This is a genomic window from Paenibacillus sp. JT31N17 (assembly GCF_056269255.1).
In genome coordinates this window covers 115,343-173,013 of record NZ_JBWDNP010000015.1, presented here as the reverse complement: position 1 = coordinate 173,013, position 57,671 = coordinate 115,343, and the positions used below count along the sequence as shown (strand labels likewise).

Genomic DNA, 57,671 nt, shown 5'->3' with positions numbered 1-57,671 from the left:
CTCCGTAAACGCAGCTGCCGCCGGTAGCCCTACCTGATTGAGCAGCCAAACGGCCGGGGCATTAATCGATTGCTCCATTGCCTGCTCCATCGTCACCGAACCCAGATAACGGCCGCTAAGGTTCGCTGGCTTATAGCTGCCGTAAGCAACGGGCATATCCTGCAGTCTGGTCTGCGGACGGAATTCGCCGGATTGCAGAGCAGGCCCATAAACCAGTATCGGCTTGATGGCCGAGCCGGGCTGACGGGAAATATTCACCGCGCGGTTGAGACCGCCCTGCCTATAATCCCGCCCTCCGGCAAGCGCCCTTATTTCCCCCGTGCTGTTATCCAGGATAACAGCCGCCCCCTGCACCTGCTGCGTCGCTCCATCCTTCGGAAAATAACGATCCTGCCGGAAAGCCTCTTCCGCAGCCTGCTGATAGCCCGGATCCAGTCCCGTTACAATGGTGTAGCCCCCTGTCATCAGCTTCTCCCTGGTCAAGCCCGTTACAGCTTCCGCTTCCTGAAGCGCATAGTCGGTATAGGCGGCATAAGTACGCTCCGGCGCAGCTGATTCAGGAGGCACATATTCGACGCTCTTTGCCTCCAGCATCTGAGCCTTGCCGATATACCCCTGCTCATGCATCAGAGTGAGTACTACAGCCCGCCGTTCCTTGTTCCGCATGGCGTCATCAACGGGATTGTAAACCGAAGGACCTTTCGGAATGGCGGCTAGCGAAGCAATCTGCCACAGCTTCAGCTTGCGCAGATCGGCAGTGCCGAAATACCGCTCTGCCGCAGCCTTCACCCCGTACTGCTGCCTGCCCAGATAGACATGATTGAGATAGAGCGTCAGCAATTGCTGCTTGGAGTATGCCTTCTCCAGCGCTCCGGCAATCGCCGTCTCCAGAAATTTGCGCGAGAGCGTCTGATCTGTAGTGAGAAATACGGTTCTGGCCAGCTGCTGCGTCAAGCTGCTACCGCCCTGTTCGATTCCTCCCGATGCCAGATTGACGCGCACCGCTCTGGCAATACCGATCCAGTCCAAACTGCCATGCTTATAGAAGCGGCGGTCCTCGGTTGCGAGAAAGGCCTGTTGCAGGAGGAGAGGAATTTCGTCGCCCGCTGCTGCCAGGCGGTTCCCGTGCCCCGGGGAGATGAGTTTCTTGACAGGAGCGCCGCTGCGGTCCGTGATCACGCTCGTTGTCACCGCCAGCAAACGCTCCGATTGGCTCCGCAAAATATATCCGCCTGTCATCGTCATGCCCAGATAACCGAGGAGCATGACGACGATGCCAAGGATGCATAAATCAAAAACAAAATACCCCCGCCGCCGCTTGGCAAAGCTGCGGGAAATCTGGTTTACCATTGCCCGCCATTGATGCAGCCGCCGCAAATGCATATCCACCGGCTTAATGCAGCTCCTTCGCGTGATGCATGGGCAGTATGCGGATTTCGGTTAACTCATCCATTTTACCGTCTTCATCTGCGGCTGCAGGTTTATCCCCGCCGGCTGCATAGAGCTGGCAAAGCTCCGCCAAATCGGAACGAATTTTGCCTGAGCGCCAATAAAAGAACAACAGAAACAACAGGCTTCCGGCAAGCAAAGCAGTCGGGTACGCCCCGATATGATTAATGATCCAATTGAACAGTTTCACATAGGGCGCATCGTATTGCAGACCCGCATGATAAAAAAAAGCGGCTAAGCGGTATCCCAAATAGAGCAGTATCCCGCTCATCAGAGCGCTGGCTGCTCCGACATACAAGAATTTGAAACGAATTCTTCTGAAAATAAACTCCATACCTTCATCGCCCCCATCTCCTGCTTTTAAGGACATTTTACCGGAGCGATCTTAAGGTTATGGTTATGCAGTTCTTAACTTTTCCTTAAACCGGCAGGAAGAATGCGATTAATTCCCCATAGCTTGCGCTGCATTCACTGAATGACAAGAGGCTCCGCCGACAGCTTCCGAACTCCCGATACCCAGCCCATCTCCCTCAGACTACGTACTTTTGGAATCACCAGTCAGCTCCCATTCCGAAAGCTGTCGATAAAATGGAGGGCGCCCGCCGATAAATAGCGGTCCTTCATCCAGACCACGCCCACCTCGGACTGAAAGTCCGCGTCCTTGATCTCCAGCATCCGTACAACATCCGACGGGAAGGAAGACATGACCGATTTAGGAAAAATGGTGGCGCCGATCCCTTCGGCAATGAGCGACATTATAATGGCCACACTGGAGCATTCACAAATAATGTCCGGCGCGAAGCCGTGACGGAGACATTCATTCATTACCTGCTCATGCATCCATGTCGTTTGATCCGTCTTCAAGGTCAGATATGGAAAGTCCGCCAAATCCGCCATATGAATGGATTCCTCTTCCGAATAGGCCGTCCATGAGCTTGGAATTACAACAACGAACGGGTCGGAGGGCAGCGGAAGCACGTCGTACCGCCTGGGGTCGTGCAGCGCCTCGAAAGGCAGCCGGGCCACAACCAGCTCAATAGCCCGCTTCTCCAGCTGTTCCCCCAAATAAACATGATCCCCTTCCAGAATCTTGAAGGTTATCTGCGGATACTTGTCCCGGAACGACTGGATGCGCGGCGGCAGGAGTGAAATACAGGACACTACCGAGCCGATGGAGAGAAGTCCCCTTATGCCTTCCCCGGTTTCCTTCACTTCCCTGACCGCTTCCTCGAACTGGTTCAGCAGCAGCTCGCCCTTCTCCTGAAGCAGCTTGCCGGCCTCAGTCAGCTTTAAACGCTTGCCGCTCCGGTCGAACAATCGTACACCCAGTTCTTCCTCGATCAGCTTGAGCTGCCGGCTCAGCGGAGGCTGTTCCATGTTCAGCTGCCTGGCCGCGCGTGTAACCTGCCCTTCTCTGGCGATGCTTAGAAAATACCTCAGCTGGCGAATATCCATGATTTCACCCCATATATACCGATAAGGTATGATAAATCAATAAAATAGATATTTTTAATATATATCATGAGATGATAGCATTCAATTAGAGGATTAATGCGCTTTACATCTAAGGAGAGATGAATATGATTCAACCGATGGAGATCCAGCGGACGACTATGAAGAAGGAAAAACCGGATCAGCGGCAGCTGGGATTCGGCGTCCATTTTACCGATCATATGTTTATCATGGACTATACGTTGGAGAAAGGCTGGCATCAGCCGCGAATTGTGCCTTATCAGCCGCTGTCCATAGACCCTGCGGCAAAGGTCTTCCACTACGGGCAAACGATTTTCGAAGGATTAAAAGCCTACAAGACCGAAGACGGGCGGATCCTGCTGTTCAGACCGCAGAAGAATTTGCACCGCCTGAACACTTCCGCCGGGCGTCTGGGGATTCCGCCGCTTGACGAGGAGACTGCGCTTGACGCCCTGCAGCAGCTGGTCGCGGAGGATCAGGACTGGGTTCCTTCAGAGCCCGGAACCTCGCTTTAAATCCGGCCTTTTGTCATCGCCACTCAGGCTGCTCTGGGCGTAGACCCTTCCGCGCATTATCAGTTTATCATTATCATGTCGCCAGTCGGCTCCTACTACCCGGAGGGCATTAATCCAGTCAGGATTCATGTGGAATCGGAGTATGTCCGCGCCGTGAAGGGCGGACTCGGCGAAGCCAAGACCGCCGGCAATTATGCATCAGGTTTGAAAGCCCAGGTATCTGCCAAGGAAAACGGCTACTCCCAGGTGCTATGGCTCGACGGCGTTCACCGGACCTATATCGAAGAGGTTGGCAGTATGAACGTGTTTTTCAAAATCAACGGGACTATTCTTACACCGGCGTTAAACGGAAGTATTTTGGACGGCATTACGCGCAGCTCCATTATCCAGCTCCTGAAGCATTGGGGGATCCCGGTCGAAGAGAGGAAAATATCGATCGAGGAATTGTACGAGGCCGGCGAGCATCTGGAGGAAGCGTTCGGAACGGGCACGGCAGCCGTTATTTCGCCAATCGGGGAGCTTAACTGGAATGACAATAAGCTCGTGATCCACGGCGGCCGGACCGGCGAGCTGTCAGCCAGGCTGTACGATGCTTTAACCGGTATTCAAAATGGCCAATTACCCGATCCCTTCGGCTGGATGGTCCAGGTCAACCGTGAACCTTCAGATGCTGCGATCATGGAGACTACAGGATGACGGCAAAAATGGAGCGGACTTTGGAAAACGCTTTACGAAACTGGAAAGCCATGTCCGGATCCGGGAATGAGGGTGCGGAGGCAGCTGCCGATCAGTTTGAAGCCTCCTTTTACCTGTTCATTGATGCTGTCCGCGAATGGTTTCACGGGCTGGATCAACAGCCGCAAACCTTGGAGGAGCTTCTGGATTTACCGGCGGTTCGGCATATTCTCGAACTGCTGCCGGCCCCGCTGCATCTGAATTTTGAAACTGAGGCCGAGCTCATCGTGGATCGCATCAGCAGAATCGACGAAGACAAATATGATGAATAAGGTTTATAATGGAAGGTGTATTTTAATTGTATGGGAGGAATGATTCATGAGTATTCAACAAATCACGGACACAACAGTGCTGAACAATGGTGTACATATGCCATGGCTAGGAATTGGTGTATGGCAGGTTGAAGAAGGTGAGCAGGTCATTCATGCCGTACAATACGCCATCGAAGCAGGCTACCGCTCCATTGATACCGCGGCGGGCTACAGGAACGAAGCGGGTGTCGGCACTGCAATCAAGCAAAGCGGCGTGCCGCGGGAAGAACTGTTCGTGACCACCAAACTGGCCAATTCGGATCAGGGCTACGAAGCCACGCTGCGCGCATTTGAAGAAAGCCGCCGGAAGCTTGATCTGGAATATCTGGACCTGTATCTTATTCACTGGCCAGGGAAGGACAAGTATAAGGAAACGTGGAAGGCTTTCGAGAAGCTGCATAAGGATGGGTATATCCGCGCTATCGGGGTAAGCAATTTCCAAGTTCATCATCTGGAGAGCCTCAGACAGGACAGCGATACCGTTCCGGCGGTCAATCAGGTGGAGTTCCATCCCCTGCTGAGCCAACGGGAGCTGCTGGCCTACTGCAGACAGAATCAGATCCAGCTCGAAGCATGGAGTCCGCTGATGCAGGGCAATCTGGATCTTCCGCTGATCACGGATCTGGCCAGTAAATATAATAAAACGCCGGCACAAATTATTTTGCGCTGGGATCTCCAGCAGGGCGTTGTCACCATTCCCAAATCCGTCCGCGAGGAACGTATCCGGGAGAATGCCAATGTGTTTGACTTTACCCTCTCGGCAGAGGACGTTCAGGCCTTGGAAGGCTTGAACAAGAACAGCCGTTTCGGTCCAAATCCGGACGAGCTGCTTTTCTAGATCCATGCAGAGAACCTTATAACTGCTACTGCTGATAATACAAAATAAGGCAGGCCCAGCAACGGCAACGTTGTGGCCTGCTTTTTTATATTCCATCCATTAACTTCCATCGATCCGGTCAGACTGCTCCAATAACCGGCCATTCCAGCTCAAACCCGTTATTGCGCAGGCGGGTCTGGAAATTTGCCAGCAGGTCCGGCGTGTTTCTCACTTCGCGGGGCTTTATATTTTTCTCTGCGCAGTAAGCTGCCAGCATACCCGCCGCTTCTCCAATATTCCACTCCACCGGATGCAGGCGGTAGCAGCCGTTGGTGATGTGGGTTGTACCGATATTTTTGGCAGCCGGGATCAAATTATTGACCCGGACCGGGATGAGCGCGCCCAGCGGAATCTGGAACGGCAGCGAGGGGATATCGATAAATGTCCGCAGCGCGGTGCTGGGATGCAGATCGATCCGGTAGCTTCCGATGCCGACGGTATCGCTAAAATTCTCCGCTTTTCCGTCGGGGCGGTTTTCCGGACTGATATGCTGCTCCAAGATGGTAAATTCGGCGCGAATACGGCGTCCTTCCCGGATATACGGCGCCTGGGCCAGACCATGCGCTGCACCGGTGACATCAGGACGCGGCCGCAGGCCGGGATAACCAATCCCTCCGTCAGGGCGGGGCGCTTCCTTCTGCATCCAATACAGAAAAGAAAGGCTGAGCTGCTTGGCATTCTCCAGATGGCGGTGTCTTTCTTCAGGGGAAACGTCGGTAATGGCGCCCAGCCAGTAGTCGTTTTGCGGCCAATTGACCACACTGATGTCCGCCGGATAGGTACCCGGCTGAAAATTGCTCCGGTCCGCCAGCCTGCGGTAGGTGAACAAGGGGTTCGCACCCTCGCCTGGCATAAGCACATAGGTTACAGGCTCAAGCGTGGATGGCGAAGGAACCGTCCAGCCCAGCTGCGGAGCTGGCCAGAAGTCTGCCTGATAATTCCTCCAGAAGTCATATTCTCTGGGCCTTGCGATCGTGTAATCTTCCCCCTCTGCATAGTCGAGTGCCAAACAATGCGTAAACGCCTGAATATCCTGCGGGTTTGCCGGACCTGAGAGCGCATGGGCCTCTCCTGTTTCGTCTGCCGATTCTGCTCCTGTCACGTATTCCACGCCGGCGAGCGGCAGCAGGTCCCCTTCCTCCGTTGCATCGAGAAAATAACGGCCTGTCAAAACCAGATGGTCCCCTTCCCGGCCGCGTACGGTCACCGAGACGATATCGTCCCCATCCGATTCGGCTTTCACAGGCTCGTAGCCGGTCCAAATCTGCAGCCGTCCGCTGTGCACATAAGGCGCCAGCATATCTCTCAGCACAGCAAGGGCTGTGCGCGGCTCATGGGACAGCCTGCTGACCCATGCATTCCCCGGGTTGAAGGCTGCCCGGGACCTGGCCTGCTCCGTCAGCGGGAAGTTTCTGCGATAATAGTCCCGCACCACATTCCGATAGGACCGGTAGCTGGCCGTGCACCCAAACTGCTCTATCCAGCGGGGCTCATCCGGAGGCACCACCTGACTGGTCAGCTGCCCGCCAATCCAGTCCCAGACCTCGGTCATGACAACCGAGCGACCCGATCTCGCTGCTCCCAGTGCGGCTGCGCATCCTCCCGTTCCTCCGCCAATAATGACAACATCCGCTTCAATTTGCTTTTTCATGTGACTCCTCCTCATGAATTTGGTAACTTTTACAGCATAACCCACTAACCTCTATATGTACCCCAAACCATTCATTGTTCAATCAGTTGGAGCTTACTTGTTCTTGGATATGAAGGAAGAGACCTGAAGGGGAATAAGCCCTCCTGTCTCCAATATTTAAATCACTAAAATTCATTTGACAATGCCCTGTCAATTCGTCATACTACTGTCATATGAAGAATCTAAGCCCACATGGAGAAACATTCACTGAACTTGTTCTAGCCGTATTCCGGGTGAACGGCCTTCTGCTCGAGGCAGGGGACCGCATTACGCAGCCCGTTGGTCTCACCAGTGCCCGCTGGCAGGTGCTCGGCGTTGTCGAGCATGGCCCGACTCCAGTCGCTCACGTTGCCCGCATCATGGGATTATCACGCCAGAGCGTGCAGCAAACCGCCGATACGCTGGAACGCGACGGTCACATTATGTATCACGAGAATCCGCATCACCGCCGCTCCAAGCTGATGGAGATCACGCAGAGAGGACGTGAAGCACTTGCTTATGTGGAGCAGCGGCATGCGGATTGGGCCAACGAAGCAGGAGGGAGTTACACACTCGAAAATCTGCAGGAGGCAGTCAGGCTGCTGCTTCAGGTAGCTGATCGTCTTGAGCAGAATGCCGCTCCATCACAGATTGAAGAGATTTGAAAGGGGATAAACCATGACACAGGCGAAGCCACTTAAAGAAATTCTTCAGGAATCCAGGGGGAACCGCATCGATGCGATCGCGCAGTATATTGTGGAATATATCGACGGAAACTGGCAGGCCGTGCTCAGGAACAATGCGGAGCAATTGCTCAAAGCCTATAACGAGGCGGGCGATATGGCATACGGAACGTATTTGAACCTGCTTTATCTCCCTGTCCACAAACAGTTCAAGGAAGCCGGAATCCGGCCTGAGCCCAGACTCCCGGGTGAATTCGACATCTCCAGAGAATGGGGCAATGCGGAGGAAAGCGACCAGCAGCGCTGGATGTGGAGTTCCATTCATACTCAGGACGGGGAAGCGCTTGGTACCCTCGTCACCATTGTGCATCACGACCATACGCGGTTTCACATTCCCCGCAAGCCCGGGATGATCGCTCTGATAGAGACAGCGAAGGCGGACGTCACATCAGCCCTCTCTCTCCTGTCCGAGGATTTCAGGCATGCGCGGGAGTTTACGGTCGAATACGCAGAATATCTGCGCAAGCAGCAAAGCGGCGGGTAACAACGATTTGCCGTAATGATATGCCAGAGCGGGAGCAGCCCTGAAAGCGGCTGCTCTTTTTGCTGTGCTGTTGTTGGCATTTATTCGGCGATTAATGTCAACAGGCAATCATTAAGCTCAAGCTACCTGGAAGAAACAGGACCACCGTTCATGGTCGCGCCGTTCAGCGCACCTAAGATATACTGCATATTGAATAACAAAAGCCCGTTCCTTCCGGAACAGGGCTTTTGTTATTCATTCACGGTCGCGCCGCGGCTTACCGGCTATTTCTCGCAAGCGATAAAGTCTTTATCCCGGTCGCTTTTCTTGTTGGCGTCGTACAGTTCCTTGGAAACAAACGGCTTGTTTTTCGTTTTGCCGCCTTTATTCTTAACCGAGGACGTACGGGCAATGCCGCCTTTGTAAGTCTTGTTCATTTCCGTACAATTTTTGAACGTTTTGGCTGTTGTTTTTGCTTCTGCCGTTCCCGTTGAACCTATAGATAAACCAATTACGAGTGCTGAAGCCAGTAAAATAGCAGCAATTCTTCTCACACCGGCAGCCACCTTCCAGAATATTCCTTTGCAGAACAATGATAAGGCAGGGGCCTGGAAATAGCAACCGTTTTAACGCAATCTTCATAGGATTCCAACCATCCATTTGATCCAATAGGCCGCAGGAACAAGCAGCAGCTGCGCTAACAAAGTACCGGTCAACCGCGAGAGCATCAGCAGTCCGAACATTTTGTTCAAGGCCTTGATTTCCTTCTCTCCCCTGAGCACCTTGTCGGTCACAAGTCCAATTTGCGGATCAATCAGAATGGTAAGCAGGATTGTCGCAAACCCGTTGATTAATCCGGACGCTTGTGACGCAGCTGTGGAATTCTCCGCCGTCAGGGTTGACGCCAGCAGCGCCGCCAATACTCCGATCGTATAAATCGCCGTTACGAGAACGTTCATCGCAACCAGTCTCTTCGGAATTCCTCCAATTCGAAGACGCGACAGCATCTCCAGTCTGGGATACCGCAGATGGGCCCGCGCATGCTTCAATTTCTGGATGGATACCGATGAGCGGACCATGAGCGGAATGGAGCCGGCCACTTCCAGATGGGCAATAACTCTGGAGGAGAGAAAGACCGCGGAAGGAAACAGCAGGATCGCTGTAAGCGTACCCAGGGTTGAAGCGCCGATGACCAGCCGAAAATGCTCAACCAGGTTGAACTCCGGATGATTCCTTGCGTAGTCGATGATTTTGCCCGTCAAGGGCCCCTGCAGCATGTTCGCTGTCCGCGAAACCAGAAGAATGATTCCCGAGAGGGACAAAGCAACCGCCAGCTTGCCCAGGCGGACGCCTGCCAGACGCAGCGAGTAGGTGAGCGTTTCGGATAAGTGAATAATGAATGTAAACAGGAACACAACCATAACCTGCTGGAGCACAAGGATCCTCCCCGCTTGTTTCGTAAAATCTTGAGAGCTTATTCCGCTTTTGAAAGCTGCCGGACGTTATTGTGCCATGTGCAATAGAAAGTAATTCTATCATCCGGCATTTGGCAATAAGAATCAAGATAGAATCAATCAGCTCCAATTACTTCGTTTGCTGCCCGCTGCTGCTCCACCGGAGAGTTCCTGTTCTGGTAATCGTCACATCGGAGTGAACCTGGATTTTCATATCCGGATATATTTCGGCCAGCCAGTCCCGATCCAGCTTGAACCCGGAGCTCATCGACCAGTATTTTAATCCAATAAAAAGCGGATCAACCTGATTGGCCTGCATTTTTAAAAGTAGTCCGAAAATATCCGCATTCAATTTCTTTTCCGCCATTCTTTTCAAATCCGCCGGGGTATAGTCCGATTGATCCGAATCTTCTATACTGGCTTCGATCTGCACATGCACATCGCATACCAGAGCGTTTTTCTGTTTTTTTATATGAAAATCCGCTTTCCCGCGCCTGATGCCAAGACCGTTTTGCTGCTCGGGTCCCAGTACGATAAACCCTCTTTCCAACCCCCTTCTCAAGAGGTTGAAATATTTCGTTTCCTCCCCGTCCAGCTTGATTATCATCCGGTTATTGCGGTCAAACAGCGCGGTTGCGCCGGAAGTGAGCTTGTTTTTTTCGACATGCAGGATCGGACAATAAAAGGTGAGTCCGGGCGTCATTGAATATTTGTAAATTTCCTGCAATTCGATGGCAGGCGTATATTCGGTGTTCACCCCTTCGCCAAATTTCATGAACAGATTGTCTCCTGCCGTACGTTCCCCTTTTTGATGGAGGTTTATAATTTCCTCTGCGTTCTCGGCTATGGCAACCATGGCCAAGTCTTGAAAGTCCCGGCGGCGGATGAAAAAATCGATATATTGCAATATATTGTCCGATCTGGCTAATTCCTCACTGAATATCACGCCTTTCAAATGGGAATAATCGGGCTCCAGGAAAAACTGCTGTGTGATCTGCTGAATGGCTTGACCAATAGAAGCTGCGGAGGTTTCGTAGCTTTCAAATGTATCCGCCGATGTGACGGATCCCGGATTCTGCGATTGCGGAATAGCGCCTCTGAGCGTCATATGGAATTCCCCTTCTTCCTCGTCTTTATCCAGCCCCATGGTCACAACGAACTGCCTGCGGTCAATATCCTTGTAATCAGAGCGGCAGCCTTGCAGCATAACCAGACAGCTCAGGCTGATTGCGACTGCTCTGCTAAGACGCACGCAGGCCACGCTCCTTTCTTTTGGCAAGCACATACCACTGAATGCCGATTACATTTTGGAGAATGATCCAGATGACCATATATTGTTCCCGGTAGCTGATAATGACCTTAAGCTCATTGACGAACAAAGAGAGAACCACATAACTGAGCAGGACGCAGCCCATTATGATTTTGGCTGGCTTCTGTTTGTTCAGCATCAGATTAAGCAGACGGTATCCCTTATACGTATAGAGAAGCACTCCCATGTAACCCGTGACCAGGAGAAGGGGAACTATGAGAAACAATCCGCGTTCCATGACGAACAAATCGAGGGAAAAGGTCTCAGCGGTCATGACCCAAATCAGATTCAGATTCTGAATCGCCCACGGCCCCCATACGGATAAAGGGATAACCGTGCCGCACAAGGTAACGACAAGCCCGACGGCAACAAAGATGATATAGGTTACCTTGAGGCTGGTCCGTGCAAAATAAGGATTCCATATGGCAAGGCAGGTGTATCCTCCATAAACAAAAGCGGACGCTGCTATCCCCTGAAGCGTGGGAGACTTCCAGCCATGGACCATTACTCCCTTCAGCATAACGACATCGATTTCTTTGAAGCCGAGCCAGAAGATGATGAGCATCAGAATGAAAGCGAATGCGGTAAAAAAGGCGACCAGATACAAGATGGAGTTATCGGTATGCAGCAAAGCGCATGACGGAACGGTAATTAATAATACCGCCAAAAACCAGACAGGAGTTTCGGGCATCAGAAACTCGATAATAACCTCCATCGATCCCCTGAACATGAAGAAGCCGATCACGACAGTCAAGAGCACATACGAGGCGGAAATGATCCCCCCGACAATTTTCCCGCATAAATGGCGGTTAATTTCAACCATCGTCAATTTAGGATACCGGTTGTAAACAGACAGGAGCAGCCATGCATTGATTCCCGCGAGCAATAACCCTATTGGAACGGCCGTCAAACCGGTTTGCAGATAGTTTCTGGCCGTGACATTCGGGGCATTGAATATGGCATGATTAATCATATAATAGGTCAACAGCGCAATGTAGAAGAGAATATTCACTTAGGTCTGCCTCCCGCCGGCTGAACGTTTTGGCGATCTTTGGGTATTGAACTTTACCGGTGCTGTAAAGGACTGGACCATCGAATATTTGGCATCATGCATGGTAAACAAGTAGCTGATCAGCAGTACGATGCCGATCGTAAGCCCGAAGAAGCCGGCGATGGTTCCCAGGAAGAGCAGGACATACTTTAAGACGCGGACGGTCAGCGACATCGTATTGATGGGGATCACAAAGTTGGCAATGGCCACCGCCGCCACGACGATGATCATAATATCGCTGACCAGATTGGCCTGCGAGGCGGCTTCCCCCAGAATGAGCCCGCCAACTGTCGTAGCTGCGGGACCAATTGTTTTGGGCACACGCAGAGAAGCCTCCACCAATAACTCGGTCATAATCATCATAAAACCGACCTCAAGAAAAGCAGGATACGGGAGTCCCGCCCTGCTGCCTGCTATCGATAAAGCCAGCTGCACGCGGAACACTTCCGGGTTGAACGCTGTAAAGGCAACATAGGCTCCAGGCAAAATGACTGTGGCGAATAAGGCGAAATATCGAAGCGCAATCAGGAAATAGCTGTACACAGGAAGCATATAGGAATCATCCATGGAAGCCATAAAATCATGAAAATTAATAGGTGCCAAACTGGCAAAAGGGGTCGTTTCGATCAAATAAGCGGATTTCCCCTTGGAAAGCGCCTCACTTACCCGGTCCGGGCGCTCCGTTACGACTGATCTCGGAAATAACAGGGGCCTTTTCTTGGGCAAATATTGCTGCACTTTGGATACAGCCTGGGCATTCCTGGCATTCTGATTTTTGATTTGGGCAAGCTCACGGTCTACGAAAGCTTGATCGGCCAATTCGCTGTCATACAGCATATAACCGGTAATTCGGCTTAAGGTTCCTATTTCAAACTTAACAATTCGGAGCGTAGGACTCTGGTAATGCTTGCGGATCAAATTCATATTGACGGCCATGCTTTCCACAAAAGCCTCCAAGGGACCTACAATTGAAGCTTCAACCTGGGGAGTGTCCACATTGCGCGTTTTATATTTTAACGCTTTCTCGATGGTATAGACCTGATCGTTGTACAAAATAACGGCGCTGCCTTTGCATAATACGGCAGGCAGATCATCGGTTTTGCCGATAGTCTGGCTGATAGAATTGATATGCTGCTCGAACTGAACCCCGGAATAACGAAAAAAGGGGGCTTTAAGCTGATCGTCAATAAACGCCGAGTCGGTTATGGTCGAAATATAATACAAGATAAATTCCGGTTCCCCCGTGATTTGCTCTTTGCGCGCATCGGCATTATTCTCAACGAAGGTATCCAGGGAGCTGGCGATCAGCTGAATCTGTTCATTCATCGGCTACTCCCCCTTTTCTCTTCTGTCAGGTCTGATTATTATGAGCAAAATTTCCATTTATATTCCGTGCTGCATCATAACATCATTGTCCCTGCTAGGCGGATTACTGCCGGCTGGCGCGCTCCGTATGGAAAATTGCTTTTTAAATTTTCCATTAATGGATTGACAATGCTTAAGCCCGCGTGATAACTTACGTAGTATCGAAATCAAATCTCGGATCAGAAGGGAGCCACTAATCATGATCGCAATGCATCAGCACACTATCACCATGTATGATCGGCGCACTGCCCAATTGCATAATTATCGTGGCTCCCTCAAGGAACGGATCTGAAATCCGTTCGACGTTCGCAAGGCGTAACGTCATTCCGGGCGCAAGTCACGAATCCTCGTGGCGTGCGCTTTTTTATTGCCAAAGCAAAGCACACCGTATCCGCGCGGTGTGCTTTTGTTTTTTATCATATAAGCAAAATATAGGTTTTCTCCATTTTTTGCTTATATTTCAGAGAGAAGAAGATACCCCGCCAGAGGGCGGCGAAGCCATTTCTTCTTCATCCCAATTGTTAGAGAGAAGGTCGTTCTTATGCTAGCTGTTTTACAGAAATTAGGCTGGTTCTTCAAACTGGAGCGCAAACGGTACATTCTCGCCATCTCGCTGCTCATTATCTGCGGCATATTGGAGGTGCTGCCCCCCATGATGGTGGGCCGGTCCATCGACAGTATCCAGCTCGGCAGCATGACGCATGGCAGCATGGTTCTTGTCCTGCTGCAGCTCGCCGTACTTACCGTAGTCACTTATCTGGTGTCCTACATCTGGCAGTATAAGCTGTTCGGCGCTGCCTTCGTCGTGGAGAAAATGAAACGCTCCCGCCTGATGCGGCAGTTCCTGCGCATGACCCCAAGCTTCTATGAGCGGAACCGGACCGGCGACCTGATGGCACGCGCAACCAATGATCTGCAGGCATTATCGGTAACAGTGGGCTTCGGCCTCCTGACCTTTATCGATTCCACCTTGTGGATGGCGACGCTGCTGGTGACGATGTCCCTGCTCGTTTCCTGGAAGCTGACCTTGGTGTCGATTCTCCCGCTGCCGCTGATGGCCATACTGGTCAGTCTTTACGGCAAATGGATTCACAGCCGCTTCTCCGACGCGCAAAATGCGTTCGGCGATATGAATGACGGGGTGCTGGAGACCATCTCCGGCATCCGGGTCACCCGCGCCTATGTGCAGGAGCGGGCCGCGGAGAAACGTTTTGCGGAGGTGACGGGCGATGTGCTGGCCAAAAATATCGCGGTCGTCCGCATCGATGCGCTCTTCGAGCCTACTGTCAAAATCTTCGTAGGCGCAAGCTACCTCATCGGTCTGGGCTACGGCGCTTATCTTGTCTATAACAATGAGCTTACTGTCGGCGGACTGGTCTCGTTCAATGTCTACCTCGGAATGCTGATCTGGCCAATGTTCGCGATCGGCGAGATGATCAACATCATGCAGCGGGGCAACGCCTCCCTCGACCGGGTAATCGAAACGCTTGGCGCCAAGGCGGATGTACCCGATCCGGCCGATCCGGTCGCCTCGGCCCAGTCAGGACGGATCGAATTCCGGGACGTGACCTTCCGCTATCCCTCTTCTTCCGTCGACAACCTCAAGGAGATCGCTTTTACGCTGGAGCAGGGTCAGACGCTTGGCATCGTCGGCAGAACCGGCAGCGGCAAAACGACGCTGATCAAGCAGCTTCTGCGCGAATATCCGCCGGGTCAAGGCTCCATCAGCATCGAAGAAACTCCGATTGAGCGGATTAATATGGACCGGCTGAAATCATGGTACGGTTATGTGCCGCAGGAGCAGTTCCTGTTCTCGCGGACCGTCCGCAGCAATATCCTGTTCGGGCGGGATAACGCCTCGGAAGAGGATCTGGACGGCGCCATCGCCGCTTCCGCCTTCAAGAAGGATCTTTCCTTCCTCCCCGAAGGGCTCTCGACGCTCGTGGGAGAGCGCGGCGTGGCCTTGTCCGGCGGACAAAAGCAGCGGGTATCCATCGCCCGGGCGCTGATCGCAGATCCGGACATCCTGATGCTCGACGACGCCATGTCGGCGGTCGACGCCAGAACCGAAGCGGAGATCATCGCGAATATCCGCAGCGAACGCGCCGGCAAAACCACCCTGATCGCCACACACCGGCTGTCCGCCATCCAGCATGCGGACTGGATTCTGGTGCTCGACGAGGGCGCAATCATCGAGCAGGGCACACATGAAGCCTTGATGCGCCGGCAGGGCTGGTACAAAGAACAATATGAACGCCAGCAAATCGAGCAGGCGATTGAATAAGGCGGTGAAACGAAGTGGACAACGAGCATTACGATTTGGATATTGACGCTGCGGCCGGAGACAAGAAAGCCACGGTCAAGCGGCTGCTGAGGTATGCGCTGCAGGTGAAGCGCCCGCTTCTGTTTGCACTGCTGATGCTGACTGTCGCGGTGGCGACCGATCTGGCAGGACCGCTGGTGGCGAAGCGGCTGATCGATGTACATATCACCGGCATCGAGAAGCCGTGGTATTCAGCTTCGGCGGGCGACCGCTTCGCGGCTGACTATAAGGACGCTTCATACAAGCGTGCCGACCATTTTGCCCCTGAAGAGGAACGGAGCGGCGAAGTCCGTGTGCTGCAGGTCGGCCGGAACTATTATTTTGTCCCGGGGCCTATAGCCTTCGATGGCCGCAGGGAAACTCTTGCAGACGGCGGCATCGCCATTACCCGGGGAGCCCAGTCGGCCAATTACGAGGCGGAGAGGCTGAGCAACGCCGAGCTTTACCGGTTCTTCCAGCCGGAGCTTGGCGGACTGCTGCGGCTCTGCTGGTATTATTTTGGACTGGTGCTGATCTCCGCCCTGTTCGCATACGGGCAGCGTTATTATCTGCAGGCTTCGGCCAACCGGGTCATCCGCAAAATGCGAAACGATGTGTTCGAGCACATCAACCGCCTGCCTGTGCGTTATTTTGACAATTTGCCGGCAGGTAAAATCGTCTCGCGGATTACCAACGACACGGAGGCCATCCGTGAGCTCTATGTGACGGTGCTGGCCAATTTCTTCACAGGCGGAATCAATATGATCGGCATCTACGCGGCGCTGTTCCTGTTGAACGCACGGCTCGCCGCCATCTGCCTGTTCATCCTCCCTGTGCTGGCCGTCTGGATTTATCTGTACGGCAGGGTTGCCAAGCGCTATAACCGGATCATCCGCTCCACGCTGAGCGAAATCAACGGCCGGATCAATGAAACAATCCAGGGCATGGCCATCATCCGGGCATTCCGCAAGGAGCGGAAGATGGAAGCCGAGTTCGAGAACTATAATGAAGAGAATTATAACTACAAGAGCAAGCTGCTCTCGCTCAACGCCTGGACCGGACATAATCTGGTCAATGTCATACGGAATATCGCCTATGTCGCGCTGATCTGGTACTTTGGCGCCGGAGCCATCGGCGGCGCGCAGGGAGCGGTTACGCTGGGCGTATTATACGCCTTCGTCGACTACCTAAACCGGCTGTTCCAGCCGATCGTCAATATTGTGAACCAGCTGCCGAATCTGGAGTCGGCGCTTGTATCGGCGGAGCGCGTATTCGTTCTGCTCGATGAAGCCGGAGAGCCCGTATCCGATGAGCGCATACCGCGCTACAAAGGCAATGTGGCTTTCGAGAATGTATGGTTCGGCTATAAGCCGGAAGAGAAGGTGCTCAAGGGCATTACATTCGAGGCAAAGCAGGGTCAGACGGTCGCTCTGATTGGCCATACCGGCTCAGGCAAAAGCTCGATCATCAACCTGCTGTTCCGTTTCTACGACGTGGACAGCGGCCGGATTACGATCGACGGTACGAACATCAATACCATGCCGCGGCAGACGATGCGCGAGCATATGGGGATTGTGCTGCAGGATCCGTTCCTGTTCACGGGAACGATTGCCTCCAATGTGTCCATGGACGATCCGTCCATCTCCCGCGAGCGCGTCGAGCAGGCCTTGACGGCAGTCGGCGCAGACCGGCAGCTGAAGCATCTCCGCAGAGGCATCGACGAGCCGGTCATCGAGAAAGGCGGCACCCTTTCCGCCGGGCAGCGCCAGCTGATCTCTTTTGCAAGAGCGCTGGCCTTTGATCCGGCGATCCTCATATTGGATGAAGCGACCTCGAATATCGACACAGAGACGGAAGCGGTAATCCAGGAAGCGCTTGAGGTCGTCAAGCAGGGACGGACTACATTCGTCATTGCCCACCGCCTCTCCACGATCCGGAATGCCGATCTCATTCTCGTGCTTGACCGCGGCGTCATCGAGGAACGCGGCAGCCATGAGGAATTGATGCGGCTCCAGGGCAAATATTATCAGATGTATCAGCTTCAGCAGGGCGAGAAAGCCGGTGCCGCAGCAGGATAAATGAAAAAGAAGCTTCCAGTTCCACTTTATCCGTGGTTCTGGAAGCTTCTTATTTATGTTTGAATCGGAATCGGTGCTTCTTGGCCAACCTTAGTCTATATCAAGGTGATGCAGATACTGATAAACCTGGTTGAGCAAACTGACCAGCATCTTGCTCTGTTCCTCTCCCAATGTCTCGATGAGACCGGAGAATATGGTTGTAAACCGCTCGTATGCCTTCTGCGCAGCCGCATCCCCTTTAGCTGTCAGCCCCAGCAGCGAAATCCGCTTGTCCCTGGGATCCGCAGCCCGCTCCACATAACCTTCGTGAATCAAATGTTTGACCATTTGAGTGACAGTGGGAGAGGTTACGTCCAGCTTCCTGCTGATATCGGAAATAGTGACGCCATTGCCATTTTCAGCAGCCAAAACCTTGATGCAGAGCAGAACCCGAATTTCGCTCGATTTGATGCCAAAGGACGTTTGCTTGCGCCATTCCGCTCTGGCGAATCTCTCGAAGGTTTCTCTCATTTCCTTCACCAGAAGGGATAAATGCTCTTGCTCCATAACCATCACCCCGATTTCGCAGAAGCTAGAAACCAGCTTCTTATTCCTGCTCCAATATGGATGCCTCGCGGTCGCGGATGATCCGCCTGAGGCCATTGGCAATGTCCCGGGTAATTTCTCCGCGCTCGTATAAGGCCTGTACCTCGTCCCGCTCCGCCTGGACCGCAATCCAGTGCAGCTCCAGCCGGACATCCTCATTGCCCTCATGATCTGTCTGCTCCGTTCCCGGATAAGGCTTCGATAACCGTTCTTTCAGGAAATGGTAATGATTAATAATGTCTCTCCATTCCTGCCGCTCCGGATCAGAACGCTTGCTTTCAAAAGCTTCGATGACCGCGGCGCTGGTCCGCCGTTTAATCTGCCTGAGCACTTGGCGATCTGACATGGAGAGCTTGGGCAGGCGCATCTTGTTCAACAGGATTTCCTTCAGCCCTCTTGCCAATTTTCTCAGAATAACGAGCAAGAACAGACTCCGCTGTGATAATACGAGTTCCAGCTGTTCAAGGCTTTTGAGGAACAGAGCGGCGTGTTCACGGCTTATTTCCCCTTCCGCAAGCAAGCGCTGTATTTCTTCACGCTCAATTCCAAGAGCTTCGATACGGAGCTCCGTTTCTCTCCCGGAGAGACGCAGATTCCCTGACCTTCGTACGTCCGGCTGACGGATTTGCCGCATCCACCGCCCGTAGTCAGCCAGGACAACTGCGGTCTCCGCTTCATTTTCTTCGTTCGTCGCATGATGGAGCGCCTGGATGGCTGCGCCCATCATCTTCATCTCGCCCCGGTATTTCTTGTTTGCCAGTTCCTCTTCATCTCGGACTCCGTCGTTTTTGGCCAATAGGGGAAGCAGAATGCTTGCCGCCAGCAAAGACAGCAGGATGACGACTGTCGCCAGAAAGATAACCAGGCTTCGCTCCGGAAAAGGAGCGCCATTATCAATAAACAGCGGAATCGAGAAAGCGCCTGCGAGCGTGACAGCGCCGCGAACGCCGGATAACGAGGTCATGGCCAATATTTTAAATGAAAGCTTCACTTTCGCTTTATCTGGACCGAATATTCGGCCTTGAGAGAACGCGAAGGTCCACAAGAATCGAAGGACAATCAGCAGAACGAAAATAACCAAGGCATACCAGATTGCCTCATAGTTGTTATAGACCGGGCTCTCGAATATTGTCCTGAACACATCGGGAATCTGCAAACCCAAAATGACAAATACGAGCCCGTTCAACAGAAACAGTATGACCGACCATGTATTGTCGGATACTTCGTTGGTCCGCGGCCTTACTTTATTCGAGCGGTCACGTTCAACCGCATGCATAACCCCTCCCGCAACTGCCGCCAGAATGCCCGACACGCCCAGTTCCTCCGCAGCAAGATACAGGGCGAACGGGGTCAGAATATGGATGAGCATATGCATCGTCTCGTCTTCAAGCCCGGACCGGCGCAGCAGGTACCGGAATCCGGTAATCATGGATGCCAAAACAGCCCCTGCCACCAATCCGCCGATGGCGATGATCAGGAAGCTTACGCTTGCCTTGGGAAGTGAAAAGACGCCGGTCACGGCGGCTGCAATGGCGAATTTAAAGGCCACCAATCCCGAAGCATCGTTCATCAGGGCTTCCCCTTCGAGCAAATGCATCAGCTGTTTGGGCAAATGGATTCTCCCCGCAAGCGCACTGACAGCTACGGCATCCGTGGGCGACAGAATAGCCGCAAGTCCAAATGCAACCGGAAGCGGGATCGTCGGAATCATCCAATGAATGGCATATCCGATAACGAAAACCGTTGCGAATACAAGACCGACAGCCAGCAGCAGAATAGGCGCCCGCAGACGCCACAGTTCGCTGCGCGGCGTATGTTTGCCATCATTATAGAGAAGCGGCGCAATGAACAACAGGAAAAAAAGCTCGGGCTCAAGGGGCATATGTATTCCGGATGGATACAGGGTTACGGCAGCTCCCAAGGCAATCTGGATCAGCGGAACGGGAACGGCCGGGATACGGCGGTTCAGCACATGGGAAACTGCGATAAGTGCGAGAAGAATCAGAACCGTATAAAATAATTCCATCCTTGCGTGCTCTCCTTTCATTAGAAGGCGTGAACGGGGATACAACCCCCTATTTCCCTGTTAGTTTGACCATGAATGAATTAAAGCATAAGTTAGATAGGTTGGCAACCTATCTATATTTATATTGTCACCTTGCCGCACTTCTTGATGTATGGTTCCTTCTATAATTAGTGCGTCAATTTCTATAACCGGGCTGACCAATTATTGTGAAACTAAGGATTGACAGAGCTTTTTAAGGGGAGTAATATTAGTTTACTGATAAACAATATATATCTAAATTATATTCTATTATATTTTTTACTAGTATAGTGAAGGGATAATGGAAGATTTCAGGAGGTGTCGAGAATGCCGCTGAATGAACACGCGATGGAAATCCATGGTCTGTTCAAAACATTAGCGAAAAAAGTAACCGAGGAATGGAATAAACAGACGGAGAGCCTTGTTTCCTTATCCCATTTTCGGATGTTATATATGCTGAATTTAAGGGGGCCCCAGAAAATGGCCGACCTCGCAGAATGTCTGCATGTGACATCCGGAGCCATTACGGGGATCGCCGACAAGCTGATTGAACGGGGATATATAGACCGTAACCGGGATCTGGATGACCGCCGGGTCGTCTATCTGAATATTACGGATAGCGGCAAAGCGTTAATGGAAACACTATCGGAAAAACAGGTGCTGCTGTACAGCAGACTGGTTGACCAGCTTGATTCCGAGGACGTCGCCCATTTGAAGCGGATCTTTACGCAAATGATTGAGACTTTAAATAGGACAGAAAAGGGGTTGTGAGCAAAGTAATGGAACACTTGACCGGTAAACAAAAAGTTACGATTATGATCGCCATTATGGCCGCAATGTTCTTCGCAGCGATTAACCAGACGATTGTCAGCACGGCAATGCCGCGCATCGCCGCTCTATTGAACGGCTTGAACAGCTACACATGGGTCGTCACCATCTATATGCTGACCTCCACCATATCGACGGCTCTGGTCGGGAAGTTGTCCGATATTTATGGGCGCAAGCCGTTCCTAATCGTCGGTATCATTTTGTTTATGATCGGGGCGTTTCTGTGCGGAACCTCTGCCAACATTTCGCAGATGATCACGTATCGCGGGCTTCAAGGGGTAGGCAGCGGTATTATTATGGCAAGCGCCATCTCCGCTGTGGGCGACTTGTTCGCTCCGCGGGAACGGGCCAAATGGACGGGACTGCTGATGTCGATTTTCGGCTTCTCCAGTGTTATCGGACCGTCGCTTGGCGGTTGGATGGTCGACCATATGGATTGGGAATGGATCTTCTGGATTTTCCTTCCTATCGGCATTATTGCCTTGGTCCTGATCATGATTTTATTCCCGAAACCTGTTCGCAAATTCAATCAGACCATTGACTATTGGGGTTCCCTATTTCTGACCCTGACCATCGTGCCGCTGCTGCTGGGCTTCTCTTGGGCCGGCACCAAATATGCCTGGGGCTCGGAACAGACGATTGGATTGTTCGCCGCTACCCTGGTGAGCCTGATCATCTTCATTCTCATTGAACGGAAAGTGAAAAATCCGGTTCTGCCGCTGTCCCTGTTCCGCAACAGCGTTGTGACGATAGCGAGCGTCGCCGGTTTCATGATGAATGCCGGCATGCTCGGGGCCTTGATTTATCTTCCTTTCTTCGTGCAGGGCGTTGAAGGCATATCCCCAACGTATTCGGGTTATGTGACCATGCCTATGTCCATCAGCATGATTATTCTCAGTACCCTGACGGGCAGATGGATTACGAAATACGGAAAATACAAAAGGTTCGCCCTTATCGGGATGGCTATCATGTCTGCGGGCATGCTAATGATGGCCTTCATGAACAGCGTGCCTGTGGCGGTTGCCATTATGGTATTCTTCGGTATGGGTCTCGGGTTCGGTATGCCAGTCTTCACATTGGCCGCCCAAAATGCCGTGAAGCCGACGGAAATCGGAGTTGTTACAGCTGCTTCACAGCTCTTCCGCAACATGGGCGGCACCATCGGTATTGCCGTTATGGGTTCGATTATGACCTCCAGACTTGCGAGCAATATTAAAGCCGCCGCCCCGCAGGGACCGGACTTGTCAAATGTGGATCCGGCGGTGCTCAGTAGACTGGCGCCTCTGCAAAATCCGCAAATCCTGCTGGATAAGCCCCAGCTGGAGCAGCTTCAGGCAAGTCTTCCTCAGGACCTGCAGCCGCTGGTTACCCAGCTGATTGATATGCTCCGCCATGCGCTGCGAAGCTCGCTGACAACAGTCTTTATATCCGGCACCGTTCTGGTCGGGATCGCCCTGGTGCTCGTCATATTCATGAAGGAATTGCCGCTCCGCAGCTCGGCGCCCAAGCCAGCGGCGACTGATACGGAAGCAGTGGAGCCAAAGACACACTCTGCCGTGCCGAAACCCTCCTGATACCGCAAATAAAGCAAACGAATCGAATCTTCCCGATGCCGGCCTCATCAGGCGTGTCGGGAAGATTCTTGCTTACATCGCCCTGTCCTTTTCCAAAAAGACAGGGCGATTATCTTTACCGAAGTCTCCTGCCCGCATCGGTTTAATAAACCAGGCCGGCTTTTAACCTTTCTTATTTTCTAAATAGGCATCGATCTGCCTTTGCGCTTCCTTGAGAATGGCATCCAAACCGTTATTATTTTGAATCCGGATATATTCCTTCACCGCTTCTTCAGGATTCGGGTTCATCCCGGATTCAATATTCCCATCCAGCTCCTCTATCGTCCGGTCTCGCCGCTCCAGCTCGCTCTTGATTCTGTCCTCCGAAATAAACAGCCCGTCAACCGGTGAATCTACATTGTTGGGCGCATTGGCAAATTCAGCCTCATTCGTCCAGAAATCCTTGCCGTAGGTGGGATTCTCGCGCATGAACCCGGGCTTCCACAGCGCCCATTGGCCTCCCCACTCCATATAATTGCTTGTCGTCGTATCAAGCCCCTCCGGGTAAAGTGCCGAATGGCCATCCCGTACATAGGTTTTTCCTTCAATGCCGTATTGCACCAAATCGTACAGTGTCTGGTCCGTCTCCAGCATATCCAGAAATCTCAGCACACGATCGGCATGAGCCGAATTCCTATTGATGGCAATGACGTTAGCAAGCGGCGTCCGGTTAACGAATTTCCTGTCCGGATACAGCAGGGAGCTCTCCTGGGTGAACGAGCTGTCGGCGAAACCCTGGTTCGCGAGGACCCATTCATGCGACTGCAGGGTGAAATACATATGGCCGCTGCGCCAAACCGCCGCTCCGTCTTCCTTGTCGAACATGATATCCTTATTGATAATTCCGGCGGTATACCATTCTCTGGCCATGATGGCCGCTTCCATGAAGAAAGGCTGCTGCTCAAGCGGCTTGATCTGAACCAGCGAATCATTCAGATAAAAGCCCATGCCATGAAAGCCCAGATCCACCCATTCGTCGCGCAGCTGAAAAAGCGGCATTGGCAGGGTGCGGGTCAGCTTTTCATTGGGATAGGCTTCTTTGAGCGCATGCAGGAACGCATCCACCTCTTCGATCGTTTGAATGGAATGGGGCTCCGGGTTAAGCCCGGCTTCCTTCGTCTTGTCTGAACGCCACTGCGCATAAGGCCGCTGATTCATCTTCATCGTCCATGGGAGACCTACAATGCTGCCATCCACGGTGGCAGCCGAAAGCGTACCCAGCTCCTGATATTTCTTGTACAGATGAGGAGCATACTTAGGAAGCAGATCGTTCAGCGGCATGTAGGCCCCCTTCGCCGCCATTTGTTTGTAGGACAGCCAGTCCGCGTCAAAATTCATATCCCACCGGTCGCCAGCAGCGGACATCACGAGCATCTTGTCGCGGTAATCGCCGACGGGAATAAAATAAACGTTGAACTTCACATTCAGCCCCTTGCCCCTGACATAGTCGCTAATGGCTGACCAAACCTCGTCGGTCGCGGACTTCTTGTCTCCGCTGAAATAAAGCTTGAGAGTCACCTCCTGCTCGGCAGGAGGAAGCTGCCCGTTTGAACGGGTTTGCAGCTCCGACTTATCGCTCATCTGGCATGAAATTAACATCATGGCCAGCAGCAGGCAGACAAGCAACGGCTTCATCATGCTGCACCTCCCTGCCCGGACTCGCTGCTCAGGATGGGATGCCGGATCACGATCTTCGTGCCCATGCCTGGCCCTGTCTCAATGATCAGCTTGCAGGCGTCGCCAAAGTACAGCTTGAGCCGGTCATTGACGTTTCGCAGTCCTACACCCCGATGCCCTCCTTCGCGCCTGTCTCCGGAACCGGAATCCTTGTCCAGACGGTCCAGCACCTCCTGTGGAATTCCCCTGCCGTTATCGGAGATCTCAATCACCAGATTCTCCTCTTCCCGATAGCCGGAGATGAATATTTTGCCTTTCTCGAAATTCTCGCGGATGCTGTGCTGGATCGCATTCTCCACGAGCGGCTGCAGCAGGAGACGCAGGAATGGCAGATCAAGTATATCCTCGTCAAAAGCAACCAGCATACGCACCGGCTTCCCCATCCGGGCCTGTTCAATCTGCACATAAGCCTTCACCTGCTCAAGCTCGCGGGCGACCGTTGTAATGTCCTTGCCCCCATTCAAGCTCAGGCGCAGCAGGTTGCCAAGGGCCGAGACCATCTCGCTGATATCGCTTCGTCCATGATTCTCGGCCTTCCACCTGATCGACTCCAGCGTGTTGTACAGAAAATGGGGATTGATCTGGTGGCTGAGCACCTGAAATTCAAGCTCCTTCTTATTCCGCTCCGACCGGGATGCCTGTTCGATGAGCCCTTCGATCTTGCGGCTCATGCTGCCGAAGCCGCGGTACAGCCAGCCGATTTCGTCCCGTCTGACCGACCAGGGGAAGAGAAAACGGAAATCGCCTGTCTCCAGCCTGCGCATATGACGCACCAGCTTGGCGATAGGCTGTGTGAAATACAGCGTAATGTAAATGACAACCCCCAAGCAGCATAAAAGATAAATAACCAGAAACAGGACAAGCAGCCGGTTCAGCTCATTAATCGGACCGATGAGGGTGTGCAGCGGCGTCAGGCTGACGATGAGCCAAGGCTCGCTGTCCATCCTGACATAGGTGACCAGATGGGCATCCCCGCCGATGTCGATTGTCTTCGAGCCTTCCGCTGCCTGCCCCGTCCATGCCGGAAAACTGTCGGATGGAATGGGACTGCCTGTCCAGGCATTGTTGGAGGAATCATACAGCACCCCCCCCTTGTCATCCAGAACGAGAAATTTCTGCCCCGTCATCTTCTCTGAAGGGGTGAAGAAGCGCTGCAGCTGGTTCTCTGACAAATCAGCCACAATGATGCCCCGCGCCTTCTGGTCGTACAAGCCGGAGAACCGCTTGATATAGGAGAGCAGCGGCCTTGCATAACGTCCCTTCTGAGGCATAAACAGATGCCATCTTGGCAGCGTTTCCATTTTAGACCGGATGAACCAGTCCTCCCTGCCCAATTGATCGGATTCCCCAATCGTACTCATATAAGTGGGGTACCGGGAAGGATCCAGCGGATATACGCGCACACGAAGCGCGTCGATCAGCGGCGTGTTCTTATATAACGTGGAGACCATGCTAACGGTAAAATCCTCTTCATGAACTGTGGTACCCGGCAGCTGCTCCAGCGCCTGCTGAAGGTCCTTGTTGCCGATCAAAGCATTGATCTGATCATTCAGTTCATGGAGATAGGCTTCAAAATTCGTCTTGGCCTGCTGCAAATAGCTCATGGAGAAGGTCGAATTCGCATTGGAGATACCCTCGATTGACTTGATATGCGCGTAGTAGGCAAACAGCAGGAACGGAACGATAATAATCGCAAAAAAAATAATAATCATACGGTTCCGGAAAGAGTAGGCCAAACGCATATAAGTCTTACTCATCGGCTATTCCCTTCTGCCTGCGGTATTCCTTGGGCGTACAGCCCACCTGCTTCTTGAACAGCTTGGAGAAATGCACCGGGTCCTTGTAGCCGACCTGGTAGGAAATCTGATACACCTTAAACCTCACGTCGCTCAGCATCTCTTTGGCCTGCTCCATCCGGATATCCGTCAAATATTCGAGGAACGTCTTCTGCTTTTCTTTCCGGAACAGCTTGCTCAGCCAGACCGGCGTGACATGCACCTCTGAAGCCACGCTCTGCAGCGTGGGGCCATCGGCAAACTGCTTGTGGAGAATCTTCTCGGCCTCGCTTACAATTTGGCAGGGATTGGACGAGAGCTTGCGGAAATCCCCGGCAATCTCAAGCAGGAAGGTCTCCGTCTGCACACGCAGCGAATGCAGGGTATCGTACTGCTCCAGCTGCTCCCACAGGGCGATCGGGTTTTTGCCCCAGCTTTTATTCTGCCAGCCGGCAGCGGCCGCACGCTTGAATACCTCGAACAGCCATTCGAAGATCCGCTGCTGGATATCCCTTACCTGTATCAGACCCCAGGCCTGCACCATCTCCACAAAGCGGTCCATGGCCGCCGAAATCTCCGCATCCGTGCCGTATTTGACCAAATCAAGCACTTCATCGAGCTCCCTGAGCGAAAGGTCCTCCCGTTCGGATTCCATACAAAAGCCCTGCTCCGTGAACAGGCGGTTGCCGCCGTAAACCGCCTTCTGTTCCAGCATATCAGAGGCTTCCACAAACATCTCATGAACATGCTTCAATGTTTTTGGGGAGGCGCATATGCTGACGCTGGCCTTCACCTTGACGAATTCGTTAATCCGCTTGATGCAGGTCAGGGCCAGCTCCCTGCCTCTTTGCGTCTGCTCTGCATCGGCGCAGCTGAGCAGCACAACCCAGCGGCTTTGCGTATCGGTAAACAGCGCGAATGGATACGGAAAATCCTCCTCCAGCGTCTGGTTCACAACATTGCCGATCCCGAAGACGACAAGCTCCTTCTCGCTCCGGTATCCTTTGCGGTTGCCGATGGCCTTCAGATCATCCGCCTCCAGCAGCATCAGCTGCAGCGGATGCTGCGCCGCCCATTCCAGCTGCAGAGTCTGCAGACGGTGCTGCATACGCGTTTCGCGGTAAGGATCATAATCATGGACGATCAATTCCCGGAACAGCTCCTCGCGCATCTTGGGTACGGCGTACTGCACCTGATTCCGCAGCAGCAGCTGATTATGCCGGTCGAGCTGTTCCTTGTGGATCAGATCGATAGCCTTGCGTGTAAGCTGACTCAGCTCTTCGGTATTAATCGGCTTCAGAATATAGTCCATGGCCCCGATCTGCATAGCCTGCTTGACCAGTTCGAAATCATCGTATCCGCTGACGACAATCGCCTTCCAGGCATATTCGCCTTTTTCGGAGAGAGAGCGGAGAAAATCGAGACCGGATAACCGGTTCATCTTAATATCGGTCACAATCAGCTCCGGCCGCTTCTCCAGAGCGAGGGCCAGAGCCGTATCTCCATCATCGGCGGCATACACCTCATCAACACCAAAGCTGTTCCAAGGAAAGCGCTTACGCAAACCTTCACGGATTTCAAACTCGTCATCGACAATCAGTACACGCAGCATAATTCACCTTCCCTTTATGAGTGTCCTCCAACTTGTACAAGGCTATTTTATCACAGGGAATTAATTGGGAAATGCCCTTTCATTCATACTAGCCTACCTTGTTTATGATTACACTGGGGCAATCCTAAAGTTTATGGTCTGCCATTAATCACTGGCGCGCAAAAGACCAGTCGTCCCAAGGCGGAAGCTAATGCCTCCTGGGTGACTGGTCCCATTTTTAAACCGTCTGCTCCTTCATTAAAACTCGAAACAGGTATAACTGAATGTGCCGAACTGATAGCCCCGGTAAAGCAGAACAGGCTGGACCGCGTCCGAGCTGTCAGCGCTGCCCATCGCCTGAAGAAGGGGAATAAAATGCTCGGCCCTTGGAACCGCGCGCGAAGCATAAGGAGCAAGCTCCGCATAGTGGAACAGCGATTCAAGGTCGCGCCGCTCAACTTTATCAATCAGCCAGTCATCGAACTGCTCCGCCCAGGGCTCGGCATCCGTTTGCCCGAATTTAATATAATTAAAATTATGCACCGTCGTGCCGCTGCCGATAACCAGAATATCCTCTTCGCCAAGACCCCTCAGCGCTTCGCCGATCCGGTACTGCTCGGCAGCCGTTTGAAAAGGATTCACCGAGATCGTCACAACCGGAATATTGGCTTCCGGATACATATAGCGGAGCAAAATCCATGAGCCATGATCCAGCCCGCGCTTATCGTCTCTTCTGGTCTGAATGCCATGCCCGCTGTACATCCGCTCGATCCTCGCGGCCAGCTTAGGGTCCCCGGGGGACGGATATTTCAGGCGGTACAGCTCATCGGGAAATCCGCCAAAATCATAAATGGTCGCAAGCGGTCCTTCCGCAAAGGAGATGGTCGTAACCCGCTCCTCCCAATGGGCACTGAATACAACGATTGCCTTGGGTGAGAATCTTCTTCCCGTTTCTTCAAGAAAACGGGTATAATCCGATTCCTGCAGCGCCATAAGGGGCGAACCGTGGTTAATAAACAGGGACGGTATCATTCTTCGAAGCCCTCCATTTTTGTCAGAAGATTTTTTCTTACTAACCTGCTATTTACTTACTTTATGTAATTAAGTATATTTAAATAAGTGTAGTTCGTCAAATTTTTGATTTAAAATACGCAGGTTTATTTATTTCAGGGTTCAAAGAGGTATAATGAAAGTCAGATGAGGTGATGAAGATGATAGATCAGCAGGAATGTCCCCGGTTCGCAAAGGCCATTGAGCTGTTAAGCAAGCGATGGAATGCCATGATCGTCTACCAGCTGCTTTCCGGCCCGCACCGCTTTGTCAATCTTGAGAACTCGGTCACGAATTTGAGCGGGAAGGTCCTCTCGGACCGGTTGAAGGAGCTTGAAGCTGAAGGCATTATACGTCGTGATGTTTATCCTGAAACACCCGTTCGGATTGAATATAAATTAACGGATAAAGGTTATGCCCTTGCGCCGCTCTTCACCGTAATATCCACCTGGGCTTCCCGGTGGGTCGAACTCCCGGATGATAAGCAGGACGTGAAAGACTCCTGCGCTGCCGCTTCAGAAGCAGACTGCACATGCAGCGAAACGCCGCCGCATTGATTAGCGATTGATACCAGGCAAGTCCAGGACATAGTCCAATCGTACGCAAACAGCGGCCCTCTCCACATGGAGAAGGCCGCTGCCTGTGTAATCTTCAGTTTATTTAACCGGCACTTCCGGAAGTCCCCATACCGACACGCTTTCCCCATTCACCGGAAAATTCGCATTTCCATCCTGCTCAATGGCAATATGATCCTTCCGCGTATTGGTCAGATCTACCCATATCTCGCCGGCGCGGCCCTCACCGACAAACATCCGTTTGAATGCTTCCGCTTTATTGGAAATGACGACGGCGCAGCCGGAGCCGGCAAATTCACTCACGCCCATCCGCACCCAGCCCACAACATGGGGATCGTCAAAATAATCCTTTTGTTCCCCGTACGCTTTATGGTAACGGGCATACAGAAGAGGATCGATCGCCTCCTTCTTCCCTTCGATCGTCTCATCCCCGCCGATTTTGAAATAATCGCCATAGAACACGCACGGATAGCCATCCTTCCGCAGCAGCACCAGGGAATAGGCGATCTGCTTGAACCAGTCCTCGACCCATGATTCCAGCGCTTCATTGGGCTGGGAATCATGATTATCGACGAACGTCACGGCGTTGAGCGGATGAGTGGCCACCAGTGAATTCTCGAAGATTTTGGTCAGATCAAATTCTCCCTTGGCCCGCGAGGCTTCAAACAGCTTGTAGTGCAAACAGACGTCAAACAAGTCAAGCCCATGGTTCACCTCTTCAAGAAATTCCTGGCAGGCGCCGGGATCGGAGTTCCAGAACTCGCCCACCACGTAAAAATACTCCCCATGCTCCTGTTTCATTTGCTCCACAAATTCCTTCACAAAATTGCGGTCGATATGCTTGATCGCATCCAGCCGGTACCCGCTGCACTTCAGTTCATTCGCCAGCCACCTGCCCCAGGAAATCATCTCGTTCCTGACTGCCTGATGGTTGTAATCAATGTTGGCAAACATCAAATAATCATAATTGCCGAAGGCATCGTCGACGTTATGATTCCATACCTTATTCTCGCCGGTGATCCGGAATATGCCCGACCGGTTGGCCTTGGCATCATAGTCCGTCCCGTTGAAGTGCTCGAAGCTCCACTTGAAGGAGGAGTATTTGTCCCCGCGGCCCGGGAAGGTGAATTTCGTCCAGCCTTCGATGTCGAAGGGCTTCGAGATTTCCTTCAACCGGTCGTTGGGATCGACCTCAATCACCTGGAACACTTCCTTCTCATCGGCGCCGGCTTTATGGTTCATCACCAGATCCAGATAAATGGCGATGCCGTGGTCCCTGCAGACCGAAATAGCCTCCAGCAGCTCCTGCTTCGTGCCATATTTCGTGCGGACCGTATCTTTCTGGTCAAACTCTCCCAGATCGTACAAATCATATACCGCGTACCCCGTATCGTTGACGGAGGTTCCTTTGGTTACAGGAGGGATCCAGACCGAATCGATCCCCCGCTCCTTCAGCTTGGGGGCAAGCTCCTTGAGCCGGTTCCAATGCTTGCCGTCGGACTCGACATGCCACTCGAAAAATTGCATCATCGTATGATTTCTATCCATCGTGGCTTCGGCTCCCTCATAAATTGATCATCTATTCATAAGAGATTATACCCAGTCCTAATTTCCCCCAAACAGCAGCCAACACAAGCTGTGTTGCATCCATTATCCTTTAATCCCGGTCAACGCGATTCCTTCCATAAAATAACGCTGACCAATCGCAAATACAATCAACGCAGGGAGCAGCACGAGCAGCGAGGCCGCCATCAGAACCCCCCATTCCGCATTGTACATGCCCCGGAACTGCTGAAGCCCAAGAGCAAGCGTAAACTTCACTTCATCATTCAGGTAGACGAGCGGCCCCAGAAAATCGTTCCATGTCCCCAGGAAGGAAAATAGACCGATAACAAGCACGGCAGAACGGGAAAGCGGCAGAATGATCCTGCTGAAGATTGTGAAATGCGAACCCCCGTCGACGAATACAGCTTCATCCAGTTCCTTGGGGATCGACATATAAAACTGGCGCAGCAGGAAGATATTGAACGCCCCGCCGCCAAAAAAAGCCGGCACAATGAGCGGAGCATACGAATTTACAAGACCCAGAGCCTGCCAGCCAATGAAGGACGGAATCAGCGTCACCGCAAAGGGCAGCATCATGCTGCTCAGCAGAAGAGCGAACATCTTGTCCCTCCCCGTCCATTTCATCCGTGCAAAGCTGTAGGCGGAGATGGTGCTTGAGAGCAGTACCCCGGCCAGAACGCCGCCCACCACGATAAAGGTATTCAGAAAATAACGCTCAAACGACAGCACCTCGAAAGGCTGTCTGAAATTATCAAAGTTGAACGGCGACGGAATCCATTTGGGCGGTACCACGAAAATCTGGCTCAAATCCATCAGCGAGCTGCGCAGAAGCCAGTAGAAGGGAAACAAACAGATCAGGGAACCGATAACCAGAACCCCATACAGCAATGTCCGGTATAAACCGCGTCTGAGTGCCATATCCGTCTTACGCCCCCCCATTCTCGTAATAAACCCATTTCTTCGACGATTTGAAGAGCAGGACGGTAAAGAGCATGATGATGATAAACAACACCCAGGCGATGGCGCAGGCATAGCCCATATTCGAGAAGGTGAAAGCTTCCCGGAACAAGTAGAAAATATAAAAGAGACTCGAATCGTTCGGGCCGCCTCCGGTCATCGTATACGGCTGCACAAACACCTGGAAGCCGCCTACAAGGCCCATTATCGCATTGAAGAAAATGCTGGGAGTCGCAAGCGGGATGGTGATATACACGAGTCTGTGAAAAGAGCTGCCTCCGTCAATTTCGATCGCTTCATAATAATGCTTCGGGATATCCTGAAGGGCAGCCAGGAATATGATCATCGTGCCGCCGACGGTCCATAAGCTCATCATTACCAGCGTAGGAATGACCGTTGTCTCACTGTAAATCCACTGGCTCTCCGGCAAATGAAAGGAGCGCAGTATCGTATTGAGGAATCCCAGGTCCGGGTCCAGCAGCCACAGCCATACCATCGATGAGGCAACAAGCGGAACAATGGTCGGCAGATAGAAGATAACCCGGAACGCGGCGAGTCCCTTTACCTTCTGATTGAGCAGAACAGCCAGGAAGAAAGCCGTGATAATCTGGAGCGGTACGCTCAGCATGACATAATAGAAGGTAACGCCGATCGACTTGTAGAAGAAGGTGTCTGTGCCATTGAAAAGATTGGCATAATTATCGAAGCCGACAAAATGGGGGCTGCTGGCCACCTGATAGTCGGTCAGACTTAACCAGAGACTGGCAGCCATGGGACCGAGCACAAAAATGGCAAAGCCCAGTATGGCAGGCGAAGCGTACAGCCAGCCAAGACGGTTTTCTTTTCTCCTTAGCGCCGATAAAGATTGCACCCTCATCCCCCGCTTTCTATTGAATGAATTCATGTAACAGCCAGGCACCCGCCCGCTGCGGGCGAATGCCTGGCGTCCTTATCCCTTGGGGTAAGTTCCTTTAAATTCCGCATTGGCCTTGGCTGAAACTTCCTTGAAGGCCTGCTCGACGCTTTTCTTGCCGAGCCATACCTGATCGAGCGCCGGCGTAAGAATGGCATTGATTTTATCCGAGTTTTTCAGATAATAGTCGAATGAATTCTCGCCGTTCTCCAGCGTCTGCCGCATGACGGCATCCTTGAAGCCATCCTGATGGCCCGGCTTGACCTCAGCCCATTTGGCAATCAGATCCGGCTGCGTGTACCAGTCCCGCATGACCGGCATCCATAAGCCGCTCGAATGCATCTCGAGACCGCTCTCGGCATTAAGCAGGAATTTGTAGAACATCCATGCTTCTTCCGGGTGTTTGGTTGTCGCCGACATGACCTCGGGCTCGCCGAACAGAATCGTTTTGCTTTCCTTCAGCTTTGGCAGCACGCCTACCCCGTAATTGACCTTGGCCGCGCCCAGATCAAGCTGCACCCACTGGCCGTCCAGATCCATGGCCACTTTCTTGCTTTGCAGCGCAATGGCCGGTGAGGGCATATTCTTCTCCTGGGTCGTCGAAGGCGCTACATGATGCACATGCACCAGATCGGCAAGCTTCTGCACGGCCTCGATAACGGCAGGATCCTCCAGATTCAGCTTGTCACCGCCAGGGGCAATAACGCTGGTATTATTGGAGGGAACCATCAAATGCCACATCCATGTGTTGAAGCGGACGCCATACTGTTTGATATTGGCCGGATCGAATTCCGCGCTAAGCGCATTATTTCCCTTATTGTCAATCGTCAGCTTCTTGGCTGTATCCAGGAACTCATCCCATGTCCAGGCCTGCTCGGCCGAGGTTGGCGGAAGCTCCACCCCCGCTTCCGTGAACATATCCGCATTGTAGAATAGAGCAAAGGCTTCCTCCGCCACCTTAATGCCTGCTACCTTATCCTGGTCCCAGTACATGATGGCATTGGGAATGAGAGAATCCTTGTTCAAGTCTGGATCGCTCGCCAGAAAATCATTCAGGTTATACAGCTTTCCCTGCTCCGCCCACTGCAGGGTTTGGGTTTTGTACAGCGGGAATACATCCGGCGCATTATTGCCCGCAAACATCGTCGTCAGCTTGGTGACATAATCGCCGGGGATGTGCATGTATTTAATTTTGATATGGGGGTGGAGCTCCGTGAATTTCTTGGCCATCTCCTCCTGAACCTTCTTCTCGTTCGGAGATCCCCAGGTTGCATAAGTCAAGGTAACCTCTTCCTGCTTCCCGGCGTTTGCCGGCGCATCGGCATCCTCTCCATTCGTGGATGCAGCGCTTTCACTGCTTGGATCGGTTGAATTGGATGTTCCACATGCCGCTAATAACAGCACTATGCTTAACGCGAGCACCCACCTGTTCATTTTCCATATTCGTTGCATTCGCATCCGCTTTCGCTCCCCCTCCATCGTCAACGTGCATTTGCCATCGCTGCAGCCTTTGGCCTCTCCATGTTAGCAAGCGTTTTCATCATGCTCAATTCGAAAATCATTGGATTTGGAGCTTTTCATTGGATTTACGGTTATGGCCGCTGATACGGACAAGAATGGCGGCTCCCCCTCCCGGGGATGAAATGACTTCGACGCCAAACTCCGGTCCATAAAGCAGTCTGATCCTTTTGTCCACATTTTGCATGCCCGTTAAGCGGCTTTGCCCATTTCGAAAGCCTTCCAGGCTTGGCTGGTCGAACCCTTTTCCATTGTCTTCGACCGAGAACAGGAGCGAATTCCCCTCCAGCCATCCGCTGATATGAATAGATCCGCCGCTCTCTATCTCCTCGAAACCATGGATGATGGCATTCTCTACAAAAGGCTGGAGAAACAGCTTGGGAACCTCAGCCTCAAGCATGTCTTCCTCCATCTTGATCGTTACCGTAAACTTGTCCTCAAAGCGGCTTCCCATAATGTAGATGTATCTGTTCAACCAGTCCAAATCCGTACGCAGGGGCCAGGTTTCGTTCTTGTTCCGGGTCGTGCTCTTCAGCATCTCCGCCAGACTGAGCATGATCCGGCTGATCTCATCCTGCTTGTTCTCAACCGCAATCCAGTAAATGGTCGTTAGGGTGTTATACAAAAAATGCGGGTTCAGCTGCAAATTGAGTGCCATCAGCTCGGCATCCTTTTCCCTGATCCGGGAGGCGTAATTTTGTTCGATAAGCTCGTGGATCCGCTCATTCATTTGATTGAATTTCTGGATCAGATGGCCGAATTCATCCCGGCCTTCGCCTGGAATAAATACCTGGAAATTGCCCCTTTCCATCAGCTTGATTCCTTTCTTGATGCGGATAATCGGCCTCGTGATGAAGATCGAGAGCAGATACGCGAATAGGGCGGATACTAGCAGCATCAGCACCAGAAAAACGATCGAATACAGCTTCAGGGCGTTCAGATCATGCAGCGCGTCATCGACGGGGATCTGGATATAGGAAAGCCATTCCGTGCTTTCCATCAAATCGAAGCAGATCAGCGTCTTCCTGCCATCGACGGATTTGATAAAGCTGCCCTCCCGCATGGAACGGGCCTCGTTCAACCAGGAAGGGGCGGAATTGCCCGCTCGCGGAATGCCTTCTTCATTGGAATCGGTCACAACGGAGCCTTCCCTGCTGATCACGCCGAAGGAAACATTGGCATATTCATTCTTGCGGGCATAATCCTCGAATACCTGCCGGATAAATTCCGGCTTGAAATTCAACAGCAGAATAGGCTTCTCTACACCAGCCGGCAGCGTGAGAAAAGCGCCATCATTGTCGATATAAGTCTGGTAAAGCTCTTTGACTGCGGAAAACAGCTCATTGTAATCGAAGCTGAGTGTTCTCATATCGCTCTGCTTATAGATGTCGGCGAAGGAGTAGGTGGGGATCCAGATCAGGTTGCCCTGCCCGTTCCGGGCTTGCCGGACCAAATCCGTTTCATAAAATGCGTCCGCAGGCACGTACATTTGGGCATTATTGCCGAAGCTGTAGAAACGGGTCATGACAAACGAGGAATACACTTCCGGACTCCGTCCGAAATACTTGTACAGGATTTGCGTGATGCGCCGATCTGTTTTAAGCAATGATTCCGTGTTCTTCGGATCGACCCCGGCAAGGACTTCGTAGAGCTCATTATCGATCGGCAGTACGTCGGTATTATCCCGAATGGCCTGCAGCTTGCCCTCCAGCAGCAGATTGTTGTTCATCACGACATTGCTGACGCTCTCCTTGACATTATCCAGCATATTGCGGGCACTGGTCTGATAATAGGCGAACCCCAGAATCAGAATGATGAAGCTTACCAGGAAGAAATAGGACAGCATTAATTTGATGCGAAACCTGGAATTGACGATCCATTCGGCCAACTTGCGCGGCAAGGACATAGCTGTCAGCCTCTTTCTCTTAGGGTTGGTTAAACATTCTGCGGAATTCCTCCGGCGCGCACAGGAACGATTTTTTAAACACCTTGTTGAAATATTTGATATCCTTATAGCCCACCTTGCGCGCGATCTCGTTAATCTTATCTTCGGATTGCAGCAGCAGGCTTCTCGCCTTTTGCATACGCGATTTGACCAGATAATCGGTGAAGGACATCCCGAAATGATGCTTGAAGAGAAAGCTGAAATAGGACGGGTTGTAGAAAAACCGCTGCGCGACGATATCCAGGCCCAGATCTTCGTGAAGATTTTCCTCCAGGAAGACCTTGCATTTCTGCATAATGATGTCCTTGCGCGATTCTCTGTCCGTCTTCATTCCCCGGAGCGCGACATTGAGCAGCTCATGGGCGATCCTTCTTACATCCGCATACAATTCCGCACGCATGATTCCCTCCTCCAACCGCGAGATTAAGCTTCGGTAGGCAGCCTCCTCCATAACGGTCTCAGCCGATTGCAGGCAGGAGAGGAGCCTCTGAATCACATCGCATTTCAAATGAAAGGGCACCGGGAATGCCGCTGACAGTTTGTCCAGAAGCATATCCAGCGCATCAGCCGCCTTCAACGGATCAGCCTCCATGATTGCTTCAGCAAGCGCCTGGGCTTCTTTTCGCGCAGAGGTATTATTGTTTTTAGCAACCGCTTTCATAAGTTTCGTCTGCAGGAGCTCTTCCTTGAACCAAATCTCCTCATGGAGGTAAAAGCGGTTTTCCAGCATGGACTTGGCCTTCTCATAGGAGCGGCTGCCTTCGGCCTCCACTTGATCGCATGCGTTTCCTTCTCCTATCCGGATCGTGTCCCCGTATAAAGCTTGCAGCTGCGGCAGTATGATACGAATGCGCTGCAAGGCTTCAGCCGGGTCGGCATCCTGCTTCCATTTCAGAATGATAATCAGCTGGCGCTTCTCTTCAGGAGGAGCGAACACGATAGGGTCACAACTGTGCTCCACGTTCTTCGCGAGCATTCGTCCGAAAACAACCTTCAATTCCTCGGTATGATCGCTGCTTGCGTTTACAGATATCTCGGCAATGAGTACGGTTGCTCGTCCCCTCAAGGCAAAATGCCGCTGGAGCTCTCTCCAATCCGCGGGCTGCAGCCGGCTCGTAATCCATAGATACAATTGACGCTCCAGATAAACAGGCAGGGTTTGCGCCAGCTGTGTAGCCAACTGCTGCTGCTTCAGCCTCGCGGAGAATTCATCGGCAATCACGCTCTCCAGCTTCCCGAGCAGCTGGATCAGCTGTGTGGGATCAAGCGGCTTAACCAGATAGTCCGCTGCTTCCAGACGAATGGCCTGCTGCGCATAGCCGAACTCGTGAAAAACACTAACAAACACAAGCTTTGGCTGCAGGCAGCCCTCCTTCTTCACCAGCTCCGCGAACCGGAATCCGTCCAGGAGCGGCATCTGGATATCTGTGAAGACGATTTGGAAGTTCCGCGCCTCACAGAACTCCAAGGCTTCCCGGCCGTTCCTGGCTTCCCATATCCGGTAGTCCGGCCTCAGCGAACGGATCATAGCCGCCAGCCCCCGGCGCTGCTTGGGTTCATCGTCCACAACAAGCACATTCATGGCCGCTTCATTCATTCGTTATTCCCTCCTTCAGCCTTAGCTTCCAAGTTGCTTCCTTGTCGTTAACTTCCATCTTAAATGAATTCCGGCACACGGGAAACGGACGCAAGCGGGGAAAATCATGAGAAAGGAGAAATCTAATTGGGTCATGGCTGTCTATATGCAAAAAAAACCACACTTCAGCGAAGTGTGGCTCAGGTGTAACGATGAAATCTAATCTATCTGCTTGTCTTGCTTCCTTTTCTAAACCATTCCGAGCGGGGCTTGAGCGACGGATTTGCCTTCGGCTTGACAGGTCTTGCCGGTTTCGTCGCAACAGCTGATGCCGTTGATCCTTGCACTTTGGCAGGCTGAGCCGTAATCTGCATCGGATAAGGATGATCCTTTACTTCGGGAATGGTCTTCCCGATCAATTTCTCAATATCCTTGAGATACGGAATTTCATCCATTTCGCAAAAGGAGATCGCGACTCCGCTGTGTCCCGCTCTGCCGGTTCTGCCGATCCGGTGGACATAGGTTTCCGGGATATTCGGGAGATTGAAGTTGATTACATGAGACAGCTCATCGATATCGATTCCCCTTGCGGCGATATCGGTCGCGACCAGCACCCGGGTTGCGCCGCTCTTGAAATTGCTCAAGGCCAGCTGACGCGAATTCTGGGATTTGTTCCCGTGGATAGCCTGAGCCGAAATGTTCACTCTCATCAGGTCGCGCACGACACGGTCAGCGCCGTGCTTGGTGCGGGTAAATACCAGTGCCGAAGCGATGGATTTATCCTGCAAAATGTGAATCAGCTGATTCTGCTTGTTAGCCTTGTCCACCATATAGATCGATTGCCGGATCCTGTCGACCGTATTGGACTCCGGAATGATCTCCACCTTCACTGGATTCACCAGCAGCGCCTTGACCATTTTGGTGATTTCCGGCGGCATCGTAGCCGAGAAGAACAGCGTTTGCCGTTTGGCGGGAATTTTGGCGATGATTTTCTTCACATCATGAATAAAGCCCATGTCCAGCATTCTGTCGGCTTCATCCAGAACCAATATCTGGACATGCTGCAGATCAATACGCTTCTGATTCATCAGGTCGATGAGCCGGCCGGGAGTGGCAATTATAATATCCGCGCCTTGATGCAGCGCACGCTCCTGGGCTTTTTGCGAAACGCCGCCCACGATAGCCGAGCAGCGCAAAGTGGTGTACTGGCTGTAAGCCCCGATATTCTCCGCAATCTGAAGAGCAAGCTCTCTTGTGGGAGTCAGGATCAAGGAGCGAATGCGGCGCTGTGTATGGGTTTTACTTTGCTGTTGGCTCAATAGCTGGATAATCGGCAGAGAAAATGCGGCCGTCTTCCCCGTTCCGGTTTGGGCGCAGCCCAGTAAATCTCTGCCGGCGAGCACCGCCGGAATCGATTGCTCCTGTATCGGCGTAGGCGTCGTATAGTTCTCTTTAGTTAAGGCTTTCAGAATCGCAGGTATAAGATTCAATTCATTAAATGTCATTTTATCTCCTTAGTTCAACAACGATATATTCTTCATTCATTCTTTACGTTGTGACATATAAGGATAACACAAATGTGTGTATAAAAAGAAGCGGGATTTTAATTACAGTACTTCCTAAAGCGCATAAGCGCATTTATGTATGCATAACATCCGCAAATCAGGACATCATAAAATGGAATTTATGAAGCATTGGAGGAATTACTTTGGCCAAACCGGATAATCGTGAGGATAATGAGGTTCACCTGCAGAAACATATCGATCACACTGAGGCTAATTTGAAAGAAGCCGAGGATTACCTTGACGAGCACGCAGAAGAGATTACTTCTGAAGAGAAGCAGCAAATTGAAGCAAAAAATGAACGTCGTAAAAACAGTATCGAAGGCTTTATAGAGGAAAAGAAAGACGAAGCATAACCGCAAGTCTATAAGGTAAAAAAACAATGCAGCTCCTAAAAAGGGGCTGCATTGTTTTTTCATTAATAAATGAATATCCACATAAAACTTTGCCATTTATTGAATTTATTGAATTCGCTCGCTTGAATTATCCAATCAATACGTCCTTCTTGAAATATTGTTTATCGTACCGCCACTCCTCCTGTCGCAAAAAAGCGCCGGTGAGAGAATGAATATTCCCTCGCACTTATTGCTATCGCTTATCTATCCAGCCGCCCCAATAATAAAGTCGACAACTGGCCCCGGATCTTCCAGGCTGTGCGGGTGGTGGCCGACTCCCGGTTTCACGATCATCTTCACGGTTCCGTTCAGCTGCCGGTAATGCCTCTCCAGTATGGCGGCATTCTCATCCAGGGGAACTGCCGTATCGGCGTCTCCCGCCACAATGATAATCGGGATGCCAGCAGCGGCAAGCGTGGCAGCTCCCTCCAGAGAATTCTGCAGATAGGCCGCGGAGCTCTCCTCCGTCATTCCGTAGATCGTCAGGCATTCCTCCCATTCCCGGGGAGAGCGTGTGCCGGATCCCAATCCCCCCGGCCAGCTGCGGATGTCCGTCACGGGAGCATCCAGATACAGGGCAGCCGCGCTCTGAGGATATGCCGCCGTGTAGTTTAATGCGTACAACCCTCCCCGGCTAAAGCCGAACAGCACCGTTTTCTCCGCCAATTGGAGGACGCTGACGAGGTAGCTCTGGAACCTGTGCATCAGCTGGACCGCATACGGGCACCCGTACATATTGCTCAGCCGGTAATAGGCAATACACCAGCCCTGCTCCAGCATCGCCATATCCACGGATGGAAAAGCGTCAAAGAATTCGGTCCGCCATATCCACGGGTTTCCTGCTGCTGGCGTAGTGGGAACAATGATGAAGCCTTCCCTGCCGCCCACATAGAAATCGATCCGCTCATAACCCTTCCACAATGACCGTGCTGTCGAATGCCTGTTCTCCGGCCGGGCTTCGGCTGACTCCTGGATCCGGCCGGCCAGGCGCTCACTTTGCTCCAGAGCCGCCTTCAGCGGCAATGCCTCGACCTTGTTGATATGGGTATGTCCGACATGCTCCTTCCACGCCGCGCTCAGCAGCAGATGACGCTCCCATGCCAGCCGATACAGCTCCGATTGCTCCGGATGCTCCACATAGGAAGGCTCCCGCTCCAGGGTAATATTGAATAATCCGGCCAGCAGTGTCTTCGCGATGATCCAATGCCCCTGCTTGTTCGGATGAATGCCATCGCCGGAAATATAAGCGGGATTAGCGCTGCGCCTGCTCTCAATATACGTAGTCAGGGGATCATGGATATTAATAATTCCATCTGCTTCGGCTGTCAGTGTGAGCATCCAGTCTGCATACCGTCTCAATACGCCGTTATACTCGGCATAAGGCGTCATATAGCTGTATTTCTCAAGCCCTGCAGGAAGCAGATTTGCCCCCTGCAGCGACTTTGGGTCGAATGGCGGCGGTGTCATCACAATCGCCAGAGCTCCGGCTTGGCGGACACGTCGAATGACTTCCTGCACGCCCTGCCGGTATGCCTGAAATCTTTCTTCGGAAAAGGGATAATAAATGCCATCATTCATTCCGTAGCATAAAACGACCCAGTCCGGCCTGCTCTCCTGCAGCGCCCGGTCCAGACGATCGTGAATGCAGGGGCGCGGAAACGGATGATCCGGCTCGCTTAAGCCGGAAGCGGTTTCACTATTAACGCCCAGATTGATCAGGGTCATATCATGCTCTGGCATATGCTGGCGGAAATAAGCATCCATGTAGGCGATATATGTGCCTTCGTCGGTTATGCTGTCTCCAAGAAAAACAATCCTTTTGCTTAGGGGTACCCGTGAATCCTGCTCGAATAGCGGCTTCATTGCTTCGCTCCTTTTTGAATAGGAATGCCCGATGCCGGCCGCCGCGGTCCGGTTGTCCGGTGAACCGCAGACGCCAAATCCTGCTATTATGAGAATAGCTGATCTATTCGAACTTTTCCAGACAGAGCCCCATATCCGGGTCGGATATGGGCTCTGTCCCTTGATCGCTTGATTTGTGTTTTATTGATGCTCCGGCTGGTTGTTCAGCCAATCCTCCAGCGTGGCAACACGCTCCGGATGCTTGCAGCTGCGCGCCAGGAAGCCCGCTCCATGCTGCGGCATGGGATCCTGATCCGTCGGCTGGTAACGCAGGTCAACGCTCCAGCGCACGCTGTCCGACAGATTCGGCGTCGACATATGCAGGCAGCGGTCATTGAAGAGGATTGCTGAGCCCGCCTTCACCGGCAGCACGACCGTTTCCGTTTTGCCGAGCTGATTTTCCTTCAGCGCCGTATAACCGGTGCCGGTGTAGGATTCCTGATGCCATTTGAGCACCCGCTTCTTATGGGTACGCGGCTTGATATGCAGGCAGCCGTTCTCCAGAGTGGCGTCTACCAGGGGAATCCAGACCGTAATAACGGGATTGGCATTCGCATCCGGCCAGTACGATTTGTCCTGATGCCAGGGAACGGCTCCGGAAGCGACAAGCGGCACCTTCGGCCTGACATTATATACGGGGTTGGAGAACAGCTCCCCGCCGATCAGCGACTCCACCGCATCCAGGATTTTGGGATTGCTCATCAATGTGAAATAACCCGGAATACGGTCGCGCCAGCTGCGGCCGTGTTTATTGAAATGTTCATCCGTCAAGCCCTTGAACAGCTCCGCGAGCCGGTTGGGAAAAGGCAGATGCTCCAGCTTGTCGCTGATAAGACCGGCATCAAAAAGCTCGTCGGCGATTTGTGAAACCTTCGTTTCCATCGCCTGCTTCGGCGCTGCCATATCTTCCGCATTCAACAGCTCCGGAATAACGAGATACCCTTCGGTATCATAAAAGTCCACTTGCTCCTTGGTCAGACTTCCCTGATTCGTTTTCATTACATCCGCCTGCCTCTCTATACTTTGTAATAGCCGATAGGTCCATTATAAAGAAGGAGAGGTAAAGCGTATTTAAACAAAGCTTGCAAATTTGTCATATTTTCCGGTTATTATTAAGATTCCGATGATCCTTCCCAGCGGATCTGCTTGCCCTCACGGTAAGCCTTGGGCGAAACGCCGTAATAGGATTTGAACCGTTTGGAAAAATAATGGATAGAGGGAAAGCCAAGCGAATCGGCAATCTCGGATATGGATTTCCGGCTCTCCAGCAGCTCGGTCACGGCCTGCTTCATCTGATTGCGCAGGCAGTAGGCTCTTGGGGGAAGTCCCGTCACCTCCAGGAACAAACGGTGAAACTGCGACTTCTTCAGCCCCTCCTGCTCCATCAGGTCCAGGTAGTTCAACGAAGAGTCCATATCCAGCCGCTCCTTGATGCGTTGGATGCGGGAATCGTAGGCAGCTTGATGGGCACGCCACATAAACAGCTGCAGGAGCAGAGCATAGAGCAGACTGTTCTCCATAGCCTCCGCATACGGCTCCCCGGTATTTTGATGAGATTCCACAATAAGCGCCATCATCTCGAAAACGGCGGGCTGGTTCTCCAGCTGCAGCACATTTGGCATATGTTCCAGTTCCGGACAATCCATCACCGGTGTGAGCATCGACTTGTCGAACTCCGACTTGTCCCGCACCAGATGCATGCTGGTGTTCAAGGCCGGCCTGCGCCACGGCTCATAATAAATATTGAAGGAGCTGAACGGATTCACCGGATCCGGGAAGAAGGAATGCGGCTGATCCGGCCGCAGGAAGATCAGCGTGCCCTTCGCAGCGTTATGCATCGTTCCGTCAATCTGCACCTTGCCCCGGCCGGAATCAAACAGGTGCAGGGCATAGCAGTAGCCCACCCTGTTCATCTCCGAGAATCGATTCTCGCTGAACCGATAGTGATGCGCGATGCGGATCGATGGCGTAATCTGCTCCAGCTTCTTCATGCAGGCTTCAACTTCCTTCGTTCACAATTTCCTTCTTGATGGCTGTATGTTTTAATGCTTGCAGGCTATCTTTATTTTATCATGGAAGCATGTCGGATTGGGAGCAGCTGATGCAGGCGCCGATGGGGCCACATGATTTCTGCTCGGTTCTGTGGAAGCCATATGAAGGTGGAGGAATTATACGGGAACATGCATCGCGGTCTGAAGCGGCAAATCGGCGCTGCAGCAAGGTTTCACCGGCTTGCAACGCTCATCCCCGTTGCTGCGGCGCCTGTAAGCCGATTTTTCCTTGGTGGAGATGCCGTTTGCGCCCGATGAGCGGCAAATCGGCGCTGCAGCAAGGTTTCCTCGGCTTGCAACGCTCATATCCGTTGCCGCGGCGCCTGTAAGCAGGTTTTTCCTTGGTGGAGACGCCGTTTGCGCCCGATGAACGGCAAATCGGCGCTGCAGCAAGGTTTCACCGGCTTGCAACGCTCATTTCCGTTGCCGCGGCGCCTGTAAGCCGATTTTTCCTTGGTGGAGACGCCGTTTGCGCCCGATGAACGGCAAATCGGCGCTGCAGCAAGGTTTATTAGCGCGCCACCCGATGGCAGAGTCAGCCTGTTCTGCTGACGGTCCACTAATTGAATTGAACCCCATGCTGCGCCAGATAAGAGCGGAAATCCTCCAGGTTCTCAAATGCCCGTTCAGGCGGAACCCGGTAATCCTTATCCTGAACCATGGACATCCACCTGGCCGCGAAGGTGCGCACGCCCGCATCCCGGCCCGCCTGCATATCGTCATTGCTGTCGCCGACAAAAACCGTATGCTCGCGGCTCCAGCCCAGCTTATCCATAATACGGTGGATGCCTTCCGGCGAAGGCTTGGAGTTCTCCACATCATCCCCAGTAACGATGTGGCTGAAGGGAATATCCCAACCCAGCTTGGCTAGGGAAATATCCAGCGTCCGGCGGGATTTGCCTGTAAACAGGGCCAGTCCTACGCCCGACTGCTGCAGATCCGCAAGCAGATCCGTGATGGCTTCATCGCGCTCAACCAGCTCTTCATGCTGCTGCTCATAATGTACGACAAAATCCTCTACCGCAGCATCCACCATAGCCCGGTTGCCCAGATGCTGATGGATAATGCGCAATTCGGTCGGACCCGTCATTTCATACAGATCCTCAATGATCAATTTCCGGTTGTCGTATTTGTCAAAAACGGATACAGAGGCTTGAAACATAACAGGCCATGTATTCGCCAACGTACCGTCAAAGTCAAATATGATGTGTCTGATATCACCCATATGGCTAACTCCCCATTCTGTGTCCTTCTATACTCAAAAGTCATTGTGCCCGCCTTATACCCGTTACGCCCCAATGTCAACGGGATAGGTAAAGAAAATTGCTTCAGTGCCGGAGAGGACGGCCTTGACCGTTTCTTCATTATAGAAAAGTAAACACGAACCGCGCAATACTCCGCAGCTCGCGGCCAGAGAAACAGAATATATTTTTTGTAAATCGATTCCAGGCATTGATTTTTACTCAAATTTGAGTAAAATAGGTGATGGCAATTCAAATTTGAGTACATAGGGGACTCAGCAGGGGAAGGAAGTTATTAATGGACGCCAAAAAAAGCAATACGAAACTGGTTATTGCCGGTTTGCTGCTTGGTCTGTTTATGGCCGCACTTGATCAGACCATCGTTTCCACAGCCATGACCAAAATCATTCAGAAGCTTGGAGGGCTGGATAAATTCGTCTGGGTCTACTCCGCCTATATGATCGCGATGGTTGTTTCAACACCGATTTTCGGCAAGCTGTCCGACATGTACGGCCGGAAACGGTTTTTCTTATCCGGTTTGTTGTTATTCATGGTGGGCTCGATTCTATGCGGTACGGCTACCAACATGGATCAGCTCATTATTTACCGTGCTATTCAGGGGATTGGCGGCGGAGCTTTGATGCCGATCGTATTCACCATCATTTATGATTTATTCCCGCAGGAGAAGCGCGGCAAAATGATGGGACTTTTCGGCGCGGTGTTTGGCGTCTCCAGTGTATTTGGCCCTATCATGGGCGGACTGATCACGGATAATATCAGCTGGCGCTGGATTTTCTACATCAATGTGCCAATCGGCATTCTAGCTTTTCTGTTTATTTTTCAGGCTTATCACGAGTCCAAGAATCACCGCAAGCAAAGCGTGGACTGGGTCGGCGCTATTCTTCTGACAGGGACTATTCTGTGCCTGATGTTCGGATTGGAGCTTGGCGGATCTGAAGGCTGGGCATGGGGATCCTGGAATACGGTCTCGTTATTCGTGGCCTCAGGCGTGCTCCTCGTTATCTTCCTGCTGGTAGAGAGAATCGCCAAGGATCCCATCATCCAGCTCAGCCTGTTCAAGAAACGGTTGTTTACGAGCAGCATGATGATCAGCCTGCTCTATGGCGGCGTCATGATCGCCGCTGCGACGTATATCCCGATCTTTATTCAAGGGGTGTTCCACAAGACGGCAACGGAAACAAGCTCCGTGCTTACCCCGATGATGCTGGGCGTTGTCGCCAGCAGCCAGATCGGCGGACGGATCGTCAACCGATTCCGGTACCGCGATGTCATGATCGTCTCGGCCCTGTTCCTGCTGGTCGGCACATCCTTGCTCGGATTCGCGATGGATACCTCCACAAGCCGCCTGGTCATCACCTTCTTCATGATCATTGTCGGACTTGGCATGGGCGTATCCTTCTCGCTGCTCAATATCTCGACGCTTAATGCGGTGCCGCCCCAATACAAGGGCTCCGCTTCATCCTTGATCACATTCTTCCGGACGATCGGCTCCGCGCTTGGTGTAACGGTATTAGGGGCGCTGCAGAAGCATGCCTTTCAAACCGGGGTTACGGAAATTCCGGATCTCGATCCCGGTTTGGCCGCTCAAATCAAGGGAGGGCAAGCGCTTCTGGATCCGTCCGTCCAGGCCCGAATGGGCTTGTCCCCGGAGCTTGTCAATACGCTGCTGGGCAAGCTTGCGGATTCCATCATCTTTATCTTCCAGTGGTCCGTTATTCTGCCGATTATTGCCCTGGTATTCGTTTTCCTGATGGGCCGTGCGCGGCTGGAAACCGCCAAGAGCGCCCAGCCAAGCCCCTCCGGGCAACAGGGTGAAACGGCTGTAAAACCGAATCCTTCCTTAAAAAGAGGATAATTGCGATGTCGATGAAGCTGCTTATCCTGGGACTGCTGATGGAGCGCGACCGGCATCCTTACGAAATCCGCCAGACGATCAAGCAACGGAATTGGAACGAAAGCTTCAAGCTTCGGGATGGTTCGCTGTATTACGCAGTGGATCAGCTGCGCGGGGATGGTCTGATCGAAGCCGCCGAGATTGTCTCCGTACCTGGCGACAACAGACCGGACAAGACGATATACCGGATTACCGAATCCGGCAAATCGTCGTTCGAAGAGCTTCTGTACGCGCAGTTCAATCAAATTTCGTATCCGCAGCATCCGCTGTTTCTGACGCTGCCATTCGTCCGTTACGGGAATCCGCAGAAAGTCGAAGCCTTGATTGAGAAGCAAATAGCCCACTGTGAGGCCAGGATCCAGAGGATGCAGGTGGTGCTGAAGCTGAAGCAGAATTTCCTTCCCAGAGGCTCCGAGCTTATGATTCAAGGCTTTATCCAATTTAGTGAAACCGAGAAAAAATGGCTGGGCGAGATGCTGAATGATGCGCGCGAAGGGACGCTCTTCACCGGAGTGAAAATGTCTCTGGAAGAGATTCAAGCCTATCTTGAGTCGCTTGCGGAGAACGGGGACATGGAACCGCCATTCTCACCTGAGTACAGAGATAAATAAAAAACGACCGCTTTCCGGTACTGATCCGGGAAGCGGTCGTTTTGATTTTACCGGAAATACTTCGAGAGATGTTCGGCGGCTTTCACGATGCCCAGCCGCTCCGCTTCAAGCGAGCCCCAGTAGCGGTGGTCCTCCAGCTCGATGCTGACTGCTCCCTTATACCCGATACGATCGAGACGGACGGCGACTTTACTCCATTCCACCTCGCCATGCCCCGGTATAGTGTACCGCCATGAGCCTTCCGAGAATGCGTATTTCGGACCGAAGGTTGCAGGAAGAACTCCGCATTCATACAGCTCGTCATGCAGAATTTCCGTATCCTTGCCGTGGCAGTGAACAATGCGGTCCCCGAATTCCGTAAGCGCACGGAGATAATCAATCCCCAGCCGCACCAGATGAGAAGGATCATAATTCAGTCCGAAATGCCTGGAAGGAATGGCTTCGAACATCGCCCTCCACATTTCCGGCGTACAGCCAAGCGTCGGATAATGCGGCGCGGGTCCCGGCCACCCTTCGATTGCCATATAGATGCCGGTCTGCTCCGCGTGGCGGACCAGCTCCGGGAAGGTATCCTTCCATATCGCAAACCCTTCCTTGCGCGGAAGCGCAAGATCCTCGGGCACCAGACACATGAACATTACGCTTCCGCCCAGCTCCGAAATGGCGCTCATCTGCTGCTTGACCGATTCCACCGCATCTCCCCGCACGGCTTCATCCCGGCTTAACAGCTTCGACGTCTGCTGGGCATCGACTGAGCCGATGCCAATACCGGCCTGCCCGCATGCCTGCTTAATCTCCGGAGTCAGCTGCGGAACATCCAGAATATCCAGTCCAGCCTCTGCAGCCCACCTGGCGGTCTGGCTGATTCCTTCCGCACCGATCTTGGGCGGGATACGCATGCCGATTTGATAGCTCATCAGGCGGTTTCCTCCTCTTGTATAAGCGCTGCATCCGGCACATAACCGGCTGCCTGATAGATCATTTCCGACAGCTTGACAACCTTGAGGGCGAACTCGCCGGGAACGAGCACTTCATGACGGCCCAGAATCGCATCGATGAAGCTTTTGTCCTGATTGGTGGTTGGCTGCGGCAGATCCGGAACAATCGCTTCCTGCTTCAAGCGGCGCAGGGTGATCTTGCCATTGTCGTAGAATATCCCGCCGTCCTCCCCGCAGAAGACGAAGGTCTCATGCCAGCAGGGGGCAAAGCCGACCAGATTCAGACCCGCTACAGCACCCTCCGCAAACCGGATGGAAGTGAATGTATCGATCTCCACCGGCGCGCCATGCATATGCAGCTGCGGCTTGACATCCACAGGGGTAAGACCGGTGGTCCAGAGCAGCACATCAATAATATGGCTGCCGGAATCCATCAGGAAGCCGCCGCCGGATAACGCCGGGTCCTGCCTCCACGAGCCAGGTGTCCCCTGGCGCCATTCCTGATAGAGCGAAGCGGTGATGGAGGTCAGCTTGCCGATCTCCCCGCTTGCGATGGCATCCCGGATGTATAGAAATTCAGGCTGAAAATGGCGCTGGTAGGAAACCTGCATGATTTTGCCCGCCTGCTCCGCCGTGCGGATGAGCAGCTCCGCCTCGGCGGATGAGCAGGTCATCGGTTTCTCGATCAGCACATGCAGACCTTTGTTCAGAACGTCATTGGCCTGTTGAAAGTGCAGCGTATGCGGAGAGCAGATCACGACCGCATCCAGCTCCGCCTGCTCCAGCATTTCCTCATAATCGGAGAACAGGCCCGCAGCCTGCAAGCCGTATTTCTCCACAAAAGCATTCCGGTTCACTTCGCTCGTATCCGCAAGAGCCGTTATCTGGACTTCCGGCAGCTGCAGCAGCTGTCTGGCATGCCAACCGGCTATGCCTCCCGTGCCGATGATTCCCACCCGAACTTTGCTCATAACTAAATACCTCCCATAATGAAATGCAATGCATAATCATGTTATCAGGCCATCTCCACCAGAATTGCCGAATTATTCACAACACTCTCATTATAGAATTGTAAGCGCCTTCTAGCAATCCAAAAAACCGCCAGCTTTTTCAATCCCGCTGGCGGTTTATCATAGTTTTATCGAACGGGTGCGTCTCTACAAGTCCGGTGATTAACTGGCGGAGCAGGCGGAAATAGTCTGGAGAAGCGTAAGCTGAAAGCTTTCGCTAGAAAGCTGCTTCGCAAGCATCCACTTACGACCTTTGTACCCCGAATTTAACAAATAGGGTTCAAAACCAATCACATTTATACCGTGATTGGTTTTGAACCAGGGTGGCAAAGCGATCCACGGTGTTTATTGTGGATTGCTTTGCACCAGAGGTATCCATAATAAAAAATTCAGGAGTACAACAGCTCCTCGACAAGTGACAAGCGACTAACTCGCTTGTCACACTTGCGAGCTCCTCGACAAGTGGCAAGCGGCTAACTCGCTTGTCACACTTGCGAGCTCCTCGACAAGTGGCAAGCGGCTAACTCGCTAGTCACACTTGCGAGTATCGGAAGACGTTTCCGCATGCGCAGCCCGTCTAGACGGAGAAAGACTTCGATATATCCGCTTCTACATTTTCCTTCACCTGCTTGGTGAACTTGGAGGACTTGATCAGCTCCTGCAGCTTGCTTTCATATTCATCCGCGTCGAACGGAAGCTCAATCATCGCTTTCTTAAAGGAAGAAAGCATGATGCCGTTGCCGAGGGTCAATCCCTTGACCCCTTCCTCGCCGTGGGCAATCAGGTCTCCGCCTCCGCTCAGAATGGCATTGAAGAACTTGTCGGCGACAACGCGGTGTCCGGTTGGCACATTGGTTTTGACCGGAATTTCCGTATACCAGCTTTCCACATTGCCGAAGCCGCTCTGGGACTCCCGCAGATGCTGGAGCATGGAAATACGATTTTTATATAATACGAGCTTCTCGTTCTCATAAATCAGCTTGCCGTTCTCCCCCACGATTTCGAAGCGGTTGGTTCCCGGGGACTCCGCCGTGGTCACGATAAAGTGGCCAATCATGCCGTTGTCATGCTCGAAATAGGCGGTCACTTCATCCTCGACTTCAATATTATGATATTTGCCGATATGGGCGTGGGCGCTTATGCGGGCCGGAAGGCCGAACAGCCACTGGTACATATCCAGATTATGCGGACACTGATTCGTCAGGATGCCTCCGCCCTCTCCGGCCCAGGTTGCCCGCCAATCCCCGCTGTCGTAGTAGATTTGCGATCTGAACCATGCCGTGTTAATCCAGGTCACCCGGGTCAGCTGCCCGAGTTCTCCGCCGTCCACGATATCCTTCAGCTTCTTGTAGAATGGCAGAGTGCGCTCTTGAAACATGATTCCGAATAACTGATCCGGGTTACTTGTCTTAGCCTTCTGATAGGCGGCGATCATCTTGTTGGCATCATTGACATGGACGGCGATCGGCTTCTCGCACAGCACATGGAGCCCGCGCTCGAAAGCTTCAATCGCGATCGGGGTATGATCATAATGAGGCACCGCGATAATGACGGCTTCAAGCCCGGATTGATCAAACAGCTCCTTATGGCTGTAATAGGCGGCCGTATTCGCTTCAGCGGCAAATCTGTCCGCCACTTCCTTCTTAACGTCGCATACGCCCACAAGCTCAACATTATCCATCGTTTGCAAATACCCGATATGGGTCCGCCCAATATTGCCGAGTCCTATTAACCCGACCTTAACCTTCTTGTTCGTACTCATGCTTCCCATCTCCTCCAGTCCTGATATACGGATTAATTCCAAGCCATGGATTCGGCTTCAAGCAGCTTCTTCAACGCTTTGACGGCATGGACAAATCGCCCTGGTCCGTCCTGCTCCGGCAAATATTTGTGCAAATGCGGCTCGATCGAAAGAAAACCGGAGAACCCCGTCTCTTTCAGATTACGGATAAAAGCAATGAATTCTCCGTCTCCATCGCCTGCCGGCACGAAAATCCGCTTTTCCGCCATGGCATCTTTAATATGAACATATTCGAGGTAAGACTGCAATTTAGGCAAGGCATCCGAAACCGGCTTGACACCATTCATGACAAAATTGCCGGGATCAAAAGCCATCCGCAGTCTTGGGCTGCTGCATGCCTCCAGCAAATCCAGACACCGCTCGTCGATATCTCCATACACATGGCTTTCATTTTCCAGAAGCAGTGTCACCTGACTCTGTGCGGCAACTTCAATGAGCTGTTTCATCCGGGAAATCACTTCCTCCTTAAAGGAAGACGGCTCCTCCCCTTCGGGAATGAAGTAGGAGAAAATCCGGATATATGGAGCTTCCAGGTAAGTGGCAATCTCGCAAGCCCGCCTGATGCTCGCCAGCTCGACGGAAAAATCATCGCGGATCCCGTATTTGCCCACGGGCGAGCCGATGGAGGAAATTTTGAAGCCGCGTGCATTCAGCCGTTCCTTAACCTTGCTTAATTCCGTATCCGACAGCTTGAGCACATTCTTCCCGTCCACGCCCCGGAATTCAATATGGGATATTCCTTCGGCTTCCATTACATTCATCTGTTCTTCCAGGTCCGGTGAAATTTCATCGGCAAAACCGGTAATCGTCAGCAAGGCGGACATCTCCTCTATCCTTAATTTTCGTATTCGGACGCTTTGCTCTTCAAATCGTCAAAGGCCTGCTCCGGCGTCGTTTTGCCGAACATCAAGGACTCGGTGATTGAAGTGTACTCTTTCGATTCAAAATTGATCCATCCCTTGGCTCCAGGGTTGAACGGCTGCGCTCCCGGAGTGGCTTTCTCGATCATTTCGACCGTCAGTTTATCTGCTGCAGTAAACTTGGGCTCCAATTCAGCTACGATTTTACTGGATGCCGGTACGCCGCGTGTGGTTCCGGAAATCTCCCCGACTTCGGGATCATTGATAAACCAGTCGATAAACTTCATCGCCTCCTCTTTGTTCTTGGAGTCCTGGCTTACACTGAAGAAGAAGGTCGCCTTGAGCCAGCTGCCCGCTTGCTCGCTTTTGGGCATGGCGGAAACGCCTATACTGCCGGGCTTCAAGCTCTCCCACGAGGAGGCTTGGGCTGCATGAGCATTTCTGAAAATGATTCTTCCGTTGATCATAAGATCAAGCTTGGGATCCAGCTCTTTATCGCCAACCTGCACATCCGGAGGGGGGACAATGCCTTCTTTTCTAAAGTCACTGAAAATATTAACCCATTCCAGCCAAGTATCCCTGTCGAAATTGAATTTGCCATCCATCGTAATCGGGAGACCTTTTCCTTTGCTTAATTGATAGGAATAATAAGCCTCTTTGCTGGATGTTCCATCCTGCATGACGTATTGATCTTTGCCAAGCTTCGCCTTGATGTCACGGGCCAGCTGGAAATATTCATCCCAGGTGATGCCGTCCTTGAGCTCAAAGCCGAGCTTTTCCAGCGATGCCTTATCATAAATGATGCCCCACGCATTATTGCCGAGCGGTATGGCGGTTTGCTTGCCATTGAACTGCCCCGTTTCCGCGAGCTTCGGATCGATATCCGCGATATTGATACTGCTAAGGTCGGCCAATTGGTTTCTTGCATTCCAGTCCGCCAGCCAGGCCGCGTCCATCTGGATAATATCCGGCGTGTTTTTGGCTGCGGCTTGCGTGGTCAGTTTATCAATATACCCGTCGAATCCCGAATATTCCGGTTCAAACGTGACATTCGGATTTTCCTTCGTGTACAAATCGAGAATCTTGAGGGTGGCGTCATGCCGGGGCTGGGATCCCCACCAATTGATGCGAAGCTTCACCGGCTTGCTGCCAGTCTCCGCCGGTTGATTGTTTCCCGTCGTTTCCGCTCCCGGCGATGCGCCCCCGCAGGCGGTCAGCGATATTCCCATTACAGCTGTCAGTACCGTGAGAATGATTTTTTTCCGCATTTTCAACATAAACGGCATGTCCCCTTTGATTAGTATTCTACTTGCCTGGCACAACTTCCTGTTTGACTTTTCCGGAAAGTTAAACGCTTACAGCCCCATCATAGCAACATGACAAGCCCATTAATATAATACTAAAACACAATTTGTTTCAATATTGTCAGAATATAGATCTAACCCTTGATGCCTGAAGTGGCAATCCCTTCAACAAAATGCTTTTGGGCGAGGAAGAAAATAATCGCCGAAGGGATTACGGACACCAGACCCATGGCCAACAGCTGTCCCCATTCCTGGACCGACTGCGAATCATTGAACATGCGCAGCGCCAGGCCAACCGTATATTTATCAACTGAATTAATATACAGCAGATGGCCGAAGAAGTCGTCCCAATTCCACAGGAAGCAGTAGATGAACACGGTAACAAGCGCGGGTTTTGTTAAGGGAATGACAATTCTCCAATAAATTCCAAACCAGCTGCAGCCGTCGATTTTGGCGGATTCGTCCAGTTCTCTGGGAATCCCTCTAATAAATTGCACAAGCAGGAATACGAAGAATGCGCCCCCCGACCCGCCTGCAAGAGAATGAGGAACAATGAAAGGCAAATAAGTATTTACCCAGCCAAGGCTGTGAAACAGCGTATACTGCGGGATAATCGTCACCTGTCCGGGAAGCATGAGCGTTAGCATCAAAATGGAAAACCAGAAATTGCGAAGCGGAAAATCCAGCCGGGCAAAACCAAAAGCGACAAGACTGCAGGATAGAACGGTCGTAATCAGAATGCCCAGCTCCAGCTGCAGGTTATTGAGATAGAAATCGGTAAAGGAGTGGCCGGGTATGGCGTACCAGCCATCCTTGAAATTGCTCCACAGCGGACTTGCCGGAAACAAACCGGGCAGGCTCATCTCCTGATTCGATTTCAGGGAAGCGCCGACCCACCAGATGACGGGATAAATCATAATCAAGCTGAGCAAAATGAGTCCCAAATGCCTGAACAGGATATTCCGTCTCACGTTCATCGTCTTTTCCTCCCTTCATCTTCATAAAACACCCAATACTTCGAGGTCAGGAATATAAGTGCCGTTGAAGCTACTATAATCAGGAGCATGATCCAGGCAAGGCCCGAGGCATATCCCATTTGAAGCCTGCTGAAAGCGCGTTCATATAGATAAAGCGAGTAGACGTAAGTCGAGTTGGCGGGTCCGCCGTTCGTGATGATCATCGCCGGGGTGAACATTTGGAAGGCTCCAATAATTCCCATCACGGTATTGAAATAGATCGTAGGCGAAAGCATAGGCAGTGTAATCTTAAAAAACTGCCTCACCTTGCCCGCCCCGTCAACAGACGATGCTTCGTACAGATCACCCGGTATCTGCTTCAGCCCGGCCAAAAAAACAACCATGGCGGAACCGAACTGCCAGCCCACGAGCAGCACCAGCGTCCATAACGCCGTATCGGGATTGGTCACCCATCCGGCCCCTTGTATGCCGAATTCGGCCAGTATATTGTTAATGAAGCCTTCTTTCCCGAAAATGTTTTTCCATAGAATCGATACGGCGATGCTGCCTCCAATTAAGGAAGGAAAATAAATCGCCGTCCTGTAAGCTGACATACCTTTTACATTTTTTGCAAGCAATATAGCCACGAACAAGGCAGCAATCAGTCTTAACGGGGTTGAAGCCGCAACATAAAGGAATGTTACCTTGACCGCTTGTATAAAGCTATCATCTGATGTTAATATTTTGTTGTAATTGCTAAGCCCTACCCAATTAGGCTTTTCAAGGAGGGAGAAATCGGTAAAGGAATAATAGAGAGACTGCACAATGGGATACAAGGTCAGGCCGAGCAGGCCGACCAGCCACGGCGAAATGAATAAATAGCCGGCAATCGGCGACTCCCATCGCTTGATCCTGGGTTTGTGGCGCTTGGCCGATGGCAGGGGTATTGTCGATGTCGAACCGTCTTTCATGAAGTCCACCTCATTTACTGTGATTTTCTCTAATTATAGTTTTCAGCAGACTGCAAACCTATGAGGGTATATCACTATTTCTTTCAAATTAGTCCTACATTCTCAGCGGGAGGGATATCCATGTGGAAAATCGCAATCATCGATGATGACCGGCAGGTACTTAAAGGAATGAAGCAGGTGATTCCCTGGAAGGAGATCGGCGCCGAATGGGCGGGAGAAAGCACGAACGGCGCCAAGGGGCTTGAGCTGATCCGCCAAACGAAACCGGATATCGTCATTACGGATGTTTATATGCCTGTCATGGACGGGCTGAAAATGATCGAGCAGCTGCGGGAAGAACGCTTTGGGGGCAAGTTTCTCATTCACAGCGGCTATTCCGATTTCGAATTTGCCCGCAAGGCATTGAGGCTGAACGTGGAAGACTATTTATCCAAGCCCGTGTCCAGACACACGCTCCGCGAAGCGCTTCAGCGCGTTATCCAGGCGGTCGAGCAGGAGAACCGGCTCCGGAAGGAGCAAAACGAGCTCAAGGAAAAGGTCGGCCTGTACGAGCCGTTAGCCCATAAGGAGTGGCTGAAAACCGCGGTTACGGGCAGCATGGATCACTGGAACAAGGAGCATCCGCTGTTCAGCAGCGGCATTGACCGAAGCCATCTGGTTCTCGGAATTGAAATCATGAGGACAACGCGCATTGCCGAGGTTGGCACTTCCGACCGTTTTCTGTTCCGTTTTGCCATTCAGAACATCATTCAGGAAATTCTGGGCGAAGAAAATCTTTCGTTCGACTTCGTCGAACTGCATGGCTATCATGCGGCATTGATTATACATGTTGATCAGGACGCCACATACGGAGAGCTTAAGGACGGCATTACGGCAATCGCCGGGAGAATTATCGAATGCGTGCAAAAGTATCTGTACGTTTCGCTCCGTATCGGTATCGGCGGCCTCAAGAAGCATTGGTCCAAGCTGTCCGATTCATTGGAGGAAGCATTCCATTTTCTGACCCAGGAGGCTTCCGTCATTCCCGCCTCCAGCTTGTACGAATATCACGATTCGGGCAAGCGCTCCCACAAACAGGCTGTCGATTTTATGAAGCAGTATATTCACGAGAACTACACGCGGGAAATCACATTGGCAGAGCTCGCCGATAAGGTGTTTATCTCGCGGAATTACTTAAGCCTGATTTTTAAAAATGCTACCGGGGAAACGATCAACAACTACATTATCCGGGTGCGGATGGAGAAGGCCAAAAGCCTGCTGTTGATGGGGACGCTGAAAATTTATGAGATTGCGGAGAGTGTCGGGTACAAGAATATTCCTTATTTCAGTACGACGTTCAAAAAGCATTTTGGTGTCACCCCGGCCGAACTGATCAGATAAAGTCATTATTGAGGGTGTGGGAATAATGAAGCATATGTTCAAAAAATATCCGATTTATTATCTGCTGTACGGCGGATTTTCCGGCTTTATGGTCATCCTCCTGGTAGTGGTGATCGGACTTGCTTATTCGCTGTCCGCGCAGGAAATGGTGAAGAACACGTCTTATTATCAGCAAAACGTGCTGAACGAGCTGAACAGCAAAATCGGCATTCAAATGCGTTCGTTCGAGCAGACCTCCCTCGCGGCCTCAAGAAACCCTCTATTATCAGACTACTCCCAGTCCAAAGACAATTATTCCGATCATACCAGGAGCGCGGAGATTGAAGAATTTCTCGCCAATATCACTTATGCTACGCCGATGATATCCTCCATCCAGTTCTACACGAAGAATGCCATCCCCAGCCAATCGCAGACTCCGGTCGTATTTATCGAAGAAGAGAAAGCCAGGAAAGAGATCTGGTACGACTGGGTCCAGAAGGCGGATTTCACCTGGATCGGCGAGCGGATGATCACGCTGTTCAACGGCGAATTTGCCGTTATCAGCTTTGCCCGGAAGGTCTATTCCCCCTCCGGCGAATACAGCGGATTACTGCTGCTGAACATTAAAGCCGCAGCCATTCAGGCTCTGGTCCAAGGGGAGACGCCCGACGCCAACCGCATTCTGCTGGATTCCGGGGGGAGGGCTATTACCTCTATTGGAGACCCGGAGCTCCGGGATAATTTAGGCGATTTTCTTCCTTCCATGAATGACGAATCCGGATATTTGA

The 57,671-nt window shown here is 52.1% G+C and carries 48 protein-coding genes and 1 pseudogene (2 of these 49 running past the window's edge); 15 read left to right on the top strand and 34 right to left on the bottom strand.

All coding sequences use genetic code 11. The features are described 5' to 3' along the window. The 3 genes from AC0YOB_RS31295 to AC0YOB_RS31285 form a co-directional block, all read right to left on the bottom strand. A protein-coding gene (locus AC0YOB_RS31295) for a transglycosylase domain-containing protein (protein WP_475796125.1) crosses the window boundary here: on the bottom strand, positions 1–1,383 show its 5' portion. The gene continues 504 nt to the left of window position 1, outside the view; 1,383 of the gene's 1,887 nt are visible here — the first part of the coding sequence; it begins with the start codon at positions 1,381–1,383; the stop codon falls past the left edge of the window. A 10-nt stretch (positions 1,384–1,393) separates the two neighbouring features. After that, entirely contained in the window at positions 1,394–1,783 is a 390-nt protein-coding gene (locus AC0YOB_RS31290; RefSeq protein ID WP_475788003.1) for a hypothetical protein, read from the bottom strand. Between the two features lie 224 nt (positions 1,784–2,007). After that, positions 2,008–2,904 carry a LysR family transcriptional regulator gene (locus tag AC0YOB_RS31285; protein ID WP_475796113.1) on the bottom strand — a complete coding sequence of 299 codons (897 nt, stop codon included), beginning with the start codon at positions 2,902–2,904 and terminating at the stop codon, positions 2,008–2,010. 125 nt (positions 2,905–3,029) lie between these two features. Here AC0YOB_RS31285 and AC0YOB_RS31280 point away from each other — a divergent pair. The 3 genes and pseudogenes from AC0YOB_RS31280 (at position 3,030) to AC0YOB_RS31270 (ending at position 5,321) form a co-directional block, all read left to right on the top strand. Beyond that, a pseudogene (locus AC0YOB_RS31280) lies at positions 3,030–4,133 on the top strand (branched-chain amino acid aminotransferase). Further along, positions 4,130–4,444: a hypothetical protein gene (locus tag AC0YOB_RS31275; protein ID WP_475796112.1), complete on the top strand. Its 315-nt coding sequence runs from the start codon at positions 4,130–4,132 to the stop codon at positions 4,442–4,444. The pseudogene AC0YOB_RS31280 and the gene AC0YOB_RS31275 overlap by 4 nt, the downstream one beginning before the upstream one ends. Positions 4,445–4,490: 46 nt before the next feature. Beyond that, the gene (locus AC0YOB_RS31270; protein ID WP_475796111.1) at positions 4,491–5,321 is read left to right on the top strand and encodes an aldo/keto reductase; all 831 of its coding nucleotides are present in this window, start codon (positions 4,491–4,493) and stop codon (positions 5,319–5,321) included. Positions 5,322–5,439: 118 nt separating this feature from the next. Here AC0YOB_RS31270 and AC0YOB_RS31265 read toward each other — a convergent pair whose 3' ends face one another. Continuing rightward, positions 5,440–7,011: an FAD-dependent oxidoreductase gene (locus AC0YOB_RS31265; protein WP_475796110.1), complete on the bottom strand. Its 1,572-nt coding sequence runs from the start codon at positions 7,009–7,011 to the stop codon at positions 5,440–5,442. A 272-nt stretch (positions 7,012–7,283) separates the two neighbouring features. Here AC0YOB_RS31265 and AC0YOB_RS31260 point away from each other — a divergent pair, with 272 nt between their 5' ends. Together AC0YOB_RS31260 and AC0YOB_RS31255 are read left to right on the top strand one after the other, a co-directional pair. Further along, complete coding sequence (locus AC0YOB_RS31260; RefSeq protein ID WP_475796109.1) at positions 7,284–7,694, top strand: MarR family winged helix-turn-helix transcriptional regulator; 411 nt, start codon at positions 7,284–7,286, stop codon at positions 7,692–7,694. A 13-nt stretch (positions 7,695–7,707) separates the two neighbouring features. Further along, complete coding sequence (locus tag AC0YOB_RS31255) at positions 7,708–8,256, top strand: DUF6022 family protein (protein ID WP_475796108.1); 549 nt, start codon at positions 7,708–7,710, stop codon at positions 8,254–8,256. A gap of 263 nt (positions 8,257–8,519) precedes the next feature. On the opposite strand, the gene AC0YOB_RS31250 is transcribed toward AC0YOB_RS31255, so the two are convergent. From AC0YOB_RS31250 to AC0YOB_RS31230, 5 genes are all read right to left on the bottom strand, one after another. Continuing rightward, on the bottom strand, positions 8,520–8,789 hold the full coding sequence (locus AC0YOB_RS31250; protein WP_210044951.1) for an excalibur calcium-binding domain-containing protein: 270 nt from the start codon (positions 8,787–8,789) through the stop codon (positions 8,520–8,522). A gap of 84 nt (positions 8,790–8,873) precedes the next feature. Next, positions 8,874–9,671 carry a lipid II flippase Amj family protein gene (locus AC0YOB_RS31245; RefSeq protein ID WP_475796107.1) on the bottom strand — a complete coding sequence of 266 codons (798 nt, stop codon included), beginning with the start codon at positions 9,669–9,671 and terminating at the stop codon, positions 8,874–8,876. Positions 9,672–9,819: 148 nt separating this feature from the next. Further along, the gene (locus AC0YOB_RS31240; RefSeq protein WP_475796106.1) at positions 9,820–10,941 is read right to left on the bottom strand and encodes a Ger(x)C family spore germination protein; all 1,122 of its coding nucleotides are present in this window, start codon (positions 10,939–10,941) and stop codon (positions 9,820–9,822) included. Next, on the bottom strand, positions 10,931–12,010 hold the full coding sequence (locus AC0YOB_RS31235) for a GerAB/ArcD/ProY family transporter (protein ID WP_475796105.1): 1,080 nt from the start codon (positions 12,008–12,010) through the stop codon (positions 10,931–10,933). The genes AC0YOB_RS31240 and AC0YOB_RS31235 overlap by 11 nt, the downstream gene beginning before the upstream one ends. Next, on the bottom strand, positions 12,011–13,375 hold the full coding sequence (locus tag AC0YOB_RS31230) for a spore germination protein (protein ID WP_475796104.1): 1,365 nt from the start codon (positions 13,373–13,375) through the stop codon (positions 12,011–12,013). A 580-nt stretch (positions 13,376–13,955) separates the two neighbouring features. Here AC0YOB_RS31230 and AC0YOB_RS31225 point away from each other — a divergent pair. Next, complete coding sequence (locus AC0YOB_RS31225; protein ID WP_475796103.1) at positions 13,956–15,698, top strand: ABC transporter ATP-binding protein; 1,743 nt, start codon at positions 13,956–13,958, stop codon at positions 15,696–15,698. A gap of 14 nt (positions 15,699–15,712) precedes the next feature. Further along, complete coding sequence (locus AC0YOB_RS31220) at positions 15,713–17,794, top strand: ABC transporter ATP-binding protein (RefSeq protein ID WP_475796102.1); 2,082 nt, start codon at positions 15,713–15,715, stop codon at positions 17,792–17,794. Positions 17,795–17,884: 90 nt separating this feature from the next. Here AC0YOB_RS31220 and AC0YOB_RS31215 read toward each other — a convergent pair whose 3' ends face one another. After that, entirely contained in the window at positions 17,885–18,340 is a 456-nt protein-coding gene (locus AC0YOB_RS31215) for a MarR family winged helix-turn-helix transcriptional regulator (RefSeq protein ID WP_475796101.1), read from the bottom strand. Between the two features lie 40 nt (positions 18,341–18,380). Beyond that, positions 18,381–20,405 (bottom strand): Na+/H+ antiporter, encoded by a 2,025-nt coding sequence (locus AC0YOB_RS31210; RefSeq protein ID WP_475796100.1) that lies wholly within the window; start codon positions 20,403–20,405, stop codon positions 18,381–18,383. 345 nt (positions 20,406–20,750) lie between these two features. On the opposite strand from AC0YOB_RS31210, the gene AC0YOB_RS31205 reads away from it, so the two are divergent. Together AC0YOB_RS31205 and AC0YOB_RS31200 are read left to right on the top strand one after the other, a co-directional pair. Continuing rightward, positions 20,751–21,194, top strand: a complete 444-nt coding sequence (locus AC0YOB_RS31205) for a MarR family winged helix-turn-helix transcriptional regulator (protein ID WP_475796099.1) — start codon at positions 20,751–20,753, stop codon at positions 21,192–21,194. An 8-nt stretch (positions 21,195–21,202) separates the two neighbouring features. Beyond that, positions 21,203–22,825: an MDR family MFS transporter gene (locus AC0YOB_RS31200; RefSeq protein ID WP_475796098.1), complete on the top strand. Its 1,623-nt coding sequence runs from the start codon at positions 21,203–21,205 to the stop codon at positions 22,823–22,825. Between the two features lie 162 nt (positions 22,826–22,987). On the opposite strand, the gene AC0YOB_RS31195 is transcribed toward AC0YOB_RS31200, so the two are convergent. The 4 genes from AC0YOB_RS31195 to AC0YOB_RS31180 form a co-directional block, all read right to left on the bottom strand. Continuing rightward, entirely contained in the window at positions 22,988–24,502 is a 1,515-nt protein-coding gene (locus AC0YOB_RS31195) for an extracellular solute-binding protein (RefSeq protein ID WP_475796097.1), read from the bottom strand. After that, complete coding sequence (locus AC0YOB_RS31190) at positions 24,499–26,298, bottom strand: sensor histidine kinase (protein WP_475796096.1); 1,800 nt, start codon at positions 26,296–26,298, stop codon at positions 24,499–24,501. The genes AC0YOB_RS31195 and AC0YOB_RS31190 overlap by 4 nt, the downstream gene beginning before the upstream one ends. Continuing rightward, positions 26,291–27,928, bottom strand: coding sequence for a response regulator (locus AC0YOB_RS31185; RefSeq protein ID WP_475796095.1), 1,638 nt, complete (start codon positions 27,926–27,928; stop codon positions 26,291–26,293). The genes AC0YOB_RS31190 and AC0YOB_RS31185 overlap by 8 nt, the downstream gene beginning before the upstream one ends. A 237-nt stretch (positions 27,929–28,165) precedes the next feature. Then, complete coding sequence (locus AC0YOB_RS31180) at positions 28,166–28,939, bottom strand: DODA-type extradiol aromatic ring-opening family dioxygenase (RefSeq protein ID WP_475796094.1); 774 nt, start codon at positions 28,937–28,939, stop codon at positions 28,166–28,168. Positions 28,940–29,118: 179 nt separating this feature from the next. On the opposite strand from AC0YOB_RS31180, the gene AC0YOB_RS31175 reads away from it, so the two are divergent. Beyond that, the gene (locus AC0YOB_RS31175) at positions 29,119–29,514 is read left to right on the top strand and encodes a winged helix-turn-helix transcriptional regulator (protein ID WP_475796093.1); all 396 of its coding nucleotides are present in this window, start codon (positions 29,119–29,121) and stop codon (positions 29,512–29,514) included. Positions 29,515–29,613: 99 nt separating this feature from the next. Here AC0YOB_RS31175 and AC0YOB_RS31170 read toward each other — a convergent pair whose 3' ends face one another. The 7 genes from AC0YOB_RS31170 to AC0YOB_RS31140 form a co-directional block, all read right to left on the bottom strand. After that, entirely contained in the window at positions 29,614–31,080 is a 1,467-nt protein-coding gene (locus tag AC0YOB_RS31170) for an alpha-amylase (protein ID WP_475796092.1), read from the bottom strand. 102 nt (positions 31,081–31,182) lie between these two features. Next, positions 31,183–32,016 carry a carbohydrate ABC transporter permease gene (locus AC0YOB_RS31165; protein ID WP_210044901.1) on the bottom strand — a complete coding sequence of 278 codons (834 nt, stop codon included), beginning with the start codon at positions 32,014–32,016 and terminating at the stop codon, positions 31,183–31,185. Positions 32,017–32,023: 7 nt separating this feature from the next. Then, positions 32,024–32,926: a carbohydrate ABC transporter permease gene (locus AC0YOB_RS31160; RefSeq protein WP_475796091.1), complete on the bottom strand. Its 903-nt coding sequence runs from the start codon at positions 32,924–32,926 to the stop codon at positions 32,024–32,026. Between the two features lie 78 nt (positions 32,927–33,004). Beyond that, positions 33,005–34,426, bottom strand: coding sequence for an ABC transporter substrate-binding protein (locus AC0YOB_RS31155; protein ID WP_475796090.1), 1,422 nt, complete (start codon positions 34,424–34,426; stop codon positions 33,005–33,007). Positions 34,427–34,526: 100 nt separating this feature from the next. Continuing rightward, positions 34,527–36,392 carry a sensor histidine kinase gene (locus AC0YOB_RS31150; RefSeq protein ID WP_475796089.1) on the bottom strand — a complete coding sequence of 622 codons (1,866 nt, stop codon included), beginning with the start codon at positions 36,390–36,392 and terminating at the stop codon, positions 34,527–34,529. A gap of 19 nt (positions 36,393–36,411) precedes the next feature. Continuing rightward, positions 36,412–38,028 (bottom strand): response regulator, encoded by a 1,617-nt coding sequence (locus AC0YOB_RS31145; protein ID WP_475796088.1) that lies wholly within the window; start codon positions 38,026–38,028, stop codon positions 36,412–36,414. A gap of 203 nt (positions 38,029–38,231) precedes the next feature. Then, complete coding sequence (locus AC0YOB_RS31140) at positions 38,232–39,512, bottom strand: DEAD/DEAH box helicase (protein ID WP_475796087.1); 1,281 nt, start codon at positions 39,510–39,512, stop codon at positions 38,232–38,234. Between the two features lie 203 nt (positions 39,513–39,715). Between AC0YOB_RS31140 and AC0YOB_RS31135 the strand changes: the two genes are divergently transcribed. Then, positions 39,716–39,925: a small acid-soluble spore protein Tlp gene (locus AC0YOB_RS31135; RefSeq protein WP_475796086.1), complete on the top strand. Its 210-nt coding sequence runs from the start codon at positions 39,716–39,718 to the stop codon at positions 39,923–39,925. Positions 39,926–40,168: 243 nt separating this feature from the next. Here AC0YOB_RS31135 and AC0YOB_RS31130 read toward each other — a convergent pair whose 3' ends face one another. The 5 genes from AC0YOB_RS31130 to AC0YOB_RS31110 form a co-directional block, all read right to left on the bottom strand. Further along, the gene (locus AC0YOB_RS31130) at positions 40,169–41,827 is read right to left on the bottom strand and encodes an SGNH/GDSL hydrolase family protein (RefSeq protein ID WP_475796085.1); all 1,659 of its coding nucleotides are present in this window, start codon (positions 41,825–41,827) and stop codon (positions 40,169–40,171) included. 180 nt (positions 41,828–42,007) lie between these two features. Next, a complete protein-coding gene (locus tag AC0YOB_RS31125; protein WP_475796084.1) occupies positions 42,008–42,865 on the bottom strand; it encodes a phytanoyl-CoA dioxygenase family protein in 858 nt (285 codons plus the stop codon). A 113-nt stretch (positions 42,866–42,978) separates the two neighbouring features. Next, complete coding sequence (locus AC0YOB_RS31120; protein ID WP_475796083.1) at positions 42,979–43,857, bottom strand: AraC family transcriptional regulator; 879 nt, start codon at positions 43,855–43,857, stop codon at positions 42,979–42,981. Positions 43,858–44,034: 177 nt separating this feature from the next. After that, a complete protein-coding gene (locus AC0YOB_RS31115; protein ID WP_475796082.1) occupies positions 44,035–44,328 on the bottom strand; it encodes a hypothetical protein in 294 nt (97 codons plus the stop codon). Between the two features lie 148 nt (positions 44,329–44,476). Beyond that, a complete protein-coding gene (locus AC0YOB_RS31110; protein WP_475796081.1) occupies positions 44,477–45,142 on the bottom strand; it encodes an HAD family hydrolase in 666 nt (221 codons plus the stop codon). Between the two features lie 314 nt (positions 45,143–45,456). Here AC0YOB_RS31110 and AC0YOB_RS31105 point away from each other — a divergent pair, with 314 nt between their 5' ends. Both AC0YOB_RS31105 and AC0YOB_RS31100 read left to right on the top strand, forming a co-directional pair. Then, positions 45,457–47,034: an MDR family MFS transporter gene (locus tag AC0YOB_RS31105; RefSeq protein WP_475796080.1), complete on the top strand. Its 1,578-nt coding sequence runs from the start codon at positions 45,457–45,459 to the stop codon at positions 47,032–47,034. Between the two features lie 5 nt (positions 47,035–47,039). Beyond that, on the top strand, positions 47,040–47,684 hold the full coding sequence (locus AC0YOB_RS31100; RefSeq protein ID WP_475796079.1) for a PadR family transcriptional regulator: 645 nt from the start codon (positions 47,040–47,042) through the stop codon (positions 47,682–47,684). Between the two features lie 47 nt (positions 47,685–47,731). Here the strand turns inward: AC0YOB_RS31100 and AC0YOB_RS31095 are convergent, their stop codons facing one another. From AC0YOB_RS31095 to AC0YOB_RS31065, 7 genes are all read right to left on the bottom strand, one after another. After that, positions 47,732–48,601 carry a sugar phosphate isomerase/epimerase family protein gene (locus AC0YOB_RS31095; RefSeq protein ID WP_475796078.1) on the bottom strand — a complete coding sequence of 290 codons (870 nt, stop codon included), beginning with the start codon at positions 48,599–48,601 and terminating at the stop codon, positions 47,732–47,734. Further along, entirely contained in the window at positions 48,601–49,593 is a 993-nt protein-coding gene (locus AC0YOB_RS31090) for a Gfo/Idh/MocA family protein (RefSeq protein ID WP_475796077.1), read from the bottom strand. Before AC0YOB_RS31090 ends, AC0YOB_RS31095 begins: the two co-directional genes overlap by 1 nt. Positions 49,594–50,209: 616 nt before the next feature. Beyond that, a complete protein-coding gene (locus AC0YOB_RS31085; RefSeq protein WP_475796076.1) occupies positions 50,210–51,394 on the bottom strand; it encodes a Gfo/Idh/MocA family protein in 1,185 nt (394 codons plus the stop codon). A gap of 32 nt (positions 51,395–51,426) precedes the next feature. Next, complete coding sequence (locus AC0YOB_RS31080; RefSeq protein WP_475796075.1) at positions 51,427–52,257, bottom strand: sugar phosphate isomerase/epimerase family protein; 831 nt, start codon at positions 52,255–52,257, stop codon at positions 51,427–51,429. A gap of 11 nt (positions 52,258–52,268) precedes the next feature. Beyond that, complete coding sequence (locus AC0YOB_RS31075; protein ID WP_475796074.1) at positions 52,269–53,570, bottom strand: ABC transporter substrate-binding protein; 1,302 nt, start codon at positions 53,568–53,570, stop codon at positions 52,269–52,271. A 161-nt stretch (positions 53,571–53,731) separates the two neighbouring features. Continuing rightward, positions 53,732–54,574: a carbohydrate ABC transporter permease gene (locus tag AC0YOB_RS31070; RefSeq protein WP_210044875.1), complete on the bottom strand. Its 843-nt coding sequence runs from the start codon at positions 54,572–54,574 to the stop codon at positions 53,732–53,734. Then, the gene (locus AC0YOB_RS31065) at positions 54,571–55,524 is read right to left on the bottom strand and encodes a carbohydrate ABC transporter permease (RefSeq protein ID WP_475796073.1); all 954 of its coding nucleotides are present in this window, start codon (positions 55,522–55,524) and stop codon (positions 54,571–54,573) included. Before AC0YOB_RS31065 ends, AC0YOB_RS31070 begins: the two co-directional genes overlap by 4 nt. A 120-nt stretch (positions 55,525–55,644) precedes the next feature. Here AC0YOB_RS31065 and AC0YOB_RS31060 point away from each other — a divergent pair, with 120 nt between their 5' ends. Further along, a complete protein-coding gene (locus tag AC0YOB_RS31060) occupies positions 55,645–56,904 on the top strand; it encodes a response regulator (protein WP_475796072.1) in 1,260 nt (419 codons plus the stop codon). Between the two features lie 25 nt (positions 56,905–56,929). Then, positions 56,930–57,671, top strand: the start of a protein-coding gene (locus AC0YOB_RS31055; protein ID WP_475796071.1) for a cache domain-containing sensor histidine kinase. Its footprint extends 1,046 nt past the window's final position; 742 of the gene's 1,788 nt are visible here — the first part of the coding sequence; the start codon lies at positions 56,930–56,932; the stop codon falls past the right edge of the window.

What these genes read in the sequence shown, in the direction of transcription:
- AC0YOB_RS31290 (WP_475788003.1), bottom strand. Translation starts at nt 1,783, where the DNA reads ATGGAGTTTATTTTCAGAAGAATTCGTTTCAAATTCTTGTATGTCGGA.
- AC0YOB_RS31285 (WP_475796113.1), bottom strand. Translation starts at nt 2,904, where the DNA reads ATGGATATTCGCCAGCTGAGGTATTTTCTAAGCATCGCCAGAGAAGGG.
- AC0YOB_RS31275 (WP_475796112.1), top strand. Translation starts at nt 4,130, where the DNA reads ATGACGGCAAAAATGGAGCGGACTTTGGAAAACGCTTTACGAAACTGG.
- AC0YOB_RS31270 (WP_475796111.1), top strand. Translation starts at nt 4,491, where the DNA reads ATGAGTATTCAACAAATCACGGACACAACAGTGCTGAACAATGGTGTA.
- AC0YOB_RS31265 (WP_475796110.1), bottom strand. Translation starts at nt 7,011, where the DNA reads ATGAAAAAGCAAATTGAAGCGGATGTTGTCATTATTGGCGGAGGAACG.
- AC0YOB_RS31255 (WP_475796108.1), top strand. Translation starts at nt 7,708, where the DNA reads ATGACACAGGCGAAGCCACTTAAAGAAATTCTTCAGGAATCCAGGGGG.
- AC0YOB_RS31230 (WP_475796104.1), bottom strand. Translation starts at nt 13,375, where the DNA reads ATGAATGAACAGATTCAGCTGATCGCCAGCTCCCTGGATACCTTCGTT.
- AC0YOB_RS31225 (WP_475796103.1), top strand. Translation starts at nt 13,956, where the DNA reads ATGCTAGCTGTTTTACAGAAATTAGGCTGGTTCTTCAAACTGGAGCGC.
- AC0YOB_RS31215 (WP_475796101.1), bottom strand. Translation starts at nt 18,340, where the DNA reads ATGGAGCAAGAGCATTTATCCCTTCTGGTGAAGGAAATGAGAGAAACC.
- AC0YOB_RS31210 (WP_475796100.1), bottom strand. Translation starts at nt 20,405, where the DNA reads ATGGAATTATTTTATACGGTTCTGATTCTTCTCGCACTTATCGCAGTT.
- AC0YOB_RS31205 (WP_475796099.1), top strand. Translation starts at nt 20,751, where the DNA reads ATGCCGCTGAATGAACACGCGATGGAAATCCATGGTCTGTTCAAAACA.
- AC0YOB_RS31200 (WP_475796098.1), top strand. Translation starts at nt 21,203, where the DNA reads ATGGAACACTTGACCGGTAAACAAAAAGTTACGATTATGATCGCCATT.
- AC0YOB_RS31195 (WP_475796097.1), bottom strand. Translation starts at nt 24,502, where the DNA reads ATGATGAAGCCGTTGCTTGTCTGCCTGCTGCTGGCCATGATGTTAATT.
- AC0YOB_RS31190 (WP_475796096.1), bottom strand. Translation starts at nt 26,298, where the DNA reads ATGAGTAAGACTTATATGCGTTTGGCCTACTCTTTCCGGAACCGTATG.
- AC0YOB_RS31185 (WP_475796095.1), bottom strand. Translation starts at nt 27,928, where the DNA reads ATGCTGCGTGTACTGATTGTCGATGACGAGTTTGAAATCCGTGAAGGT.
- AC0YOB_RS31180 (WP_475796094.1), bottom strand. Translation starts at nt 28,939, where the DNA reads ATGATACCGTCCCTGTTTATTAACCACGGTTCGCCCCTTATGGCGCTG.
- AC0YOB_RS31175 (WP_475796093.1), top strand. Translation starts at nt 29,119, where the DNA reads ATGATAGATCAGCAGGAATGTCCCCGGTTCGCAAAGGCCATTGAGCTG.
- AC0YOB_RS31170 (WP_475796092.1), bottom strand. Translation starts at nt 31,080, where the DNA reads ATGGATAGAAATCATACGATGATGCAATTTTTCGAGTGGCATGTCGAG.
- AC0YOB_RS31165 (WP_210044901.1), bottom strand. Translation starts at nt 32,016, where the DNA reads ATGGCACTCAGACGCGGTTTATACCGGACATTGCTGTATGGGGTTCTG.
- AC0YOB_RS31155 (WP_475796090.1), bottom strand. Translation starts at nt 34,426, where the DNA reads ATGCGAATGCAACGAATATGGAAAATGAACAGGTGGGTGCTCGCGTTA.
- AC0YOB_RS31150 (WP_475796089.1), bottom strand. Translation starts at nt 36,392, where the DNA reads ATGTCCTTGCCGCGCAAGTTGGCCGAATGGATCGTCAATTCCAGGTTT.
- AC0YOB_RS31145 (WP_475796088.1), bottom strand. Translation starts at nt 38,028, where the DNA reads ATGAATGAAGCGGCCATGAATGTGCTTGTTGTGGACGATGAACCCAAG.
- AC0YOB_RS31140 (WP_475796087.1), bottom strand. Translation starts at nt 39,512, where the DNA reads ATGACATTTAATGAATTGAATCTTATACCTGCGATTCTGAAAGCCTTA.
- AC0YOB_RS31130 (WP_475796085.1), bottom strand. Translation starts at nt 41,827, where the DNA reads ATGAAGCCGCTATTCGAGCAGGATTCACGGGTACCCCTAAGCAAAAGG.
- AC0YOB_RS31125 (WP_475796084.1), bottom strand. Translation starts at nt 42,865, where the DNA reads ATGAAAACGAATCAGGGAAGTCTGACCAAGGAGCAAGTGGACTTTTAT.
- AC0YOB_RS31120 (WP_475796083.1), bottom strand. Translation starts at nt 43,857, where the DNA reads ATGAAGAAGCTGGAGCAGATTACGCCATCGATCCGCATCGCGCATCAC.
- AC0YOB_RS31110 (WP_475796081.1), bottom strand. Translation starts at nt 45,142, where the DNA reads ATGGGTGATATCAGACACATCATATTTGACTTTGACGGTACGTTGGCG.
- AC0YOB_RS31105 (WP_475796080.1), top strand. Translation starts at nt 45,457, where the DNA reads ATGGACGCCAAAAAAAGCAATACGAAACTGGTTATTGCCGGTTTGCTG.
- AC0YOB_RS31100 (WP_475796079.1), top strand. Translation starts at nt 47,040, where the DNA reads ATGTCGATGAAGCTGCTTATCCTGGGACTGCTGATGGAGCGCGACCGG.
- AC0YOB_RS31095 (WP_475796078.1), bottom strand. Translation starts at nt 48,601, where the DNA reads ATGAGCTATCAAATCGGCATGCGTATCCCGCCCAAGATCGGTGCGGAA.
- AC0YOB_RS31090 (WP_475796077.1), bottom strand. Translation starts at nt 49,593, where the DNA reads ATGAGCAAAGTTCGGGTGGGAATCATCGGCACGGGAGGCATAGCCGGT.
- AC0YOB_RS31085 (WP_475796076.1), bottom strand. Translation starts at nt 51,394, where the DNA reads ATGAGTACGAACAAGAAGGTTAAGGTCGGGTTAATAGGACTCGGCAAT.
- AC0YOB_RS31080 (WP_475796075.1), bottom strand. Translation starts at nt 52,257, where the DNA reads ATGTCCGCCTTGCTGACGATTACCGGTTTTGCCGATGAAATTTCACCG.
- AC0YOB_RS31075 (WP_475796074.1), bottom strand. Translation starts at nt 53,570, where the DNA reads ATGTTGAAAATGCGGAAAAAAATCATTCTCACGGTACTGACAGCTGTA.
- AC0YOB_RS31070 (WP_210044875.1), bottom strand. Translation starts at nt 54,574, where the DNA reads ATGAACGTGAGACGGAATATCCTGTTCAGGCATTTGGGACTCATTTTG.
- AC0YOB_RS31065 (WP_475796073.1), bottom strand. Translation starts at nt 55,524, where the DNA reads ATGAAAGACGGTTCGACATCGACAATACCCCTGCCATCGGCCAAGCGC.
- AC0YOB_RS31060 (WP_475796072.1), top strand. Translation starts at nt 55,645, where the DNA reads ATGTGGAAAATCGCAATCATCGATGATGACCGGCAGGTACTTAAAGGA.